This window comes from Clavibacter zhangzhiyongii (assembly GCF_014775655.1).
Classification (GTDB): Bacteria; Actinomycetota; Actinomycetes; order Actinomycetales; family Microbacteriaceae; genus Clavibacter; species Clavibacter zhangzhiyongii.
In genome coordinates, this window is record NZ_CP061274.1 from 1972328 (window position 1) to 2028655 (window position 56328).

Here is a 56328-nt window from a genome sequence, read left to right on the forward strand (position 1 = left end):
AGACGCCGCCCGCGGCCAGCGCGTAGAGGCCGTGCGTGGACTGCCAGCAGCCGCCCGCGTAGTCGCACTGGCCGGTGAGGAACTCGGTGACGCGGCGCATGCGGCTGTCGCTGATGACGGTCATGAGCACCGCGAGCACGGAGCCGATCGTGAGCATGAGCGTGAGCTTGCCGATGGGGATGCCCGCGAAGAAGAGGGCGCCGAGCACGATGCTCGCCATGATGATCACGGTGCCGAGGTCGCCGCCGAGCGCCACGAGGCCGACCGCGCCGCCCGCGACGGGCAGCACGGGGATGAGGATGTGCGGCCAGGTGCGCAGCAGGTGGCGCTTCCTCGCGAGGATGAACGCCAGCCAGATCACGAGGCCCACCTTGATGAGCTCGGCGGGCTGGAACGTGGTGCCGGCGATGCGGATCCAGCCGATGTTCTCGCCGACCTTCACGCCCATCGGGCCGAACACGAGCAGCTGCACGGCGCAGGCCGCGAGCAGCAGCACCCACGCCCAGCGCTTCCAGAACATGGGCGGCACGAGCGAGACGAGCAGCATGAGCGGCACGCCGATGAGCGCGAACATGCCCTGCTTGAGGAAGATGCCGAAGAAGCCGCCGCCGGCGACGAACGAGTCGATGCTGGAGGACGACAGCACCATCACGAGGCCGAAGACCACGAGGAAGATCGTCGTGCCGAGGAGGAGGAAGTAGGAGCCGCTCTCCGCGTGGAAGGCGCGACCGAGGTGGATCCGGGCGGCGAGGCCGCGACGCTGCGTCCCCTGCTCGTCGGTCGCCTCGGGCTCGGCGGGGATGCGCGGGCCGCGGGGGCCCGACGCGTCAGCCGCGCGAGGGGTCCGCGTCGTTCTCGGGGGCAGTGTCATCCGCCGCACCTCCCAGGTGGTGGTCGACCGCGGCGCGGAATCGGCGCCCGCGGTCGGCGTAGTCGGTGAATTGGTCCATGGATGCCGCTGCCGGTGCCAGCAGGACGGTGTCGCCCTCCCGGGCGGCGCCCGCCGCGAGCCGCACCGCGGACCGCATGACCTCCTCAGTGTCGCTGTCCGTCACCTCGAGGACGGAGACGTCGGGCGCGTGTCGCCCGAATGCCGCGAGCACCTCGGCGCGCTCGGCGCCGATGACGACGGCGGCGCGGAGGCGCGCCGCGTGGGCGCGGATCAGCTCGTCGAGCTCGACGCCCTTGAGCAGCCCGCCGACGATCCAGACGACCGACGGGAAGGCCGCGAGCGACGCGGACGCGGCGTGCGGGTTCGTGGCCTTGGAGTCGTCGACGAACGCGATCCCGTCGCGCTCGCCGATGCGCTCGATGCGGTGGCTGTCGAGCTCGAAGCGCTGGAGCGCCTGCCGCACGACGGCGGGCGAGACGCCGTAGGAGCGCGCGAGCGCCGCGGCCGCGAGGATGTTCTGCACGATGTGCGGTGCGGCGAGGCCGACGGCGCGGAGCTCGTCGAGCGTCGTCAGCTCGAGCGCCGAGGTGAACCGCTCCTCGAGGAACGCGCGGTCGCAGAGGATCCCGTCGACGATGCCGAGGTCGCTCGGGCCGGGCGCGTCCAGGCCGAAGCCGATGGCGCGCGCGCCGTCCTGCACGTCGGCGTCGCGGAGCGCGTCCTCGGTCGCGCGGTCGGCGCGGTTGTAGACGCACGCGACGCGCGTGTCCGCGTAGACCCGGCCCTTGGCGGCCGCGTAGGCCTTGCGGGACCCGTGCCATTCGAGGTGGTCGTCGGCGAGGTTCAGGAACGCGCTCGAGTACGGTCGCACCTCGCGCATGTAGTGCAGCTGGTGGCTGGACAGCTCGACCACGAGCACGTCGAAGCCGTCGGGGTGGCGCACGACGTCGAGCACGGGCAGGCCGATGTTGCCGCACGGGACCGCGCGCACACCCCCTTCCTGCAGGAGCGCGGCCGTGAGCTGCGTGGTGGTGGTCTTGCCGTTGGTGCCGGTGATGGTGATCCACTCGGCGGGCGTGCCGGTCTTGTCGCGCACGCGCCAGGCCAGCTCGATGTCGCCCCACAGCGGGATCCCCGCCGCGCTCGCCCAGGCGGGCAGCGGGTGCGTCGGCGCGTAGCCGGGCGACACGACGACGAGCTCGGGCGCGAAGGCCACGAGCTCCGCGGGCACGGGCTCCTCCTCGGTCGGGCGCACGAGGCGCCCGCCGATCACGTCGAGCAGCGCCAGGCGCTCCGGCGACGCGTCGGAGGCCACGACGAGCACGTCCGCGCCGAGCTCCACGAGCGTGTCCGCCACCGAGAAGCCCGTGCGGCCGAGGCCGAGGACGGCGACGCGGAGGCCGGTCCAGTCGTCGTGCCAGCTGTGCAGGGAGTCCGGGCGCGCGAGCGCCGCGTCGTCGTCGAGGGGAGCGTCCGTCATCTCTACTGCGTGATCCATTCCAGGTAGAAGGTGCCGACGCCGGCCGCGACCAGCAGGCCGGCGATGATCCAGAAGCGCACGACGACCGTGACCTCCGCCCAGCCCTTCAGCTCGAAGTGGTGGTGCAGGGGGCTCATGAGGAAGATGCGCTTGCCGTGGGTGAGCTTGAAGTAGATGCGCTGCAGGATCACCGAGCCCGCGACGATCACGAACAGGCCGCCGATGAAGACGAGCAGGAGCTCGGTGCGGCTGAGGATGGCGAGGGCCGCGAGGGCGCCGCCGAGGCCGAGGGAGCCGGTGTCGCCCATGAAGATCTGCGCTGGCGAGGTGTTCCACCAGAGGAAGCCGATGAGCGCGCCGACGATGGAGGCCGCGATGATCGCGAGGTCGAGCGGGCTCGCGACCTCGTAGCAGCGGTACTCGTTCTGGTAGCTGGAGACGCTGTCGCACGACTGGTTGAACTGCCAGAAGCCGATGATGACGTAGGAGCCGATCGAGAAGATCGAGGCGCCCGCGGCCAGGCCGTCGAGGCCGTCGGCCACGTTCACGCCGTTCGACGTGCTCGCGACGATGAGGCAGATCCAGACGATGAACAGGGCCGTGCCGATGACCGCGCCGAGCGCCATGAAGTCGAGCGGCAGGTCGCGGAACAGGCTGATGGCCGTGGACGCGGGCGTGAGGCCCGACACGGGGTCGCGGAGCGTGATGGCCAGGACCGCGAAGACGGCGGCGACGAGCACCTGGCCGGCGATCTTCTGCCACCCGCCGAGCCCGAGGGACTGCTGCTTGCGCGTCTTCAGGTAGTCGTCGAGGAACCCGACGAAGCCGAGGCCCACCATCATGAACACCACCAGCAGGCCCGAGGGCGTCACGGGGTCGAACCGGATCCCGTCCCACGTGAGCAGGTGCCCCACGAAGTAGCCGAGGACGCTCGCCAGGATGATGACGATGCCGCCCATGGTGGCCGTGCCGCGCTTGGTGTGGTGCGTCTGCGGGCCGTCGTCGCGGATGAACTGGCCCCACTGCAGGCGGTGGAACAGCTTGATGAACAGCGGCGTGAGGAAGAGCGTGAAGGCGAGCGAGAACGCGCCCGCGAAGAGGAGGGCTACCACGCGTACTTCTCCCCCAGCTCGTCGCCGAGGAAGCGGAGCCCCGCGGAGTTCGACGACTTCACGAGCACGAGGTCGCCGTCGCGGAGGATCCGGTCGAGCACCTCGCGGGCCTCGGCGGCGTCCTCGGCGAAGATCGACTCGCCGTCCCACGAGCCCTGCGCGATGGCCTCGAGGTGGAGGCGCCGCGCGGGCCGGCCGACCACGACGAGCTGGCCGATGTTGAGGCGCACCGCGAGGAGGCCCACGCGGTCGTGCTCCTCCTCGGAGAACTCGCCGAGCTCGCTCATCTCGCCGAGGACCGCGACGGTGCGCTGCTCCGGCTGGCGGATCTGCGCGAGGGTGCGCAGCGCCGCGGCCATGGAGTCGGGGCTCGCGTTGTACGCGTCGTTGATCACCGTGACGCCGTTGCCGCCGAGCACCTCCATCCGCCAGCGCTCGGCGCGCTGCACGGTCTGGAGCGCGGCGACGATCGCGTCGCCGTCGACGCCGAGCGCCCAGGCGCCCGCCGCCGCGGCCAGCGCGTTGGTGACGTGGTGCTCGCCGAGCACGCGGAAGGACACGGGCCGCGTCGACCCGTCCGGCAGGTGCAGCGTGAAGGTCGTGCCCGCGGCGGACGCGAGGATGTCCGTCGCGCGGACGGAGGCGCGCGCATCCCGGCCGAACCACAGCACGGGCGCCTGGGTCTTGTCGCTCATCGAGGCGACGCGCGGGTCGTCGGCGTTGAGCACGGCGGTGTCCTCGGGCAGGAGGTCCTTGACCATCTCGGTCTTGGTGACGAGCGTCCGCTCGATGCCGCCGAAGCCGCCCGCGTGCGCGAGGCCCACGGTGAGGACGATGCCCACGTCGGGCTTCGCCATGCGGATGAGCCGCGTGATCTCGCCGAGCCCGCTCGCGCCCATCTCCGCCACGAGGAAGCGCGTCGACCGCGTGACCTTGAGCATCGTCAGGGGCGCGCCGACCTCGTTGTTGAACGACGCGACGGGCGACACGGTCTCGCCCTGGGTGGAGAGGATCGCGTGCAGCAGGTTCTTGGTGGTGGTCTTGCCGTTGGATCCCGTGACCGCGACCATGCGCAGGCCGCCGAGCGCCCGCACCCGGGCGACGACCTCGTGCGCCAGCCGGCCGAGCGCGTCGACCACGTCGGGCACGAGCACCTGCGGCACGGGGAGGTCGAGCTCGCGCTCGACGAGGAGGAGAGCGGCGCCCGCCTCGACGGCCTGGGGCGCGAAGAGGTGGCCGTCGGTCTCCTCGCCGGGCTTGGCGACGAAGATCCCGCCGGGCCCGATGAACCGGCTGTCGGTGTCGACCGCGCCGTCCACGACGGTCTGCGCCGTGGCGTCACCGCGGAGCAGGAGGCGGCCGTCGACCGCCTCGGCGATCTCGGCGAGGGTGAGGGCGATCATGTCAGCTCCAGCCTGCGTCGCGGAGGGCCGCGCGCGCGTCGTCACGGGCGGAGAACGGGATCTTGACCCCGGCCACCTCGTGGTAGTCCTCGTGCCCGGGTCCGGCGACGAGGATGGTGTCCCCCTCGCCGACCAGCGACACCGCCGTGCGGATCGCGGTCGCGGGGTCGGGCACCTCGTGGATCTCGCGGTCGGGCACCGCGGCCCGCGCCCCCGCGATGAGCGACGCCCGGATCGACGCCGGGTCCTCGTAGCGGGGGTGGTAGTCGGTGATGACCACGACGTCCGCGCGGCGTGCCGCGATGGCGCCCATCTCGGCGCGCTTGGTGGTGTCGCGGTCGCCGTCGGCGCCGAACACCATGACCAGCTTCCCGGGCGTGAACGGGCGCAGCGCCTGCAGGGTCTGGTCGAAGGCGTCGGGCGTGTGGCCGTAGTCGACGAAGAAGAGGGGTCCGGTCCCGCCCGACACGCGCTCCGCGCGGCCCGGGATGTAGGCCTGGATGCCGCCGTCGCGGTCGAGCACGTGCGCCACGGCGTCGAGGTCGTAGCCGGACTCGACGAGCATCACGATGGCGAGCCCCGCGTTCGCGGCCATGAACCAGCCGGGCACGGGCACGCGCGAGACGAGCACGCGGTTGTCGGGCCCCTCCAGGCGGAACCCGGTGGAGTCGGGCGTCTGCTCGAGGACCGTCACGGTCCAGTCGGCCTCGACGCCCTGCTTCGAGGAGATGGTGGTGATGGGGATGCGGGATCCGTCGACGATGCGCTGGCCCCACTCCGTGTCGAGGGAGACGACGCCGCGACGCGCGCGGTCGGGGTCGAAGAACGCGGCCTTCGCCTCGAAGTACTCGTCGAAGTCGGCGTAGTCGTCGAGGTGGTCGTGGCTGAGGTTGATGAACGCGGCGACGTCGAACACGAGGCCGTCGACCCGGTGCCGGGACAGAGCCTGCGCGGACACCTCGATCGTGACGGCGCGCACCTCGGCCTCGCGCATGCGCGCCAGGAGCGCATGCAGCTCGCTCGCCTCGGGCGTGGTGAGGCGGCTGGTGATGCTCTCGTCGCCGATGCGGCGCTCGGCCGTGGAGGTGAGGCCGGTGACGACGCCGAGCTGGCGGAGCAGCCCGTCGAGCAGGTACACGACGCTCGTCTTGCCGTTGGTGCCCGTGACGCCGTAGAGGGTGGCCGGGTTCTCCTCCGAGCGGTGGACCCACGCGGCGATGTCGCCGAGGGCGGCCCGCGGGTCGGGGGTGAGGATCACCGGCAGGCCGGACGCCTGCGCGTCGGCGAGGCCGTCGGGATCGGTCAGCACCGCGACGGCGCCGCTCTCCGCCGCGGCCGGGGCGAAGCGGGCGCCGTGCGCGCGCGCCCCGCGGAGGCCCACGTAGAGGTCGCCGGGCTGCACGTCGCCCGAGGAGAGGGTCACGCCGGCGACCTCGACGTCGTCCACGTCGCCGACGACGTCGAGCGCGAAGTCGCGCACGAGGCCGGACAGCGACCGTGCGACGGGATGCTCGGGGCGGAGGGCGGGAGTGGCAGGGGAGGTCATCGCCCTCATCTCTCAGTAGGTCGTCGGGAGGTTCGGGGACGGCACGCTGGAGGGCGGGACCCGGTAGGTCTTCAGGACCTGGGACATGATCTTCTGGAAGACCGGCGCCGCGGCCGCCGAGGACTTCATGGTATCCGGATTGGCCAGGCTGATCGACACGACGTACTGGGGGTCCTCGGCCGGCGCGAGCCCGGCGATCGACACCAGGTAGTTCTTGCCGTACTTGCCGTCGGCCTCCGCGACCTGCGCCGTGCCGGACTTCGCCGCGACCCGGTAGCCCGGGATCGTGAGGTCCTTGGAGAGGTGCCCGTCGGTGACGACCGTCTCGAGCATGTTGACGGTCGAGTCGGCCGCCTGGGGCGAGACGACCTGCGTGCCCTCCGTCGACGGCTGGTCCGTCACGGTGCCGTCGGCCTGCTTGCAGCCGGAGACGAGCGAGAGCGGCAGCTTCACGCCGTGGTTGCCGATGGTCTGGTAGATGCTCGCGACCTGGAGGGCCGTGGTGGTGAGGCCCTGGCCGAACATGGTCGCGTAGTTGGTCTGCGGGTCCCACTCCTGCCACGGGCGCACGAGCCCGCTGCTCTCGCCGGGGAAGTCGATCGCCGTCTTCTCGCCGACGCCGAACGCCTTGAGGTAGTCGTAGCGGTCCGAGGCCGGCAGGCGCTCGCCGAGCGCGGAGATGCCGGTGTTCGAGGAGTCCATCAGCACGCCCGCGAGCGTGAAGCGCAGGTCCGGGTGCACGTAGCTGTCGCTGAGCCTCACGTCGGGCCGGGTGAACGTGTACGGGGCGACCACGCGGGTGGACGCGTCGGCCTTGCCGGAGTCGACGAGCGCCGCGGCCGTCACGGCCTTCAGCGTGGATCCCGGCTCGAAGGGCGAACCGAACGCCCGGCTCCCCCGATCCGCGGGCTTGGTGGCGGTCACGTCGTTGGGGTCGACGGACGGGTACTCCGCGACCGCGAGGACCTTGCCGGTCTTCACCTCGACGATGGTCGCGTGCCCGTAGTCGGCGCCGACCTTCACGGCCTGCTCGGCCACGGCCGTCTGCGCGAAGTACTCGAGGTCGGTGTCGATGTTGGTCATCACGTCGCTGCCGTCCTTCGCCGGCTTCTGCGTGACGGTGCTGCCCGCGATGGCGACGCCGTCGGCGCCGCGCTCGTAGGTCTGGGCGCCGTCCTCGGCCGCGAGGCACTTGTCGTACTCCTGCTCGAGGCCGGCCTTGATCGTGCCGTCGCCCGCGATGTAGCCGAGGACGCTGCCCGCGATCTGGCCGTTCGGGTAGGTGCGGCTCGACACGGCCTGGAAGTAGATCCACGGGATCTTGAGGTCGCGGATGGCGAGGTACGCGTCGACGTCGACGCCCTTGGTCACGTACGCGAACAGCGACTTCGGGTCCGCGGCGAGCGAGCCCGTGATGAGCGCGTGGATCTCCTCCGGCTTCTGCCCGGTGATCGCGCCGATCTGCGCCTCGGCCTCCGCGAGCGTCACGTCCTGCTTCGCGGGCTTGCCGTCGTCGCCGGTCACGGTGCGCGTGAAGTCCGCGGCCTTGGAGGGATCCATCGTCACGTCGTAGCGGAGGACGCTGCTCGCGAGCACGTTCCCCTTGCCGTCGTAGATGCTGCCGCGGACGCCCGGGAGGGTCTGCGAGATGGCCCGCTTGCCGAGCGCGGCCTCGTTGAGCTCGGTGGCCTGCACGACCTGGATGTCGATGAGCTTGACCACGAAGACCGCGATGACGGCGAGGATCGCGATGAGCGAGAAGGCGATGCGCCGTCGGTTCGAGATCGTGGTCACTCGGGGGTTCCTCCTGGTGCCTGCGGTGCGGTGCGATGCTCCGTCGGAGCGGGGTCGTGCGGCTGCGGCGTCCCGGATGCGGGACGCGCGATCAGCGCGTCTGCGGGGTCGGGATGGCCGTGGCCGACGCTAGCCCGGCGGCCGCGCCCGCTGCGGGAGGCGCGCTCGGGCTCCCGGCGGTCACCCCGCCGGCGGCCTCGGCCGAGCCGGGGATGGCGGATCCGGGATCCACCGCGGCGCCGCCCTCGGGCGTCGTCGCCGCGTGCACCGCGGCGGCCTTCGCGGCGGGGTCGCTCGTGATCGTGAGCGGCACGCCCGAGAGGAGCGAGTTGCCGATGAGCGTGTCCGCGGTCAGCGCGGTGGTCGCCTCGCCCTTCGCCTGCGGCGTGCCCTGGATGGATCCGTCGAGCGAGAGGAAGGAGGGCGACGCGCTCGCCACCATGCCGAGGGCCTGCGCGTTCCGGGCCAGGTTCTGCGGGGAGGACAGCCGGTCGACGTCCTCCGTCAGGGCCTGGTGCGTGCGCTCGAGCTCCCGCTGCTGCTGCTGCAGCGACTGGATGGCGTACGCGCCGTCCGAGAGGCCGATCGAGAGCAGGAGCTGCGCGAGGAGCACGACGAACAGGCCGCCGACGACGATCACGGCGTAGACGGTGCGCGGTCGCGCCCGGCGCTGGCCGCGGGTGGCGACGACCTCGATGTGACGGGGGGCGGGCTCGGCGGACGGCCGGATCCGGGGACGCGCGGTCGCGCGTGCTGCATCGGTCATGCGTGTCGCCTCCTGGCTCGTTCGGCGGCGCGCAACCGGACGGATGCGGCGCGGGGGTTCTGGGCGATCTCGTCCTGGTCCGCGAGCTCGGCTCCCCGGACGAGGAGCTTCAGCTCGGGGCGGTGCTCGGGCAGCTCCACGGGGAGGCCGACGGGCGCGGTGCTCGTGGACCGGGCGCGCAGCTCGCGCTTGACGATGCGGTCCTCGAGCGATTGGTACGACTCCACGACCACGCGGCCGCCGACGGCCAGCCGGTCGATCGCGGCCGGCATCGCCCGGGCCAGCACGCTCAGCTCCTGGTTGACCTCGATGCGCAGCGCCTGGAACACGCGCTTGGCCGGGTGCCCGGCACGCTGCACCGCCGCGGGCGTCGCCTGCTGGATGATCTCCACCAGCCGCGCCGAGGTCGTGATCGGCTCCACCTCGCGCGCCTGCACGATGCGGCTGGCGTAGCGCGGGGCGAGCTTCTCCTCGCCGTAGTCGTAGAAGATCCGGCGGAGCTCCATCTCGTCGTACTCCGCGACCACCTGGGCCGCGGTCAGCCCGGCGGTGCCGTCCATGCGCATGTCGAGCGGCGCGTCCTGCGAGTACGAGAAGCCGCGCTCCACGCGGTCGAGCTGCAGCGACGAGACGCCGAGGTCGAAGAAGACGCCCTGGACCTCGCCGATGCCGAGCCCGTCGAGCGCCCGCCCGATGCCGTCGTAGACGGTGTGCACGAGGTGGACCCGGTCGCCGAAGCGCGCGAGCCGCTCCCCCGCGATGGCGAGGGCGTCCGGATCGCGGTCGAGCCCGACCAGGCGGAGGCCGGGCAGCGCGTCGAGGAACGCCTCGGAGTGCCCGGCCATGCCGAGCGTCGCGTCGACCAGCACGGCGCCCTCGCCCTGGAGGGCGGGGGCGAGCAGCTCGAGGCACCGCTCGAGGAGGACGGGGGTGTGGATGTCGTCGAGGGCCATGGTGTCCCGATGCCCTGCCCGCGGCTCCTGATCCCCATCCGTCCCGACCTGCCACCGGGGAAGTGCGGCAGGGCGTCGGACGGCTGGGAGTCAGGGGCCGGGGTCAGAACAGGCCGGGGATCACCTCCTCCGCGGTGTCGGCGAACGCGCTCTCGTTGGCGGTGAGGTACTCGTCCCACGTGCCGGCGTCCCAGATCTCGACGCGGCTGCCCGCGCCGATGACCGCGAGCTCGCGGTCGAGGCCCGCGTACGTGCGGAGCGCCTGCGGGATGGTGATGCGGTGCTGCTTGTCCGGCGTCTCGGCGTTCGCCCCGGACAGGAAGACGCGCATGTAGTCGCGGGCCTGCTTGCTGGCGAGCGGCGCCTGCCGCATGCGGTCGTGCAGCTCCTCGAACTCGCGCGTCGTGAACACGTAGATGCAGCGGTCCTGGCCACGCGTCATGACGACGCCGCCCTCGAGCTCGTCGCGGTACTTCGCGGGGAGGATGAGCCGCCCCTTGTCGTCGAGACGAGGCGAGTGGGTGCCGAGGAACACACCGACACCCCCTGTCTCTCCGGCCGTGGTTCAGGACTTGCTCCACTTTACTCCACAGCCCTCCACCCACCGCCAGGGGACGCGGGTGAATTCGCGGTGCGGGCCGCCGCATCCCCGTGATCCCGGGGACTCTGGCGCGGGGAGGGATGTGGAGGGATTCCGCTCGACCGGCGCGCCGCAGGCACGCGGAAGCGCCCTCCCCGCGGTCCGTGGACCGCGGGGAGGGCGCGAGGGAGGCCGGTGGAGGGCCGGGGGGACGAGAAAGAGGGGCCGATCCCGGATCGGGATCGGCCCCTCGGGGTCGAGTGGAGGGAGGTGGAGGACCGCCCTCAGCGCGGGGTCAGTCCTGACCGCCCTGGCGCTTCTCCCAGCGCTCGTTGATGCGGTCCATGAAGGACGACGAGGACGGGCGCCCGCCGGGTGCACGCCCGGAGGGACGCGGCGCTCCGGCCGACGGGACCTCCGTCACGGTGCCGCGGGGGCTGAAGATGAGGAGCGCGCCCACGATCATGATCGCGAAGCCCAGGATGCCGATGATGGCCAGCTTGGTGATGACGCCAGCGGCGAGGGCGGCGATGCCCAGCACGATGACCAGCACCCCGACGACGACCATGGTGTAGTTCGGTCTGCTGCGGCGGCCGCTGACGGTCGCCACGAAGTCTGCGTCGTTGCGATAGAGGCTTCGCTCCATCTCCTCCAGCAGGCGCTGCTCTTGCTCGGAAAGCGGCATCATGTTCCCCTCAGGCTCGGGACGACGCGTCGGTGTTCACCTGTGGATTCTAGCTCCCTGCCCCTGGCTAGGCTAGGCGGGTGCCCGAAAGCGACCGCCTCGTCAGCCACGTCCAGACCCGCCTCGACGACTTCCTGGCGGCGCAGGCGGCGGGACTGCGGGAGATCAGCCCGGATCTTGTGCCCGTCCACGAGTTCTCCTCGGATCTGCTGAGAGGCGGCAAGAGGTTCCGGGCGCAGTTCTGCTACTGGGGATGGCGCTCGGTCATCGACCTCGAGCCCTCCCCCGCCGGTCGACCCGAGGGCGAGGAGCGACCCGGCTACCGCGCGGTCGTCGGCGTCGCCGCGGGGCTCGAGATCTTCCACGCCGCCGCGCTCGTTCACGACGACATCATCGACCGGTCGGACACCCGCCGCGGCCGCCCCGCCGCGCACCGGCGCCTCGAGGCACTGCACGCCTCGAAGGGCTGGGGCGGATCCTCCCCGGCCTTCGGCGAGGCGGGCGCGATCCTCCTCGGCGACCTCCTCCTCGGCTGGAGCGACGAGCTCCTCATCGACTCGCTCCTCGCGCTGGCGGACGGGTCGGCCGCCCGCGCCACGCGCGCGGAGCTGGCGACCATGCGCACGCAGGTGACGCTCGGCCAGTACCTCGACGTCCTCGAGGAGGTGGCCTGGCCGACCGTGCCCGAGGACGAGACGCTCGCGCGCGCCCACAACGTCATCGTCTACAAGTCGGCGAAGTACAGCATCGAGGCGCCGCTCGTCGTGGGCGCGAGCCTCGCGGGCGCGTCCCCGGAGCAGGTCCGGGCGCTGCGGGCCGTGGGCCTGCCGCTCGGGATCGCCTTCCAGCTGCGCGACGACGTGCTGGGCGTCTTCGGCGACAGCGCCGTCACCGGCAAGCCGAGCGGCGACGACCTCCGCGAGGGCAAGCGCACCGTGCTCATCGCGCTCGCACGGCGTCGGCTCCCGGACGGCGTGCGCCGAACCGTGGACGCGCTGCTGGGCGACCCCGACCTCGACGACGAGCAGATCCGGGTGCTGCAGTCCATCCTCCGGGAGAGCGGGGCGCTCGACGAGGTGGAGGGCATGATCGCGCGTCACGTCCGCGAGTCGCTCGCGGCGCTCCGCGACGCCCCCATCGGCGCGCGGGCTCGCAACCAGCTCGAGCTGCTCGTGGACGGCGTCACCCGACGCGTCACCTGAGCCCTCCGGCGCCCGCGGGCGTCAGCACGTTGCGGGGAGGCGGGTCAGGCGCTGGCCTGCGCCACGCGGCGCACCTCGGCCTTGCGGCCGGCGAGCAGCGCGTCGACCGGCGCCGCTCCGAGGCTCGGCTCCTCCGTGAGCAGCCAGTCCATCGCCTCCTCGTCGGTGAAGCCGTTGTCGCCGAGGACGATGATCGTGCCGCGCAGCTCGGACAGCGGCTCCCCGTCGCGCAGGAAGGCAGCCGGGACCTTCAGCACGCCGTCGAGCCGGACGGCCAGCAGGCGCCGGTCCTCGATGAGCCGGCGGACCCGGCTGACGGTGAGACCCAGGAGGTCGACGAGATCGGGGACGGTCAACCACTCACGGTCGGCATAGGGCTCGTTCACGTCTCACATGCTGACACGTCCGCGGCCGGGGTGGCACCGCGGCCGTGGATCGGCGACCGGCGGGCTGCGCGGGCCGGCCGGATCGGGCTGCCCATCCGCCGAATGCGCGTGTCGCTGACCACTCCAGTCACATCCGTCACGTATGTGCCCATTCCTCTCGCTGCGTGTTAACGTGGAACACCTGCATCAGGGAATCGAGCACGACGGCCGGAGTAGACCAGCATGCCCATGACCGAACAGACCCCTCCTCGCGACCCCCGACCGGACGCCGACACCGCGACCGGGCGCTCTGCGGCTCGTCGCTCCAAGGCGCTCCTCGCGACCATGCCCATCGTGCTCGTCGGCTCCCTCGCGGTGAGCCTCGGCATGGCCGCGCCCGCCGAGGCCGCGCCCGTGAAGCGCATCCCCAAGGCCAAGTCCGGGCCCGCGCAGACGAAGCTGCCGCGCATCGCGGCGCCGACCGCCACCCCCGCCCCCGCCCCCATGGCCGCCGCCACCCCCTCCTCGTACGTGGTGGAGCAGGGCGACACGGTCTCGAGCATCGCCGGCCGCTTCGGCCTCAGCACCGCCTCGGTCCTCGCGCAGAACGGGCTCGGCTGGAAGACCACGATCTTCCCCGGCCAGACGCTGACGCTCGGCGGATCCGGCTCGTCGGCGACTGCCGCCCCCGCGTCGGCGCCCAGCGGATCCGGCACCAGCTACACGGTCGCCGCAGGCGACACCGTCTCCGGCATCGCCGGCAAGCACGGCGTGTCGACGTCCGCGGTGCTGCAGGCCAACGGGCTCCAGTCGACGAGCACGATCTTCCCCGGCAACCGGCTGACCATCCCCGGCGGCTCGTCCTCCGCCGCACCGGCGGTCGCGCCTGCACCGAGCGCGTCGCCGGCGGCCAAGTCGGGGCTCAGCGGCACCTACACGATCGAGACCGGCGACACGCTGCACAGCATCGCCCAGGAGTCCGGGGTCACGGTGCAGGACCTGCTGAACGCGAACGGGCTCAACTGGTCGAGCATCATCTACGCCGGCAGCAAGCTCACCATCCCCCACGCGTCCGCCGCCGTGGTGCAGGTCGCCTCGCTCAACGGGACGACGATCATGACCGACGAGATGCGCCGGAACGCCCGCGTCATCGTGCAGGTGGGACGCGAGGCCGGAGTCAGCGACTACGGACTCGTCATCGCGCTCGCCACGGCGGCGCAGGAGTCCACGCTGCGCAACCTCGACTGGGGCGACCGCGACTCCATCGGCCTGTTCCAGCAGCGCCCGAGCCAGGGCTGGGGCGCGCCCGACGATCTGAACGATCCGGTCTACGCGTCACGCGCGTTCTTCGGCGGCGCCGTGAACCCCAACCCGGGTGCGACCCGCGGCCTCCTCGACATCGCGGGCTGGAAGTCCATGACCGTCACGCAGGCGGCGCAGGCCGTGCAGTATTCGGCCTACCCGGACGCCTACGCCAAGTGGGAGGCCTCCGCCTGGGCCTGGCTCGACGAGATCGGCTGACGCGGGTCCCCGTGCGCATCCGCGCCGCGGCGCACCGGTGTGCCGGGGAGGCCCGGGCATCGGCGATCCCTAGAATCATCCAGTGACCTCCAGCCCGACCGACCCGATGATCGACCGTCTCCTCGACGGCCGATACCAGGTCCGGTCCCGCATCGCGCGAGGCGGGATGGCGACGGTCTACGTCGCCACCGACCTGCGGCTCGAGCGGCGCGTGGCGGTCAAGGTCATGCACGGCCACCTCGCCGACGACAGCGCGTTCCGCGACCGCTTCATCCAGGAGGCCCGCTCCGCCGCGCGTCTGGCGCACCCGAACGTCGTCAACGTCTTCGACCAGGGCCAGGACTCCGACATGGCGTACCTCGTCATGGAGTACCTGCCCGGCATGACGCTGCGCGAGCTCCTGCAGGAGTACGAGCGGCTGACGCCCGAGCAGACGCTCGACATCCTCGAGGCGGTGCTGTCCGGGCTGGCGGCCGCGCACAAGGCCGGCATCGTGCACCGCGACCTCAAGCCGGAGAACGTGCTGCTCGCGGACGACGGCCGCATCAAGATCGGCGACTTCGGCCTGGCCCGTGCCGTCAGCGCCAACACCGCGACGGGGCAGGCGCTCCTCGGGACGATCGCGTACCTCTCCCCCGAGCTCGTGACGCGCGGCATCGCCGACACCCGGAGCGACATCTACGCGGTCGGCATCATGATGTACGAGATGCTCGCGGGCGAGCAGCCCTTCAAGGGCGAGCAGCCGATGCAGATCGCGTACCAGCACGCCAACGACCAGGTGCCGACGCCCAGCATCGCCAACGCGTCCGTGCCCGTCGAGCTCGACGAGCTGGTGCTGTGGGCCACCGCGCGGGATCCCGAGCAGCGCCCGCGGGACGCCCGGGCCCTCCTCGACGAGCTCTACGCCGTGCAGAACCGCCTCGACGCGCGCTCCGGCGACCCGGCGCCGCTGCAGAGGACCGTCGTCTTCCCGAGCGCGCCGGCGCTGCCGCCCGCCACGACCGGCGAGACGCAGGTCGTCGGAGGTCCGCCCGTGATGGTCCGCCAGGAGCCGGAGCGCTCCGAGCCGGACTCGGTGGTCGCGCTGGCCGCCGCTGGCTCACGGCGGCGCGCGCGCGGCTGGGTGCTCGCGCTCCTCATCGTCATGCTCGCCGCCCTCGCCGGCGGCACCGGCTGGTACTACGGCCAGGGACCCGGGGCGCGCGTGCCCGTGCCGCAGGTGTCCGCGATGGCCGTCGACGACGCCGCCGGCACGCTGCAGGGCCAGGGGTTCGTCGTCGCCCGCGCCGAGGAGCCGAGCGTCGACGTGGCGGTCGGGCGCGTGACCCGGAGCGTCCCCGCCTCGGGGACGCCCGTCGACCAGGGATCCACCGTGACGGTCTACGCCTCCACCGGGCCGCAGCTCCTCGACGTGCCCGACGTGGTCGGCGCCTCCCAGGACGACGCGCGGAAGCAGCTCGAGGGCGTCCCCTTCGTGGTGCAGGACGCGACCGTGCGGCAGTACGGGGACCAGCCCGAGGGCACCGTCGTACAGGTGCTCGACGCGGCCGGCGCGCCCGTGGGCGCCCAGTACCCCGAGCAGCAGCCGGTGACGCTCGTGGTCGCGGCCGGGCGCATCCCCGACGTCAACGGACGGTCGGTGGACCAGGCCGTCGCGACGCTCGCGCAGGCGGGCCTCGTCGGCGAGGCCGGGAAGCAGTCGTTCAGCGACGACGTGGACAAGGGCGAGGTCATCTCCGTCTACCCGCTCGACCAGCAGCCTGTGCGCTCCGGCCTCGGCGACGCGGAGGGCAGCAAGGTCGGCCTCGAGATCTCCAAGGGCCCCGACCTCGTCGCCGTTCCCCAGGTCGTGGACCTCACGCGCGACGAGGCGAAGGCCGCGCTCGACAAGGCGGGCTTCAAGTACGCGTACTCCGCGTTCTGGGACGCCCTCCCCAACAGCATCACGCGGGTCGCGTCGGCGAGCCCCGAGGCGCAGGCGCTCGCCCGTCGCGGGTCGACCGTCAACCTCGGGATCACGGCGTCCGGCTGATCCGGCCGCCCGCTCCAGGGCAGCGCCGACACGGAGATGCCCCGTCACCCGCGAGGGCGACGGGGCATCGGCGCTCCGGGTCAGCTACGCGCGGCCGCCAGCTCCTCGGCGACGAGGAACGCGAGCTCGAGGCTCTGCATGTGGTTGAGCCGCGGGTCGCACAGCGACTCGTAGCGGGTCGCGAGGGTGGCCTCGTCGATGTGCTCGGATCCGCCCAGGCACTCCGTGACGTCGTCGCCGGTCAGCTCGATGTGGATGCCGCCCGGGTGCGTGCCCGCCGCGCGGTGCGCCTGGAAGAAGCCCTGCACCTCGTCGACCACGTCGTCGAAGCGACGCGTCTTGTAGCCGGTGGGTGTCGTGAGGCCGTTGCCGTGCATGGGGTCGGTGACCCACAGCGGGTTCGCGTCGGACGCCTTGACGGCCTCGAGCAGGGGCGGCAGGGCGTCCCGGATCTTCCCGGCGCCCATGCGCGTGATGAACGTGAGCCGGCCCGGCTCGCGCTCGGGGTCGAGCTTCTCGATGAGCTCGTGCACCGTCTCCGGCGTGGTGCTCGGGCCGAGCTTCACGCCCAGCGGGTTGCGGACGCGCGACAGGAAGTCGACGTGCGCGCCGTCGAGGTCGCGCGTGCGCTCCCCGATCCAGATGAAGTGCGCCGACGTGTTGTACGGCGTGCCGGTGCGCGAGTCGATGCGCGTCATGGGGCGCTCGTAGTCCATGAGCAGGCCCTCGTGGCCGGTGTAGAACTCGACGCGCTTGAGGTCGTCGAAGTCGGCGCCCGCGGCCTCCATGAACTTGATGGCGCGGTCGATGTCGCGGGCGAGCTGCTCGTAGCGCTGGTTGGCCGGGTTCGCGGCGAAGCCCTTGTTCCAGCTGTGCACCTCGCGCAGGTCGGCGAACCCGCCCTGCGTGAAGGCGCGGATGAGGTTCAGCGTGGAGGCGGCCGTGTGGTACCCCTTCACGAGGCGCGCGGGATCCGCCGCCCGGGACTCGGGGGTGAAGTCGTAGCCGTTGACGATGTCGCCGCGGTACGCCGGCAGCGTGAGGTCGCCGCGCGTCTCGGAGTCGCTCGAGCGGGGCTTCGCGAACTGGCCGGCCATGCGGCCCATCTTCACGACGGGCATGGCGGCGCCGTAGGTGAGGACGACGGCCATCTGCAGCACGGTCTTCACGCGGTTGCGGATGGCGTCGGCCGTCGCGCCGGCGAACGTCTCGGCGCAGTCGCCGCCCTGGAGGAGGAACGCACGGCCGTCGGCCGCGGCGGCGAGGCGCGAGCGCAGCAGGTCGACCTCGCCCGCGAACACGAGCGGCGGCAGCAGGGCGATCTCGGCGGACGCGGCGTGCACGGCCGCCGCGTCGGGCCACCGCGGCTGCTGCTTGACCTCGAGCGTGCGCCAGTGGTCGAGTCCGGCGAGGACGTCGGGGTGGGCGGGGACGAGGTGCTCAGAGGCCACGGTGGGATCCCGGTTCGTGTCGTGCGCGTGGTGCGCGGTGGAGGCGGTGCGGGAGACGGTCAGCGGGCCGCGCTCGCGCGCTTCTCCTTGACCGAGGTCGCATAGACGTCGACGTACTCCTGGCCGCTCAGCCTCGAGAGCTCGTACATGATCTCGTCGGTGATGGAGCGGAGGATGAAGCGGTCTCCCTCGAGGCCGGCGAACCTACTGAAATCTAGCGGCTCGCCGATGACCACACCAATCCGGCGGACCTTCGGGATGCGGGTGCCGATGGGCATGACCTTCTCCGTGTCGATCATCGCGATCGGGACGACGGGGACCTCGCCCTCGAGGATCATGCGGGCCACGCCCGTGCGGCCGCGGTACATCTTGCCGTCGGGGCTGCGGGTGCCCTCGGGGTAGATGCCGAGCATCCGCCCCTCGGCGAGCACGCGGAGGCCCGTGTTGAGCGACGCCTCCGACGCCTTGCCGCCGGAGCGGTCGATGGGCAGCATGCCCGTGGCCGTGAAGAACATCTTCGTGGCCCAGCCCTTGAGCCCGGGGCCGGTGAAGTAGTCGCTCTTCGCGAGGAAGACGAGGTTGCGGTCGACCAGCAGCGGGAGGAACACCGAGTCGATGAACGAGAGGTGGTTGCTCGCGAGGATGACGCCGCCCTTGGCGGGGATGTTCTCCAGGCCCGTCACCCACGGGCGGAACGTGCTCCGCAGGAGGGGTCCGGCGACCAGGTTCTTCATGAACCAGTAGAACATCGGGTGGCCACCTTCCGGGCGGGGTCGACGTCCAGCATATCCAGCGGGGCCGCCCGCGCCCGGACGACGCGGGTCAGGCGCCGTGGCGGAGGGCCGCGGCGTGCAGGCGGGCGAGGTCGGCCGCCCCGACGACGCCGGCGTCGTTGACGAGCTCGGCGATCCGGAACTCGGGCTCGGGGTGGTAGCCGCGGGCCGGGAGGTGGGCGAGGTACGCCTCGCGGATGGGGTCCAGCAGCAGGTCGCCGGCCTGGGCGACGCCGCCGCCGATGACGAACATCTGCGGGTCGAGGATCGCGCCGATGCTCGCGGCCGCCTCGCCGAGCCAGCCGCCCAGGCGACGGAGGGCGAGGAGCGCGCCGGGGTCGCCGGCCTGGATGAGGTCGCTGACGTCGTGGCCGGTGAGCGTGCCCACCTCGCGGCGGCGGGCGGCGAGGCCCTCGCCGTGCGTGCCGCCCAGGTCCGCGAGCTCCTCGGCGGTGCGCAGGAGCGCGCGGCCGGATCCGTACTGCTCGATGCAGCCGCGGGCTCCGCAGCCGCACGGCAGGCCGTCGGGCACGACGCGCATGTGACCGAGCTCGGCGCCGGCGCCGAAGCCGCCGCGGAAGAGCCGGTCGTCGGCGACGATGGCCCCGCCGACGCCCGTGCCGATGGTGAGGGTGACCATGTCGCTGACCAGCCGGCCCGCGCCGTAGCGGAACTCGGCCCAGCCGGCGGCGTTGGCGTCGTTCTCGATGACGATGGGCAGGTCGATCCGGCCGCGCAGCTTCTCGCGCACCGGCTCGTTGCGCCAGTTGATGTTCGGGGCGTAGTAGACGGTGGACTGCGCCGCGTCGATGAAGCCGGCCGCCGCCACGCCGACCGCGACCACGTCGGGGTGCTGGGCGCGCAGCCGCTCGACCATCGCGACGACGTCCTCGACGATCGCGTCCGGGCTGCTCGCCTCGGTGGGCGTGCGCTCCTCCGCGGCGATGGCGCCGAGCTCGTCGACCACGGCTCCCGCGATCTTGGTCCCGCCGATGTCGATCCCTATTGCATGCACTCCGCGGGCCCTTCCTCATCGTCTCGCCCGTCGATCCTACTGACGCGCCCGCCGCCCCCGACCGGGGACGAGCGCCGGACGGGCGGCCCCCATAAGCTGGGGCCATCCATTTCCGGTACCGAGGGAGTTGCCGTGGAACAGCACATCATGCCCGCCGTCGTCGAGGCCAGGCCCGACGACAACGTCACCGACATCCTGGTGCACCGCGTGAGGACGAGCCCCGACGCTCCGCTGTTCGCGCTGCCGGACGGGTCGGGGGGCTGGACGGACGTCACGGCGTCCGCGTTCCACCGGCAGGTCGTCGCCCTCGCCAAGGGGCTCGTCGCCGCCGGCATCCAGCCGGGCGAGCGGATCGGCATGATGTGCCGCACGCGCTACGAGTGGACGCTCGTCGACTTCGCGGTGTTCTTCGCCGGGGGCGTGCTCGTCCCCGTCTACGAGACCTCCTCCCCCGGCCAGGTGCACTGGAACATGCAGGACTCCGGCAGCGTCGCCGTGATCCTCGAGTCCGCCGAGCACTTCTCCCGCTTCGACGAGGTGCACCCGGAGCTGCCGGACGTGCGCCACGTGTGGCAGATCGACCTGGGCGACCTCGACAAGCTCGCCGAGCAGGGCGTCGACGTGCCGGACGACGAGATCGAGCGGCGGCGGAACATCGCGGTGGGCTCCGACATGGCGACGCTCATCTACACGTCCGGCACGACCGGTCGGCCCAAGGGCTGCATCCTCACGCACGCGAACTTCGTGGAGCTCGCGCGGAACGCCGAGGTCGCGATGGAGGAGGTCGTGCGGGTCGGCGCGTCCACGCTGCTGTTCATCACGACCGCGCACGTGTTCGCGCGGTTCATCTCGATCCTCAACGTGCAGGCCGGCGTGAAGACCGGCCACCAGGCCGACACGACGCAGCTGCTGCCCGCGCTCGCCTCCTTCCAGCCGACGTTCCTGCTCGCGGTGCCGCGCGTGTTCGAGAAGGTGTACAACTCCTCCGAGCAGAAGGCGGAGGGCGCGGGCCGCGGCAAGGTGTTCCGGAAGGCCGCCGAGGTCGCGTACGCCCACTCGGTCGCCGTCGACGCGGGCAAGGTGCCGTTCGCGCTGAAGGCGCAGTACAAGCTGTTCGACGCGCTCGTGTACGCGAAGATCCGGCAGGCGATGGGCGGGCGCGTGCGCTTCGCGGTGAGCGGATCCGCGCCCCTCGGCCTCCGCCTCGGTCACTTCTACCGCTCGCTCGGCCTCACGATCCTCGAGGGCTACGGCCTCACCGAGACCACGGCGCCCGTGAGCGTGAACCTCGTCAAGGGCTTCCGCATCGGCACCGTCGGGCCGGCGCTTCCGGGCGTCGCGACCCGGATCACCGACGAGGGCGAGATCGAGGTGAAGGGCGTCAACGTCTTCGGCGGCTACTGGCAGGACGAGGAGGCGACCGCGGCCGTCTTCGACGACGGCTGGTTCCGCACGGGCGACCTCGGCAGCTACGACGCCGACGGCTACCTGACGATCACGGGCCGCAAGAAGGAGATCATCGTCACCGCGGGCGGCAAGAACGTCGCGCCCGCCGCGCTCGAGGACCCCATCCGCGCGAACCCGCTCGTCGGGCAGGTCGTGGTGGCGGGCGACCGGCGGCCGTTCATCTCGGCGCTCATCACGCTGGACCCGGAGATGCTCAAGGTGTGGCTCGGCAACAACGGGCAGGACCCCGCGATGACGCTCGAGCAGGCGTCGCAGAACCCGGCCGTGCTCGCCGAGGTGCAGCGCGCGGTCGACGCGGCCAACGCGACGGTCTCGCGCGCGGAGTCGATCCGGAAGTTCGTCGTGCTGCCCGTGGAGCTCACCGAGGCGGCCGGGCACCTCACGCCGAAGCTGAGCATCAAGCGCCAGGTGGTGCTGGAGGCGTTCGCCGACGTGATCACGCGCATCTACGAGGCGGCGCCGACCACCGAGGGGCACTCGCTGGTCCACTGACCCGCGGCGTCGGCCCGCGCGAGCGCGCGGGCCGACGCGCGCCCGGCGGCGCGGGTCAGAACCAGTCGGACTCGCGCACCTGCTTCATGGCCTCGCGGCGGCGCTGCTTGTCGAGCCGGTCGAGGTAGACGAGGCCGTCCAGGTGGTCGACCTCGTGCTGGAACGCCTGCGCGAGGACGCCCGTGCCCTCGAGCCGGACCGGGTTCCCGTCGAGGTCGATGCCGCTGATGACGGCCTCCGGGTGGCGCATGGTGGGGAACCAGAGTCCCGGGACCGAGAGGCAGCCCTCGTCGACGAGCACCGCCTCACCGCGGAGCTCCTCGATCACCGGGTTCAGGATGTAGCCGAACGACGGTCCCACGTTGTAGCTGAACGCCCGGAGGTTCACGCCGATCTGCGCGGCGGCCACCCCGGCGCGCCCGTCGGGCCGGACGCTGTCGAGGAGGTCCTCGACCAGGGCGCGCACGCCCTCGTCGACCTCGTGGATCTCCGACGAGACGGTCTTCAGCACCGGATCGCCGAACAGGCGGATCTGTCGTTCAGTCATTCTCTGCTTCCGTGGGTCCTCTGGCGGGCGGCGGGTCAGGGTCGACCGGCCCCCGCGGGCGCATCGCCCGGACCATTCTCCCGTGCCCACCCGGCCACGGCCGACTCGGCGGCCAGCAGCGCGTTCTCGACGACCTCCGTGACGGCCGGGTGCGGCCAGTACTGCGCCCGCGCGAGCCCGGTGACGCGGTGGCCGAGGCTCGCGGCGGTGAGCAGCGGCTGGATGAGCGCGGCCGAGTCGGACCCGATGATGTGAGCGCCGAGGATCGTGCCGCCGTCGCGGGGATCCACCACGAGCTTGCAGAAGGACGTCGTGTCCTCCAGGGCCCAGCCCCACGCCGTCGACGAGTAGGGCTGCTCGATCGTGACGACGGGACCGGCTTCGCGCGCCTCCGCCTCCGTGAGGCCGAACGACCCGATCTGCGGGCGCGAGAAGACCGCCTGCGGGACGGGCCCCGGCGCTCCGCCGACGAGGTCGTCGGGGTGCAGGAGGTTGTGCTGCACGATGCGGGCCTGGTGGTTCGCGACGTGCTTGAGCTGGTGGTCGGAGCTGATGTCGCCGAGCGCGAAGACGCCGGGCACGGGCTCGCCGCCCGCGAGCACGCGCTGCCGGTCGTCGACCACGATGCGGCCGTCCTCGTGCAGGTCGTAGCCGGCGTTCGCGACCGCCAGCGTGTCGGTGTTCGGGACGCGCCCGAGCGCGACGAGCACCGCCTGCGTCTCGAGGAGGTGGCCGGACGCGAGGCGCGAGCGCAGCACGTCGCCGTCGCGCTCGATCTCCTCCACCTCGCAGTCGGTGATGACGTCCCACTGCGTGCGCGCGAGCGTCGTGAAGCGCGTGGAGACGTCCCGGTCGAGGTTGCCGAGCAGGTGCCCGGAGCGGGCGACCTGGGTCACGTGCACGCCGAGGTGGCTGAAGACGTGCGCGAACTCGGCCGCCACGTACCCGCCGCCCACGATGAGGAGCGAGGCGGGGAGCTCGGCGATGCGCATGATCGAGTCGGAGTCGTGGATCGCGGGGTCCGGCGCGTAGACGGCCGGGAGCGGACGCGGGCGGGAGCCGGCCGCGAGGACGATCCGGTCGGCGGTGATCCGCTGCCCGCTCGCGGACACGAGCACGCCCGGCGACTCGAATCCCACGCTCTCGCGCAGCAGCGCGACGTTCTCCATGCCCGACTCGCGCCACTCGCGGCCGCCCTCGCTGATGGCGTCGATGCGGCCGAAGACGCGGGCGCTGATGGCGGGCCAGTCGACGGCGTCGACCGACGCGCGGATGCCGAGGGCCGCGCCGTCGCGGGTCTCCGCGGCGACGTCGGCCACGTGCACGAGCATCTTCGTGGGGATGCAGCCCGCGTTGAGGCACGTGCCGCCGAAGTGCTCGCCGTCGTCGACGAGGAGCACGCGCTGGTCGGCGAACCGCTCGTCGGCGATGGAGTTGCCGGATCCGGCCCCCACGATCACGAGGTCGTAGTGCTCGTCCTGCTGCGGGTCCTGCGGGGCGTCGGTCATCTGGGTGCTCTCTCCTGCTGCTCGACGACGACGAGCAGGTCGCCCGCGTCGACCTGGTGCGTGGTCGGGACCGCGAGGCGCCCGATGCGCCCCGCGACGGGCGACGTGATGGCCGCCTCCATCTTCATCGCCTCGATCGACGCGACGGCCTGGCCGGCGGCGATGACCTGGCCCTCCTCGACCTTGAGCGTCACGACGCCGGAGAACGGGGCCGCGACGTGGCCGGGCCGCGACGCGTCGGCCTTCTCGGCGACGGCCGCGGTGACGGCGGTGCCGCGGTCGCGCACGAAGACGGGACGCAGCTGGCCGTTCATGACCGCCATGACCGTGCGCATGCCCGACTCGTCGGCGTCGCCCACCGCCTCGAGCCCGATGAACACCTCGACGCCGCGGCTGATCCGCACGACGTGCTCCTGCCCCTGGCGGAGCCCGTGGAGGTAGTCCTCGGTGTCGAGCACGGACAGGTCGCCGAACAGCTCGCGGATGGTCTCGAACTGCTCCGTGGGCTGCGGGAACAGCAGCCGGTTGAGGGTGCGGCGCCGCTCGACGCCCGGAACCTCGAGCGCCCGACGGTCCTCGTCGGACAGGGGCGTGACGCCGATGCGCACGTCGCGACCCTGCAGCACGCGCGTGCGGAACGGCTCGGGCCAGCCGCCGGGCAGGTCGCCGAGCTCGCCGGCCATGAAGCCGACGACGGAGTCGGGGATGTCGTGGTCCTGCGGGTTCTCGGCGAAGTCCCGCGGGTCGACGCGCGCGGCCGCGAGCTGGAGGGCGAGGTCGCCGACCACCTTCGACGACGGCGTGACCTTGGGGATGCGGCCGAGGATCCGGTCGGCGGCGGCGTACATGTCCTCGATGAGCTCGAAGTGGTCGGCGAGGCCGAGCGCGATGGCCTGCTGGCGGAGGTTCGACAGCTGGCCGCCCGGGATCTCGTGCCGGTACACGCGCCCGGTGGGACCGGTCAGCCCGGACTCGAAGGGGCGGTAGAGCCGGCGCACCGCCTCCCAGTAGGGCTCGAGGTCGCTGACCGCGTCGAGGGAGAGGCCCGTGTCCCGCTCGGTGTGCGCGAGGGCCGCGACCAGCGCGGACGCGGACGGCTGGCTCGTGGTGCCCGACATGGGCGCGCTCGCGACGTCGACCGCGTCGGCGCCGGCGCGGCTGGCGGCGAGCAGCGTGGCGAGCTGACCGCCCGCGGTGTCGTGCGTGTGGACGTGCACCGGGAGGTCGAACTCACGACGCAGCGCCGTGACGAGGCGCTCGGCCGCGGCGGGGCGCAGGAGCCCGGCCATGTCCTTGATCGCGAGGATGTGCGCCCCGGCGGCGACGCTCCGCTCCGCGAGCCCGAGGTAGTAGTCCAGCGTGTAGAGGTCCTCGGCCGGGTCGAGCAGGTTGCCCGTGTAGCAGAGCGCGACCTCGGCGACCGTGCTGCCCGTGGCGAGCACGGCGTCGATGGCCGGCCGCATCCGCTCCACGTCGTTGAGCGCGTCGAAGATGCGGAAGACGTCGACGCCCGTGGCGGCCGCCTCGTGGACGAACGCGTCGGTGACCTCGGCGGGGTACGGCGTGTAGCCGACCGTGTTGGCCCCGCGCAGCAGCATCTGGATGGCGATGTTCGGCAGCGCCTCGCGCAGCGACGCGAGCCGCTCCCACGGGTCCTCGCCGAGGAAGCGGAGCGCGACGTCGTAGGTCGCGCCGCCCCACGCCTCGACCGACAGCAGCTCCGGCGTCGTGCGCGCGACGTGCGGCGCGACCGCCACGAGGTCGCGGGTGCGCACGCGCGTCGCGAGCAGCGACTGGTGCGCGTCGCGGAACGTGGTCTCGGTGACGGCGAGTGCGGTCTGCGCGCGCAGGGCCTCGGCGAAGCCGCGCGGGCCGAGCTCGAGCAGGCGCTGGCGGGATCCCGCGGGCACCGGCGCCTGGAGGTCCACGGCGGGCAGCTTGTCGGCCGGGCGGACGTCGGCGGTGCGGGGCCCGTTCGGCTGGTTGACCGTGACGTCGGCCAGCCAGTTGAGGATCTTCGTCCCGCGGTCCTTGGAGACGTTGCTGCGGACGAGGCCCGGACGCTCGTCGATGAAGGCCGTGCTGATGTCGCCGGCCTGGAACGCCGGGTCGTCGAGCACGGCCTGGAGGAACGGGATGTTCGTGGAGACGCCGCGGATCCGGAACTCCGCGAGGGCGCGCTTCGCCCGTGTGACGGCCGCCGGGAAGTCGCGGCCGCGGCACGTGAGCTTCGCGAGCATCGAGTCGAAGTGCGGGCTGATCTGGGCGCCGGTCGCGACGGTGCCGCCGTCGATGCGGATCCCGCCGCCGCCGGGCGAGCGGTACGTCGTGATCTTCCCGGTGTCCGGCCGGAAGCCCTGCGCCGGGTCCTCCGTCGTGATGCGGCACTGCAGCGCCGCACCCCGCAGCACGATGTCGTCCTGGTGCAGGCCCAGCTCGCCGAGGGTCTCCCCCGCCGCGATGCGCATCTGCGACTGCACGAGGTCGACGTCCGTGACCTCCTCGGTGACCGTGTGCTCCACCTGGATGCGCGGGTTCATCTCGATGAAGACGTGCTGTCCCGCGCGCGGCCCCTCGGTGTCGAGCAGGAACTCGACGGTGCCGGCGTTCACGTACCCGATGCTCCGGGCGAACGCGACGGCGTGCGCGTGCATGGAGTCGCGGATCGCCGGATCGAGGCCCGGCGCCGGCGCGATCTCCACGACCTTCTGGTGGCGCCGCTGCACCGAGCAGTCGCGCTCGAAGAGGTGCACGGTCTCGCCTGTCGCGTCCGCGAGGATCTGCACCTCGATGTGCCGGGGCCGGAGCACCGCCTGCTCGAGGAACATGGTCGCGTCGCCGAACGCGCTGTCGGCCTCGCGCATCGCGGCGCGCAGCGCGTCCTCGAGGTCCTCGGGGCGCTCGACCCGGCGCATGCCGCGCCCGCCGCCGCCCGCGACGGCCTTGGCGAAGACGGGGAAGCCGATGCCCTCGGCCTGCGCCAGGAGCAGGTCGACGTCCGTCGACGGGGGCGTGGAGGCGAGCACGGGGACGCCCGCCGCGGTCGCGTGCTCCTTGGCCGTGACCTTGTTGCCGGCCATCTCGAGCACGTCGGCGCCGGGTCCGATGAAGGCGATGCCGGCGGCCGTCGCGGCGCGCGCGAGGCCGGGGTTCTCCGAGAGGAAGCCGTACCCCGGGTAGATGGCGTCCGCGCCCGACTCCTTCGCCACGCGGATGATCTCGTCGACGTCGAGGTAGGCGCGCACCGGGTGGCCCTGCTCGCCGATGAGGTAGGCCTCGTCGGCCTTCAGCCGGTGCATGGATCCGCGGTCCTCGTAAGGGTAGACCGCGACGGTGCGGGCGCCCAGCTCCACGGCGGCACGGAAGGCGCGGATCGCGATCTCCCCGCGATTGGCGACCAGGATCTTCGTGAACATGGCGGGGCCTCTCGTCGATGGGGCGTCGGGACCCGGCGCGTTTAGGTCTTCCCCGAGTATCGACGCTAGCCTGTCCCCCGTGCATGTACTGAGCGTCAGCTCCCTCAAGGGGGGCGTGGGCAAGACCACAGTGACCCTGGGACTGGCGTCCGCCGCCTTCTCCCGCGGCTTGAGGACCCTCGTGGTCGATCTCGATCCGCAGGCCGACGTGTCCACGGGCATGGACATCCAGGTCGCCGGCCACCTCAACGTCGCCGACGTGCTCGCCTCCCCGAAGGAGAAGATCGTCCGCGCGGCGATCGCGCCGAGCGGCTGGACCAAGGGGCGCACCGGCACCATCGACGTCATGATCGGCAGCCCGTCCGCCATCAACTTCGACGGCCCGCACCCCAGCATCCGCGACATCTGGAAGCTCGAGGAGGCCCTCGCGAACGTCGAGGCCGACTACGACCTCGTCCTCATCGACTGCGCGCCCTCCCTCAACGCGCTCACGCGCACCGCGTGGGCGGCGAGCGACCGGGTCACCGTCGTCACCGAGCCCGGCCTCTTCTCCGTCGCCGCCGCCGACCGCGCGCTGCGCGCCATCGAGGAGATCCGCCGCGGCCTCTCCCCCCGCCTGCAGCCCCTCGGCATCATCGTCAACCGCGCCCGCGTGCAGTCGCTCGAGCACCAGTTCCGCATCAAGGAGCTCCGCGACATGTTCGGCCCGCTCGTGCTGAGCCCGCAGCTGCCCGAGCGCACGTCGCTCCAGCAGGCGCAGGGCGCCGCCAAGCCGTTGCACGTGTGGCCCGGCGAGAGCGCGCAGGAGATGGCGCGCAACTTCGACCAGCTGCTCGAGCGCATCATGCGCACGGCGAAGATCGGCGACTACGCGGAGAACGCCGCGCGCTGATCGGGCTGCTCCGCCGACCTGACGCCACTCCTCCTCGAGGGGCGGCGTCCGTCGTCGCGGGCATACGCGTGCAGGGCGAGCCGGTACCGGGATGCCGGACGCCAGGCGGACGGAAGGGCGCTCGGGCCTAGGAGGCCTTGACGGCGCGACGGGCGGCGAGCTCGTCCGTGGGGTCGACCGTCTGGGTGTCGATCTCGACCAGGGAGTGCTCGACCTCGCGGAGGACCTTGCCGACGGCGATGCCGAAGACGCCCTGACCGCGGCTCACGAGGTCGATGACCTCGTCGTTGCTGGTGCAGAGGTAGACGCTGGCGCCATCGCTCATGAGGGTGGTCTGCGCGAGGTCGACGACCCCGGACTCGCGGAGCTGGTTCACGGCGGTGCGGATCTGCTGGAGGGAGATGCCGGTGTCGAGAAGGCGCTTGACGAGCTTCAGCACGAGGATGTCGCGGAAGCCGTAGAGGCGCTGGGTGCCGGAGCCGGAGGCCCCGCGGACGGTGGGCTCGACGAGGCCGGTGCGGGCCCAGTAGTCGAGCTGGCGGTAGGTGATCCCGGCGGCGCGGGCGGCGACGGCACCGCGGTAGCCGGCGCTGGCGTCCATCTCGGGGAGCCCGTCGGTGAACAGCAGACCGAGGTCGTAGCGCCCGGAGTCCGGGGTGGAGTCGCTCATCGTTCTGCCTTCCACCCCACAGCGCTCGCCCCGGTGGGGGTCGTGCGCTGCTCGGGTCGGTTCGTCGGGATCGTGTTCTCACGGTAGCGGGGCCCGCGGGCCCGATCAACGACATCCGGCGGAAGCCCCCGGCGTGTCGTCCCGGCCCTCCGCGGCGCCCCCGTCGGGGGTGCGCATCGACCGCTCCCGCTCGGACCGGCTGGCATGCGGACGGCCCCGGGCGGACACGTCAGTCTACGGGCCGGGCGTCGCCGCGCGAGCCCGGTCAGGACGACAGGCGGCCGAGCGCCGAGCGGATGAGGCTCCCCCGCACGACCTCGAGCTGCGTCGCGATCTCCCGCGCGAGCTCGGCGGCGTGGGCACGGCTCGACGCGTCGCGGCGCCGGGAGACGGGCACGAGGGCCGACTCGATGAGGCTCAGCTCGCGCTCCGCGGCCTGACGGAAGCCGCGGAGGTGCCGCGGCTCGATGCCCGTGCGCTGCAGCTCGACGAGCGCGCGCATCACCTGCACGGCGTCCTCGCCGTAGACCTCGGCGGGCATGAGCACGCCCGCGGTGATGGCGTCGCCCAGCAGCGGCGCGGTGGCGCCCGACTCGCGCACGAGCTCGGCGCGGCTGTACCGGCGCTCCTGGTCGAGCATGGAGGTGGGGGGCGTGGTCGCGCCGCCGGGGAGCGCGGGCGAGAGGCCGGCGTCGAGGTCGCGCAGGTAGGAGCGGATGACCTTGAGCGGGAGGTAGTGGTCCCGCTGCATGCCGAGGACGGTGCGGAGGCGCTCGACGTCGGACGGGCTGAACTTGCGGTAGCCGGACTCGGTGCGCGAGGGCTGCACGAGACCCTGCTCCTCGAGGAAGCGGAGCTTGCTGTTGGTGAGGTCGGGGAACTCCGGGGTGAGGCGCGCCAGCACCTGCCCGATGCTGAGGAGACCGGGGGTGCGGGCTGGCGTCGACCGGGCGGCGGACGCCGGCACTACTCGATCGTCCGGCCGACGAGGTCGGTGCGCGAGGCGTAGAAGGTGAGGCGGAACTTGCCCACCTGGACCTCGGCGCCGTCCTGGAGGAGGGCCGTGTCGATGCGGACGCCGTCGAAGTACGTGCCGTTGAGCGAGCCGAGGTCCTTCACCTGGAACGACGTGCCCTGGCGGACGAACTCCGCGTGACGGCGCGACACGGTGACGTCGTCGAGGAAGATGTCGGCGTCGGGGTGGCGCCCCGCGACCGTGACGTCGGCGTCGAGGAGGAAGCGGGCGCCCTGGTTCGGACCGCGGCGGACGACGAGCAGGGCGGATCCGGACGGGAGCGCCGTGACGGCCTCCTTCTCGTCGGCCGAGACCGCGCCGTCGAGGCCCGCGAGGGCCGCTCCCAGCTCATCGCGGAAGGTCGCCGTGGTGTCCGTGCTCGTGTACTGCTCGGGCAGGCGCGTGGCGCCGTGACCCTCTTCGCGTCCATCCATGGTCGTACCTCCTGTGACCTGACAGCGTAACGGATCGGACACGGCCGGGACCACGCCGGGATCGGCCCGGGCGTGGCCTCGACGCCGCTCAGCGGGAGGTGCCGCGCGGCTCGTCGCCGAGCCCGGGCGCGCGCGTCACGTCGGCCTCGAGCGCCTCGGCGGGCGCCGTCACGTCCGCCTCGTGCTCGGTGCCCATGCTCGTCTCGTCGAACGGGTCGCCGCCGCCGAGGACGAGCGCCACGCGGTCGGCGTCGATGCCGCGGGTCCACGTGCCGATGAGGAGGGTCGCGACGGCGTTGCCGGTGAAGTTCGTGAGGGCGCGCGCCTCAGACATGAAGCGGTCGATGCCGACGATGAGGCCGACGCCGTCCACGAGGTCCGGGCGGTGCGACTGCAGCCCGCCCGCGAGGGTGGCGAGGCCGGCGCCCGTGACGCCCGCCGCGCCCTTCGACGCGATGATCATGAAGACCAGTAGCGAGACCTGCTCGCCGAGCGCCAGGGGGCTGCCGAGCGCGCTCGCGATGAAGAGGGACGCCATCGTGAGGTAGATGGCCGTGCCGTCGAGGTTGAACGAGTAGCCGGTGGGCACCGTGATGCCGACGACGGGCTTGGAGACGCCGACGTGCTCCATCTTCGCGATGAGGCGGGGCAGCGCGACCTCGGAGGAGGACGTCGACACGATGAGCAGGTACTCGCGGCCCAGGTACCTCATCAGCCGGAAGATGCTGACGCGGGCGACGAACCACAGCAGCGTGCCCAGCACCACCACGATGAACAGCGCGCACGTGATGTAGAAGCCGATCATCAGGGTCGCCAGGCTGATGACGGCCTGGATCCCGGTCGCGCCGACGACCGCGGCGATGGCGCCGAACGCGCCGAGCGGGGCGACCCACATCACCATGCTGAGGATGCGGAACACGAGGACCTGGATGTTGCGGATCCCCTCGAGCACCGGCTCGCCGCGCTTCCCGAGCTGCTGCAGCGCGAAGCCGACGAGCAGCGCCACGAACAGGGTCTGCAGGATGCTGCCCGAGGTGAGCGACGAGAGGAGCGACGTCGGGATGATCGAGAGGAGGAAGTCCTTCTCGTCGGTCGCCTCCGTGGAGCCCTCCGGCGCCCGCAGGCCGCTGAGGTCGAGGCCCTCGCCCGGGTGGATGAGGTTGCCGACGACCAGGCCGATCGCCAGCGCGAACGTGGACATGACGATGAAGTAGAGGAGCGCGAGCCCGCCGACGCGGCCGACGGTGGCGGCCTTGGCCACGGATCCGACGCCGAGCACGATCGTGCAGAAGATGATGGGCGCGATCATCATCTTGATGAGGGCGACGAACGCGTCGCCGATCGGCTTGAGGGCCACGCCCGCCTCGGGGGCGACGAGCCCGACGGTGACGCCGAGGAGCACCGCCACGATGACGGCGATGTAGAGGTAGTGCTGGCGGTCCAGGCGGCGGAGCGCGGCGATGGGGTTGGTCATGGGACGTCCTTGTCTCGTGAGCGGCGTCGGCACGCGGGGTGCACGACGGTCCCCGTCAGCATGTCCGACGCGCGGGCGGGGCCCGGCGTTGTGTTCATAATGTTCCTGCCGGGGCGACTGCCGCGGGGGCGAGGAGGCGGCATGTCCCGACGCGCGCTCGCCGACCGCAGCCGACCCCCGCGCCCGGGCCGGCCGCGCCTCGGCCGGCCGCGCCTGGGTCGGCCGCGCGGCATCGCGGCGCGTCTGCTCGCCGTCCAGCTCGCGGTGCTGCTCGTCGTCGCGGTCGTCGCGACCGCGGCGCTCTTCGCCGACTCGCGACAGCGGGCCGAGCAGGCCGCCGCCGACCGGAGCCTCGCCGTGGCGACCACGGTGGCCGACGCGCCGCGGGTCGCGGAGGGGCTCGCGTCGGCGGATCCCACGGGCGCTCTGCTCGACTACTCGCTCGACGTGACGCGCGACACCGGGGTCGACTTCGTCACGATCATGGACCGCGACACCGTGCGGGTCACGCACCCCGACCCCGACGAGATCGGCGGCCGCTACCTCGGCACCACGGGACCCGCGCTCGCCGGGCGCCCCATGACGGAGACCTCCACGGGGACGCTCGGGCCGAGCGTCCGGGCCGTCGTCCCCGTGCGCGACGCGGCGGGCGGGATCGTCGGGCTCGTCGCCGCTGGCGTCACCGTGGAGCGCGTGACCGAGGTGCTGGGCGCGCGCCTGCCGGGGCTCGTCGGCACGGTCGGCGCGCTCGCGCTGCTGCTCGCGGCCGGTGCCGTGCTCCTCAGCCGCTCGCTCGAGCGGACCACCTGGGGGCTCGGGCCCGAGGAGATGGCGCGGATGCTCGCGTACCACGAGTCGGTGCTGCACTCCGTCGGCGAGGGCATCGTGCTCGTCGACCGCGACCGGCGGCTCGCGCTCCACAACGACCCGGCGGCCGAGCTGCTCGGGCTGGACCTGGATCCGGCGGACGGGCCCGTCGACGTCGCCGCGCTCGGCCTGCCCGCGGCCCTCGAGCGGCTGCTCGCGTCCGGCGCGTCGGCCGACGAGGTCGTGCACCTGCCGTCGGGCCGCGTGCTCGTCGTCACCCAGCGGCCCGCGCTGCCCACGGGACGCACGGGGAGCGCCGCGCGGCTGGGCACGGTCACGACGCTGCGGGACCGGACGGAGATCCAGCGGCTGTCGGGCGAGCTGGCGACGCTCCGGACGCTGTCGGATGCGATGCGCGCGCAGACGCACGAGTTCGCGAACCGGCTGCACACGATCGTCTCGCTCATCGAGCTGGAGCGGCCGCGCGAGGCGCTGGCCCTCGCGGCGGCGGAGCTGGAGACCGACCGGCGGGCGTCCAAGGGCGGGCTCGCCGAGGACGCGGATCCCGTCGTGCGGGCGCTCGTGCGCGGCAAGGCGGCGCAGGCGGCGGAGCGCGGGGTGGAGCTGACGGTGCGCGTCGCCGCCGGCACGGGCGACCCCGGCGTGCCCGCGCCCGAGCTCGTGACCATCGTCGGCAACCTCGTCGACAACGCCGTCGACGCGGCCGCGGACCCCTCGGGGGCGACCGCCCGCGGCGACGACCGGGGCCGCGTCGAGCTCGCGCTGTCGCGGACGGCGGCGGGCGCGCTCGTGATCGAGGTCCAGGACGACGGGCCGGGCGTGGATCCCGTCGTGCGGCCCCGGGTGCTGGAGTACGGCGTGACGACGAAGGCGGCCGAGGACGGGCCGCGCGGCGTGGGGCTCGCCCTCGTGGCGCGCTCGGCGGCGCGGCTCGGCGGAACGGTCGAGGTGGGCGACGCGGACGCCCGGCTCGGCGGCGCGCGCCTGCGGGTCGTCCTGCCTGCGGACACGGGCTCGCCGGCCGACGTCGGCGCGGCCGGGGCGCGCGCGTGATCCGCGTCCTGGTCGTCGACGACGATGTGCTCACCGCGGAGGCCCACGCCGCCTACGTCGGTCGGCTCGACGGCTTCGCGGTGGCGGGCGTCGCGCACACGGGCGGCGAGGCGCTGCGGATCCTCGCGGAGTCCGGCGCGGGAGCGGAGGCCGGCGCGGACGCCGGGGCCTCCGCCGGGATCGACCTCGTGCTCCTCGACATGACCCTGCCCGACATGCACGGCCTGGAGGTCTGCCGCCGCCTGCGCGCGGCCGGCCGCGTGACCGACGTCGTCGCCGTGACCGCCGTGCGCGACCAGGCCGTGGTGCGCAGCTCGGTGACCGCGGGGATCGTGCAGTACCTCATCAAGCCGTTCACCTTCGCGGCCTTCGCGGAGAAGATGGCCGCCTACGTCGGCTACCGGGAGGGGCTGGGCGCCGACGGCGGGAGCACGACGCAGCTGCAGGTGGACCGCGCTCTCGCGGCGCTGCGCTCCCCCGCGTCCGACGCCCGGCTGCCGAAGGGCATGTCGGCGGAGACGCTCGACCTCGTGCGCGGCATCGCCCGCGGCGACGGGGCGTCGGCGGCAGCGGCGCGCGGCGCCGACGGGGTCTCGGCCGCGGAGGTGTCGGGCGTGCTCGACGTGTCGCGCGTGACGGCCCGCCGGTACCTCGAGTACCTGGCGGACGTGGGCCAGGTGGAGCGCGTGCCGCGCTACGGCACGCCCGGCCGGCCGGAGCTCGGGTACCGCTGGACCAGGTGACGCACCGTACGGCACGTCGGCGGCGCGCGCGAGCCCGACGGCGGATCCGCCCGCGCCCGTGACGATGTCGCCGCCCCGTGCGAGTCTCGGAGCATGAGACGCACGATCCTCCCGCCGTACCTGCTGACCCGCCTCGCCGAGGCCGATCCCGACCGGGTGTCCGCCGCGCGGCAGGCCGCCCGCCGCGCGCTCCGCGACCAGGGGCCGCTCATCCACGACCGCCGCGGGCCGGGCGCCCGGCCGGACGCGTCGGCGCTCGCGGAGCGCGACCCGTCGGGGATCCACCGCACGATCTCCGACGCGGGGAACCGCGAGGAGCTGCCCGGCCGCACGGTGCGCGTCGAGGGCGCGCCCGACACGGGCGACGCGGAGGTCGACGAGGCGTACGCCGGGCTCGGCGCCACCTACTCCCTCTTCTCCGAGGTCTACGGCCGCGAGTCGCTCGACGACCGCGGCCTCCCGCTGCTCGCGACGGTGCACTACGGCGAGGAGTACGACAACGCGTTCTGGGACGGCACCCGCATGGTCTTCGGCGACGGGGACGGCGAGGTGTTCGCGCCGTTCACGCGGTCGCTCACGGTCATCGGGCACGAGCTGACCCACGGGGTCACCGAGCTCACGCTCGGCCTCGTCTACCAGGGGCAGTCGGGCGCGCTCAACGAGTCGATCTCCGACGTGTTCGGCGTGCTGGTGGAGCAGCACGCGCTGGGGCAGACGGCGGACGAGGCCACCTGGCTCGTCGGCGCCGAGCTGTTCCTCGACCGGTCCACGGGCCTCGCGCTCCGCTCCATGCGCGCGCCGGGCACGGCGTACGACGACGACGTGCTCGGGAAGGACCCGCAGCCCGGCCACATGGACGACTACGTGGAGACCGAGGAGGACAACGGCGGCGTCCACATCAACTCCGGCATCCCGAACCGCGCGTTCTTCCTCGCGGCCACGGCCATCGGCGGGGAGGCCTGGGAGGGCGCGGGCCGCGTCTGGTACGACGTGATCGACGCCGGCGCCGTCCGCGCCGACGCCGACTTCGCCGCCTTCGCGCGCGCCACGGTCGAGGCGGCGGCCGCGCGGTACGGTGAGGGCGCGTCCGAGGTCGCCGCGGTCCAGGCGGCGTGGGAGGGCGTCGGGATCGAGGTCTAGGTGGAGATCGCCGTGTCGCGCACGGGCGGGATGGCGGGCATGACCCGCACCTGGTCGGTGCGCGTGGACGACGGGGCGGACGAGCAGGCCGCGTGGTGCGCGCTGGTCGACGACTGCCCCTGGGACGAGCCGGCCGCGCCCACGCCGGGCGCCGACCGCTTCGTCTACGTCGTGCGCGCGGGCGACCGCGAGGCGCGCCTCGGCGAGGCCGCCGTCGACGGACCGTGGCGTCGGCTCGTCGACCGGGTGCGCGACGCGTCCCGTGGGAGCCTGGGGGGATGACGCCGCCCCCCTTCGACGACGACCGCTACGGACAGAACGTGCTCGCCGCCGGATGGCGCGGACCCGCGAAGGCGGGGCCCCGGCCGCAGGACGCGACGCGCGACCTCGTGGTCGAGGAGCTGTCCACCGGGTTCTGCGGCGCGATCGTGCGCGTCGAGTCCGGCATGGTCGTGCTCGAGGACTTCCGGCGGAAGCAGCGCACCTTCCCGCTCGGCGGGTCCTTCCTGCTCGAGGGCGAGCCCGTGGCGCTGCGCGTGCCCCGCGCGGCGCCCGCCGGTCCCGCGCGCACGGCGTCCGGGTCGCTGGCGGTCGCCGACGCCCGGGCCCGCGTGGCCCTGCCCAGCCGGATCTTCGTGGAGGGCCGGCACGACGCCGAGCTGGTTGAGAAGGTGTGGGGCGAGGACCTCCGCATCGAGGGCGTCGTCGTCGAGTACCTCGAGGGCGTCGACCACCTCGACGAGGAGCTCGACCGCTTCCGCCCCGGGAAGGGCCGCCGCGTCGGCGTGCTCGTCGACCACCTCGTGCCGGGATCCAAGGAGAGCCGGATCGCCGAGGCCGTCGCCCGCGGGCCGCACCGCGCGCACGCGCTCGTGGTCGGCCACCCCTACGTGGACGTGTGGCAGTCGGTGAAGCCCGCGCGGCTCGGGCTCCGCGAGTGGCCCGTCATCCCGCGGCACGTCGAGTGGAAGCACGGCATCTGCGCCGCGCTCGGCTGGCCGCACGCCGAGCAGGCCGACATCGCGCGGGCCTGGCAGCGGATCCTCGGCCAGGTGCGCTCCTACCAGGACCTGGAGCCGGCGCTCCTCGGCCGGGTGGAGCAGCTCATCGACTTCGTGACGGATCCCGCGGGCAGGTAGCGCGGCCGGTAGCGCCCGGCCGGTGGCCGCCGGCCGCCGCGATCACGCGGGCGCCGCCGCCGTCTCGCCGAGGCGCACGCGCACGGGCAGCACGACGCTCGCCGGCGTGCGACCCGCGAGCAGCTCGCCGACCATGCGCCCGGCCTGCACCCCGCGGTCGTGCAGGGGCTGCTCGACCGTGGTGAGCCGCCGGCCGAGCCACGGCAGGTCGGCGCCGTCGAAGCCGGTGACCGTGAGCTCGTCGGGCACGCGGATCCCGCGCGCGGCCGCCGCCCGCAGCACGCTCGCGGCGAGCACGTCGTTCTGGGCGAGGATCGCCGTGGGCCGCGACGGCAGGTCGAGCAGCACGGCCGCGGCGGCCTCCCCCGCCGGGAGGTCGCGGCCGCCCGCCTCGACGCGGACGGCGTCCGGGAACACGGCGCGCGCCGCGCGGAGCCGCTCCCGGATGGTGCGGTTGACGATCCCCTCGAGGCCGTCGCCCACGGGCAGGACGGGGCCGGGCGGTCCGTCCTCCTCGATGCGCGTGGTGCGCATCAGCACGCCGACGCGGCGGTGGCCCAGCGCGCGCACGTGCCGGGCCAGCTCGCCCATGCCGCGCGCGTCGTCGATGTCGACCACGGCGACGCCCTCGTCGTGCGGACCCTCGACGCCGACCATGGGGATCCGGCGCGCGCGGAGGCCCGGCAGGAGCGCGTCCACCTCCTCGCCGCGGGTGAGGAACACGACGGCGTCGACGGGCATGCCCTCCAGGAGCGTCGCGGATCCGGCGCGCGGCTCGCGACGACCCGGCAGGAGCAGCTGCCCCACCTCGAGCTCGTCGAGCGCCTCCGAGAGGCCCGCCATGGTCGCGAGCGCGACCGGGTTCTGGAACGCCCGGCGGATGCTGCCCGCCACGACCACGCCGACGATGCCGGACCGGCCGCTCTTCAGCGACCGGGCGGTGGGATCCGGCCCCGCGTACCCGATGTCGGCGGCGGCGGCGAGGATCCGGGCGCGCGTGGCCGGCGTGATCGACCCCGTGCTGCGGTAGGCGAGCGACGCCGTGGAGGTGGAGACGCCGGCGAGCGCGGCCACGTCGGCGAGCGTCACGGAGGTGCGCGGCGAGTTCCTCCTCATGCGATCCACCCTATTCAGGAGCCGCCGCCGGACGGGCCCGTTCGCCCTCGCGGGCGCGGATCGCAACGTTCCGTTCACGTGCGGGCCACCGGTGACCCGCACCATCGAAACGATGCGATCCGCATCGCTCCCCCAGCAGAAGGACACCCGACCCGTGATCCCCCGCCGTCACCTCCTCGCCCTCGCCGCCGCCGCCTCAGCCGCGGTCGCGCTCGCCGGCTGCGCTCCCACCACGAGCACGCAGGCCCAGGCGCAGAACCACGCCGTGACCGACGCCTCGGGCACCGCCCGGGTCTTCATCTCCGGCGACACCAACGTCCAGGCCCTCTGGGACGACGGGATCATCCCCGCGTTCGAGAAGGCGAACCCCGGCGCCAGCGTCACCACGACGCTCGACCTGCACGGCGAGCACGACGCGCAGACCATGGCGACGCTCACGAGCTCGGTGCAGGGCGGATCCGACCCCGGCTACGACCTCGTCGACGCCGGCTTCACCGCGGCGGCGGGTACGGGCGGGCTGCTCGCGCCCGTCTCGGCCGACACGATCCCCAACCTCGCGACCGTGCCCGACGCGACCGTGCAGGCGGGCGGCGGCTTCGGGATCCCCTACCGCGCCTCGTCCGTGCTCCTCGCCTACGACTCCACGGAGGTCACCGACCCGCCGAGGACGCTCGACGACCTGCTCGCGTGGATCACCGCGCACCCCGGCCAGTTCGCCTACAACTCCCCCTCCACCGGCGGATCCGGCGGCGCCTTCGTGACCACCGTGCTCGACTCGCACCTCGACGACGCCACGCGGGAGAAGATGACGACCGGCTACGACCAGTCGCTCGAGGGCGCGTGGGACGCGGGCTTCGACCAGCTCAGGAGCCTGAACGCCTCCATGTACCAGGGCGGCGTGTACCCGAACGGCAACAACCAGGTGCTCGACCTGCTCGGCACGGGCGCCATCCAGATGGCCCCCGTCTGGAGCGACCAGGTCATCACCGCGCAGAAGTCGGGCACGCTGCCGTCGACGGTCCGGTACACCCAGATCTCCGCCCCGGCCTTCACCGGCCACGCCTCCTTCCTCGGCATCCCGAAGACGGCCGAGCACGCGGACGTCGCGCGGAAGCTGGCCGACTACGTCCTCTCCGCCGAGGGCCAGGCGGTCATCGCGAGCACCATCGCGGGCTACCCCGTCATCTCGCTCGACCAGGTGCCCGAGGACCTCAGGGCGCAGTTCTCCTCCGCCGACCCCGCGACCCTCCGCCCCGGCTACCAGAGCCAGATGGCGTCCGACATGTCGAACCTGTGGGACCGGAAGGTGCCCGGCCAGTGACGGCCGTCCGGACGGCGGCCCCCGCCGCCCGGGCCGTCCGCGCCAGGCGGGTCTCCCCGGAGACCCGCCGTGCCGGCGTCGGCCTGGCCCTCGCCCTCCCGCCGGCGCTGCTGCTCGCCGTGTTCGTCGGGATCCCCGTCGTGCTCGCGATCGGCTTCAGCCTCGGCCACACGGGCGGGCTCAACAGCACCGTCGCGTCGATCGGCCTCGGCACGCGCACCGCCACGAGCTGGTGGGGCACCTTCGACGCCTACGTCGACGTGTTCACCGACCCGCGCTTCGTCCGCGACCTCGGGGTGACGGTGCTCGTGACGGTCGTCTCCACCGCGATCGTCATCGCCCTGTCGCTCGCGATCGCGCTCAACCTGCGCCTGCGCGGCGGGCGGCTCGCCTCGGTGTTCGCGGGCCTCGCGATCGTGCCGCTGTTCATCCCCGTGGTCATCGCCTCCTGGGCGATCCTCACGTTCTACTCGGGCGACGGCTTCGTCCGCACGGCGTTCGCGCTCCTCGGACTCGAGGGGCCGACGTGGGGCTACACGACCGTCGCGGTGGTCATCGGATCGGTCTGGACGAGCCTGCCGTTCGCGACGCTCATGGCGACCTCGGGCGTGCAGGGCATCCCCGACGCCATGATCGAGGCGGCCCGCGACGCCGGCGCCTCCACGTGGGCGATCGTCACGCGCGTGCTCGTGCCGCTGGCCGCCATCCCCCTCGTGATCGCGACGACGTTCACGGCCATCGGCGTGCTCGGCTCGTTCACCGTGCCGTACTTCACCGGCCCGAACGCGCCCAGCATGCTCGGCGTCGACATCTCGAAGTACTTCACGGGCTTCAACCACCCGCAGCAGTCGATCGTGATGGCGGTCGTCGTCTTCGTGCTCGCCTCCGGGATCGCGTTCCTCTACGTGCGCGCCAACTTCCGTTCGGCGAAGAAGGAGGGCCGGGTCTGATGCGCGCGCTCCTCTCCGCCCGCGGGTGGATCCAGGCCGCCCTGTTCGCGGTCGTCGCGGTCTTCATCCTCGGCCCGCTCCTCTGGCTCGCGGCGCACGCCTTCGCCACGGACTGGGACTACCCGAGCCTCCTGCCCGCCGGCCTCACGCTCCGCTGGTGGTCCGTCGTGTTCGAGGACCCGCAGCTCGCCGCGGCCGTGCGCAACTCGCTGTACTTCGCGCCCATCACGGTGCTGGTCTCGGCGCTGGTGTGCCTGCCCGCGGCCTACGCCTTCTCGCGGTTCTCGTTCCCCGGGCGGCGGATCCTCCTCGTGGGCCTGTTCGCCACGAACGCGTTCCCCAAGATGGGGCTCTTCGTGTCGATGGCGTCGCTGTTCTACGGGCTGCACCTCATGAACACCGTCGCGGGCATCGTCATCGTGCAGCTGATCGGCACGGTCGTGTTCATGACCTGGATCCCGGCCGCCGCGTTCAGCGCCGTGCCGCGCTCCCTCGAGGAGGCCGCGCGCGACGCGGGCGCGGGCCGCGTGCGCACGTTCCTGCACGTGACCCTGCCGCTCGCGCTGCCCGGGATCCTCGTGGCGGTCCTCATGTCGTTCCTCGCCGCCTTCGACGAGGCGCAGGGCACGTACCTCGTCGGCGCTCCCGTCTACATGACCATGCCGACCGAGATGTACTCGCTCGTCCTCAACCACCCGAAGCAGGTCGCCGCCGTGTTCGCGATCCTCCTCTCCGTCCCCTCCGTCGCCCTCCTCCTGCTCGCCCGCCGCCACATCATGGGCGGGCGTCTGGCCGAGGGCTTCCAGATCCGTTAGGCCGGCCATGACCGCATCCGCACTCCCCTCCACCGCATCCGCCCCCGCGCGCGGGCACGACGACGCCACCGCGATCGCCCCGGCGTCCGGGCTCCTCGTCGCCGGGCTCTCCAAGGACCTCGGCGGGCGCACGATCGTCGACGACCTCCACCTCGACGTCGCGCGCGGCGAGCTCGTCGCGCTGCTCGGCCCCAGCGGCTGCGGCAAGACGACGACGCTGCGCATGATCGCGGGCTTCCTCGAGCCCGACCGCGGATCCGTCCACGTGGGCGGCCGCGACGTCACCGCCGCGGGCCCCGACCGTCGGCCGAGCGCGATGGTGTTCCAGAACTACGCGCTCTGGCCGCACCTCACGGTCTTCAAGAACGTCGCGTTCCCGCTCACGCTGCGGAAGCTGCCCAAGGACGAGGTCGGCCGGCGCGTGATGGCGGCCCTCGAGACCGTGAACCTCGCCCACCACGCGCACTCGCGTCCCGCTCACATCTCGGGCGGCGAGCAGCAGCGCGCCGCCCTCGCCCGCGCCATCGTGCAGGAGCCCGACCTGCTGCTCCTCGACGAGCCGCTGTCGAACCTCGACGCGAAGCTGCGGGTGAAGGTGCGCGAGGAGATCCGCGACATCCAGCAGCGGCTCGGGATCACGACCCTCATGGTCACGCACGACCAGGACGAGGCGCTCGCCATCTCCGACCGCGTGGCCGTGATGCACGAGGGCCGGATCGAGCAGGTGTCCGCGCCCACGGAGCTGTACGCGAGGCCCCGGACGCTCGTGGTCGCGTCGTTCATCGGCAGCATGAACCTGCTGCCGGCGCCGCGCCTGCAGGGGACGACGCCGGAGACGCTCGTCCCGGGGGCGCCCACGGCGTTCGCGCCGACGTCCGCCGACCGGGACGTCTGGGCGGTGCGGCCCGAGGACGTGTCCTTCGCGCCGCGGGGCCCGCAGCCCGAGGCCGAGGCGACCTCGGTCGTCGTCCGCCGCGTGCTGCCGCACGGCCACTTCCAGGAGCTCGTGCTCGACGCGGGCGGCGTGGAGGTGCGCGCGCTCGTCACCGGATCCGCGCCCGCGGTCGGCGCCGGCGGCACCGTCGTGCTGCGCGACGTGCGGCACTACCGCGACGGGGCGCTCGTGGACGACGGGCCCCGGTCCTCCGCCGCCGCCTCCGCCTCTCCGGCCTCCGAGCGCGCCGCGAGCGCGGGCGCGGTCCGATGACCGCCGCGACCGCCCACCGCGGCGACTCCTCCCGGCACCGCGAGAACACGCTGGCCGCCCTCCGCTCGGCGGCCGAGGCCGGCGCGGCGGTCGTCGAGGTCGACGTGCGGATCACGCGCGACGGCGAGGCGGTGCTGCTGCACGACGCGACGCTCGAGCGCCTCTGGGGCGCCGACGCGCGCGTCGCCGACCTCGACCTCGCGGAGGTGCGCGGCCTCGGCGGCGGCGCGACGCGGATCCCGCTGCTCGCCGAGGCGCTGGAGCTGCTGGCCGGCACCGACGCGGAGCTCGTGATCGACATGGCCTCGGGCGATCCCGCGGCCGCCGCCCACGCGGTCGTCGCGGCCGCCCCGCGTGCGCCGCGCGTCGCGTGGTGCGGCCACGTCGACGGCATGCGGACGATCCGCGCGCTCGACCCCCACGCCGTGATCTGGCTGCCCTGGGCGGACGCCGTGCCGCCGACCGCCGCCGACCTCGCGGAGCTCCGCCCCGCCGTGGTCAACCTGCCGCACCTCCTCGTGGGACCCGCGCTCGTCGCGGCCGTGCACGCGCTGGGCGCCCGCGTCGCCGCGTGGACCGTCGACGAGCCCGCGCAGATGGCGTGGCTCGCCGCGATCGGCGTGGACGCGATCACGACGAACGAGCTGCCGCTCGTCCTCGACGTGCTCGCGCGCCGGGCCGCGGACGCCTCCGCGGCCGACGCGGCGGCCGTGGACCCCGCCGCGGAGCGCCTCCGCGCGCGGTCCGTGGCCCGTGACCTCGCCGGCTGGGCCGTGCACCGCGTCCGTTCGCACGCGGTGGGCGACGTGGCGACGAAGGCGAACCCGGCCGACCACGTGACCGAGATCGACCGCGCCGTCGAGCGCGACGTGCGCGCCGTGATCGGCGCCCAGTTCCCGCACCACGTGCTGGTCGGCGAGGAGTACGGCGGCGAGGCCGTGCCGGGCCGGCCGTGCTGGTACCTCGACCCGGTCGACGGCACCGCGAACCTCGCGAACGGCGTGCCGTGGACGAGCTTCTCGCTCGCGCTCGTGGTCGACGGCGCGCCCGTGGTGGGCGTCGTCGCGGATCCGTGGCGCGGCACGCTCGTCGAGGCGGCCCACGGCGAGGGCGCCTGGTCGGACGGGCGCCGGCTCGACCTGGCGGCTACCCCGCACGGCGTCGTCGCGCCCGCGGCCGATCCCCTGCGCGGCCGGATGGTGAGCACCGAGCTCGCGGGCCACGCGCCTTGGCCGGGGATGCTGCCGCTGCTGGGCGCGCTCGCGGAGCGCTACTGCACGCTGCGGATCATGGGATCCGGCACCCTGACGGTCGCCGGCATCGCGCTCGGGCACGGCGCGGGCGCGGTCATCGGGCAGTTCGGTCCCGTCGACCACCTCGCGGCGACGCTCATCGTGCGCGAGGCGGGCGGCGTGGTCCTCGACGCCGACGGGGACGACGCGCTCTTCCCGGCGTCCGGCGGCGTGCTCGCCGCGCGGGACCGGCGGACGGCCGAGGCGCTGCACGCGCTGTGGCGCGACGCGATCGTCGCCGAGCTCGCGGCTGCGGTGCCGGCGGATACCGTGGCCGGCCTGGAGGCTCCGGCGCTCCCCGCGGCTCCCGCGGCCTAGCCCGCGGCGCGGTCCGCGCGCGCGTCGAGCAGCGCGCGGATCCGCCCGGGTCCGAGCACGCGCGCGCCGAGCGCCTCGACGCGCGCCTGGAGCCCGCGGTCGGCGGTGACCACGACGACCTCGCGGCCCGCTCCCCGCGCGCCGCCCACGACGCGCACGATCTCGCCGTCGCCGTCCGCGGAGGCGGCGACCACGGCCACGCCGGGAGCCCGCAGGGTGGGCTCCGCGGGATCCGGCACGGGCGAGGAGGGGAGCGCCGCGTCGCGCGCGTGCCCCTCCACGACCGCCACCACGTCGGGCCAGCGCACGTCGCCCGGCAGCCCGAGGTCGGCGGCGGGGAGGCCGTCGCGCGCGAGGCCGTCGAGCTCCGCGAGGAGGCGGGACGTGGATCCGGCCCGGTCGCGCCACCAGCCGTCGGGCCGGGAGCCGAGCAGGTTCGCGGTGTCGACCACGAGCGCGACCTCGCGGTCGAGCTCCCGCCGCAGCATGTCCCAGGAGCGGCCGAAGCCCGGGTGCAGCGGCAGCGCGGACACCTCGTCCACGGGCACCCAGCGCAGCTCGATGCTCTCCGCGTCGGCCACGCGCGGCGCGAACGGGCGGAGGACCCGCGCGGTGACGGTCGTGTAGCTCCAGAACCCGAGGTCGAGCACGGTGGCGAGCACGGGCCGGATCCCCGCGGGCGGCACCCCCGCCTCCTCCGCCGACTCGCGCGCGGCGCCGTCGACCGCCGACTCGCCCGCGTGCCGCGCCCCGCCCGGCAGGCCCCACGTGCCGCCGTGGTGGCTCCACGCGACGCGGTGCTGCAGCAGCACGCCGCGGGCCGGATCGTGCACGAGGAGGCCGGCGGCGCCGTAGGCGCCCCAGAAGCGCTGGCCGTCGGGACCCTCGACCCACGCGTCACCGCTGTCGCGATGCGCTCCGCGCGCGGGCTCGGGCGGGAGGTCGACGGTCATGCGATCCACCATCTCACGGGCGCCCCCGGTAGCGTCGGGGCATGTCGTGCATCAGGTTCACCACCGCCGCGCAGCTCGAGGCCCTGCACCGGACCGCGCCCGCCGTCCTCACCGCGGAGCAGGCCGCGGCGCTGCATCCCGCGCCCGAGGTGACGCCCAGCAAGATCCGCCGCCTGCGCCTGCTCTCCGAGCACCGCGACCCCAAGGTGCGCGAGAGCGTGGCCAGCAGCCGGCACGCGCCGCTCGACGTGCAGCAGGCCCTCGCCCGCGACGCCGACGAGGGCGTGCGCGCGTGCCTGGCCCGCAATCCCGCAGCCCCCGCGTCCGTGCTGACGATGCTCGTGGGCGACACCTCGGAGCGCGTGCGCTCCTGGCTCGCCGTCAACGACGCGACGCCGCACGCGGCCGTCGTCATGCTGGAGTGCGACGAGTCGCCCGCCGTGCGCGACCTGCTCCGCTGGCGCGAGGCGCACATCGAGACGCCGGCCGAGCCGGAGCCCGCCGAGGTCCTCCGAGCCTGAGCCCGCCGGACCCACGGCCGCCGGACCCGCGGCCGACGCGGACCGCCGCGGGATCAGGCCCGCCCCTCCGCCACGTCGCGCGCCTTCGCCGTGCTGCGCCGGTCGCCCGGGTAGTGCACGGGCCGCATGCCGAGCACGATCTTGCCGCGCGCGTGCCGGCGCTCCAGATCGTCGAACGCCTCCTGCACCTCCGCGAGCGGGTAGAACCCGGAGACCAGGACGTCGACCTCGCGCTTGGCCGCGAGCTCCGCGACGGTCGCCAGCGTGCGCGAGCGGTGCACGTCGTCCTCCTCCACGGGAGGCAGCACGGCCTCGAGCTCGAGGTCGCGCCGGTCGTCGCTCGAGCTGAAGCGCTTGCCGGCCACGCCCAGCTCCTCCGCCACGGCCTCACCGCCGCCGAAGTTGTCGATGAAGCCCTGCACGCCGTTCGGCGCCGCCTTCCGGATGCGGTCGACGAGTCCGTCGCCGTAGACCACGGGCGTCACGCCGATCTGGCGCAGGTAGTCGAAGTTCCGCTCGCCGCAGGTGCCGATGACCCGGGCGCCGCGCCGCATCGCGAGCTGCGCCTGGATGCTGCCCACACCGCCGGCCGCCGCAGTGACGACGACCGTGTCGCCCTCGCCGACGGTGACCGCGTGCAGCACGTCGTGCGCGACGAGGCCCGCGAGGAAGAGCCCGCCGGCGACCTCCCACGGCAGCTGCGCGGGCTTCAGGACGACGTTGCCCGCGGGCACGACCACGTGCGTCGCGTGCGCGGCCATGACCGTGTGGCCGAGGACGTCCTGGCCCTTCCGGAACCGGGTGACGCCCTCGCCGACGGCGGCGATGCAGCCGGCGAAGTCGCTGCCCTGCCCGTTCGGGAAGGAGTGCGGCACCTCCTCGGGGAACCGGCCCTGGCGGATGTACGCCTCGATGTGGTTGATGCCCGCGGCGAAGACCTCGACGAGGACCTCCCCGGGCCCGGGCGACGGGCGCGGCACGTCGACGACCTGGAGGACGTCGACGCCGCCGAAGGATCCGAACTGCACCTGCTGGCTGGTGGATCGCGATAGAGGGCTCATGCGCGTCATCCTCCCGCTCCCGCCCACGGCGCGCGAGGGCACGGAGGGGATCGTGAGACTCGCGTTCGTACACTGGACCGGGCGGGGCGCCGGGAGTCGTCCGCGGACGGAGTGCTGTGCAGAGGATCCTCGGTGGCGCGCGCCTGGTCGCCGCCCTCGTCGCGGCCCTCGCCCTCGTCGCCGACTTCGACTACGTGCAGGGCTTCACGACCTTCGCCGCCGAGAACTGGTTCAGCTACTTCACGACGCAGAGCGCCATGGCCGCGGTGGTCGTGCTCACCGCGTCGGGGGCGCACGCGCTCCGCGGGGGCGTCGAGCCGCGGCTCATGGCGGCCGTGCGGGCCGTCGTCCTCAGCTACGTCGTGGTCTCCGGCGTCGTCTTCGGCCTCATCGTGCTGGAGTCGAGCTCGCAGGCCTACTACGTCGAGGTGCCGTGGTCGAGCCGGCTGCTGCACTTCGTGATCCCCGCGTACGCGCTGCTCGACTGGACCCTCGCGCCCGGCCGCCCCCGCGTGACCTGGAAGGCGGTCGGCTGGGCGATGCTGTTCCCCGTCCTGTGGTGCGCCTTCACGGAGGTGCGCGGGCCGCGCGTCGGCTGGTACCCGTACTTCTTCATGGATCCCGCGCAGGTCGGCGTGCCGTTCGAGATCGCCGCGTGGCTGGCGCTCGTGGCCGGCGTCCTGGCGGGCGTCGCCGCGCTCGTCGTCGCGCTCAGCCGCGTCCGGCCCGCGGACGCCGCACCGCGCGAGCGCGTGCGCCGGGGCGGCCGGGCGGCGGACGAGGCGGTCGTCGACGACGGGATCCGCCCCGTCGTGCCGCAGCCGTCCCCGTCGACGCCGCGCGGGACGACCGCCGCCCGGCGCCGGGATCCCGCGCCCGTGCCGGGCGGACGCGGGAGCGCGAGGCCGGGCGGATGACCGCCCGTGCGTCCTCGCCGGGCTCGAGCCCGGATCCGGCCTAGGGCGTGGGGGTCGCGCCCGGCTCGACCGGGGACGTCGAGGAGGAGGTCGGGGTCGGGGTCGGGGTCGGGGTCGGGATCGGCCTCGCGAGGAGCTCCGGATCCGCGAAGGGCACGAGCGTGCGCAGCGCCGCCGCCCGCAGCTCCTGGTCGTCCATGGCCGCGACCCGCTCCGCCGCGACCGCGCCGACCTCGGCCATGAGCACGGGCTCGCCCGAGATGGGCATGAGGTTGTACCAGCGCGTGAAGCTGCCGCCCGCGTCGTAGGAGGTCCAGACCGTGGCCGTCGTCGACCAGAACGGCTCGGCGAAGCGCAGCCAGATCCGGTCGGCGCGGCCGGGCCCGAGGGCGCGGATGGCGGCGTCGTGCGAGGACGGGAGCGCCGGGTCGAACGCGATCGCGCCCTCCTGCAGCACGCCGAGCGGCACGGTGACGACCACGCGGTCCGCCGAGAGCGACTCGCCGGATCCGAGCCGCAGCCCCACCCGTCCGTTGCCGTAGGCGATGCGCGTGACGGTCGACTCGCGCAGCACGTCGATGTCCTGGTCCCGCAGCAGGTGCTGCACGAGCCCCGCGAACCCGCCGGTGACCGCCGCGTTGCCGACGGGCGCGGGCTCGTCGAGGCCGTGCGCGGCGGACAGCTCGTCGGGCGCGGCGCCGTGGGCGATGGCGACGTCGGTGGCGAGCAGGGCGGCGAGGGCTGCCGCGGGGGACGCGGCTCCGCCGTCCGCGGCGAGGGCGTCGCCGCCCGTGGCGCGCAGGCCCGCCGCGAGGCTGACCGCGCCCGGCTGCGCGAGGGCGTGGGCGCGCGCGGCCGCGAGGGCGTCGGATCCCGCGCCCGAGGGATCCAGCACCCGGCCGTCGGGGCCCCGGTGCTCGGCGACGAGGGCGAGCCCGTAGCGGGAGATGCCGGCCGCGCGGACGGCGTCGCGGAGGACGTCGTCCTGGTCGGCGGCGAGCCAGAGCGCGCCCAGCTCGGCGGGATGCGGCCAGTCGTCGCCGCCGGCCGCGCGGATGCGGCCGCCGAGGTCGGCCCGCGCCTCGACGAGGACGACGTCGTGGCCCGCGTCGCGGAGGGCCCGCGCCGCGGCGGTGCCCGCGATGCCGGCGCCGACGACCGCGACGCGCTCGGTGCCGGCGCCCGCGCGGTCGACCTCGCCCGCCGCGCGCAGCCCGGACGCGTACGCGCCCGCGACCGTGCCGGGGCGGTCGGCGCTCGTGGCCTCGCCCGCGAAGAAGACGCGGTCGGACAGGGGGCGGGCGAGCGCCTCCCGGTCGGCGCGCGTGGCGCCGGGCCGCAGGAAGCTGCCGGACCCGCGGGCGAACGGATCCCCCGCCCAGTCGGAGCGCGCGAACGCGACCGGCTGCGGGAGGCCCGCGACGCCCGCGGTGGGCGTGGGGGTCGGCGTCGCGGAGGGCGTGGCCGTGGGGGTCGCCGGGGTGGGCGTCGTCCGGGTGCACGCCGCGAGGCCGAGGAGCGAGAGGCCCGACACCGACGCGGTGAGGAGGGTGCGGCGGGAGATCGACATGCTCGGGCCAGCGTACCGGGGAGCCGTCGCCTAGGGTCGGAGCATGCCCTCCGACGACGCCTCGCCCGCGGCCGCGGGCGCGCAGGCGGCCGTCCGCGTCGACAGCTGGCTCTGGGCGGTGCGCGTCTACAAGACCCGGTCGCAGGCGACGGCCGCGTGCCGGGCCGGGCACGTCCGGGTCGGCGACGAGCGCGTGAAGGCGTCGCAGTCGGTGCGGCCGGGCGACGAGGTGCGGGTGCGGATCGCGGGCGCCGACCGGATCCTCGTGGTGCGCCGCACGCTCGTGAAGCGCGTCGGTCCCGCGGTCGCCGCGGAGGCGCTGACCGACCTCACTCCCCCGCCGCCGGCGCGCGACGCGACGCCCGCGACGGTCGTCCGGGATCGCGGCGCGGGCCGTCCCACGAAGCGCGACCGGCGCGACATCGAGCGGCTGCGCGACCCCGAGGGGATCCGCGGGCGCTGACGCGGCGCCTGCCGCGCACGTCCGCGCGGAGGCTACAGCCCGACGGCGGCGGCGCGACGGGCGTGCGCGAGCTCCGCGAGGATCCGCTCCCGGAGCGCGTTCGACCGCTCCGCGAACCCGCGCTGCTCGGCCGCGTACCTGGCCTTGCCCGCCGGCTCCTCGATCCGCACGGCCTCGAGGCCGAGCCCCGAGACGTCGTAGGGGCTCGCGCGCATGTCGAGCGAGCGGATGTCGCGGGCCAGCTCGAACGCGTCGAGGAGCAGCTCGCCGGGCACGAGCGGGCCGAGCTTGGTGGCCCACTTGTAGACGTCCATGCCCGCGTGCAGGCAGCCGGGCTGCTCGAGGTCGGGCTGCGTCTCGCGCGTGGGCGCGAGCGCGTTCCGCGGCACGGCCTCGGGCGTGAAGAACCGGAACGCGTCGATGTGGGTGCAGGCGAGCCTGTGCGTCTCGACGACCTCGTCCGTCGCGGCGGATCCGAGGCGCAGCGGCAGCCGCTCGTGCCGCTGCTCCCCCGGCCCCACCTTGTAGACCATCGCCCACTCGTGCAGGCCGAAGCAGGAGAAGCGGCCGGGGCGCGCGGCGGTGCGGCCGAGGATCCGCTCGATGAAGGAGGCGGTGGATCCGCGCGCCTCGAGGTACCCGGACGCGTCCACGCGGACGCCGCCGTCGGCCGCATCGCCGGCCGGCGCGTACCAGCGCCAGGCCGCGCGCTCCTCGCCGGCCGCGCCCGCGAGCACGACGCCCGCGCCCGGGTGCCAGCGGCGCAGGAGCGACGGCTTGTGCGGGTAGTAGGTGAAGAGGAAGTCGTCGACCTCGTGGGTGCGGCCCGCGAGGCGGCGCTCGCGGAAGCCCGCGGAGAAGGCGTCGGCGCGCTCGGCGTGGCGGGCGGCGCGGTCGCGCCAGGCGGACGGATCGAGCACCGCGGGAGCCGGCGCGGCGGCGGCGCGCGTCGACGGATCCGCCGCCGTGGCGGGCAGGAGGTCGGCGGCGGGGATCACCCGACGAGGCTACCCGCGCGGCGCCGCCGGATCCGCATAGATGAGCGGCGGATCCGGGCTCGGCGGCGCCGCCCGCACGGCTAGCATTGGCGCATGGATGACGACTCCCTTCTCACGCCTCCCGGCGTCGCCGGCTACACGATCACCGAGATCGTGGAGAGCGAGTCGGGCGGCGAGCCCCTCTTCCTCTCCGCGATCCACCTCGACGGCGAGCACGTCGCCAACTGGATCTCCACCGACCTCGACGAGGACGACGGCATCGTCGCCGACCTCGACCACGCGTTCGGCGGCCCGGCCACCGACCGCATGTTCCGCCAGGCCGCGGCGATCTTCCCGGACGCCGTGCTGTCCGAGATCCTCCCCGAGCTCGTGAGCTTCCTCTGGGTCGTGGCCGACGTCGCCGGCGTGGCCGACGACCAGGACCTCGACTTCGAGGCCGCCATCCGCGTCGTCGCGGCCGAGGGCGACCTCGACGCGCAGGACCGCGACCTGCTCGGCCGGCTCGAGAGCCTCAAGCGCATCGACTGACCCCGTCCGCACGGACACCCGGAGCCCCGCCCGCCCTGACGCGCGCGGGGCTCCGGCGCACGGTCGAGGGATGAGCGACTCCGACATCGATCCCCTGTCCACCGTCCAGGGCGCCCCCGGCGTCACGCAGGACATGCCCGGCGAGGCCGACTCCGACGCGGCCGTCGGCGGCACGGTCCCCGACGGCGAGAGCATCCAGCACGTCGACGACGACGAGGCGCCCGGCGACGGAGGCCTCTCCAGCGGCGGCGACTCCCTCGGCTCCGACGAGGACGCGGCCGACACGGGCGCCGGCACGGGCGACGCGCCCACGGACCTGCCCGCCTGATCCCCCGCACCGCCCGAGGGCCCGCCGCGACGCGCTCGCGGCGGGCCCTCGGCGCATCCGCCGGCGTCAGCGCCGCCCGGGCGCCGCGTCAGCCCGCCGCGGGATCCAGCAGCGTCAGCCGTTCGCGGAGGAGCGCGCGGACCGCGTACGGATCCGCGACGCTCAGCCGCCCCTCCTCGGAGACGCCGTCGCGCAGCACGAGCGGGAGGACGGATCGGCGGACGACGAGCGCGCCGCGGTTGCGCCCGCGCTCCACGCGCTCGACCGGCTGCGCGAGCGCGTCGTCCGGCACGACGACCACGGCGGCCGCGAAGCGCACGCCGGCCGAGGCCGCGAGCGACCGGGCGGCGCCGACCAGCCACGTGACGGGCGCGTCGCCGGGCGCGAAGGCGCCGTCCGGATCCGGCGTCACGGGCTGCAGCTCGCCGCGGACCAGCTGCACGGCGACGCCCCAGTCCTCGGAGCTGAGCGCGAAGAGGCCCGCGGGCGCGAGCACGACGTGGTCGACCTTGCCCGCGCCGGCGAGCGGCCGCACGTCGTGGAAGATCGTGGCGCCCATGCCGAGCGACGCCGCGGCGCGCGCGGTCGCCTCCTCGGCCAGCGCCTTGGCGAGCAGCCAGCGGATCTCGCGCGGGGCGCGGCGCACGAGCTCGGGCGACCAGGGGTCCACGCCCACGTCGCCGCCGGGCGCGACGCCCTGCCAGTCGGCGACGCGGTCGAGGTAGTGGGCGCGGGCGAGCGCGCCGGCCGTGCCGTGCACGGTCGCGCCGAGACGGGTGCCGGATCCGTGGGCGGGCGCGTAGCCGGCGTCGTCGGGGTCGAGCGGGTCGTCGTCGGCGGCCGCCCGGCCCTGCCCGCGGTCGTAGCGGGCGCGGTCGGCGGGATCCCCCACGAGCTCCCACGCGCGCTGCACGGCATGGAAGAGGTGCGCCTCGCCGCCCGTGTCCGGGTGGGTGGCGCGCACGAGCCGACGGTACGCGGCGCGGAGGGCCGCGGTGTCGGCGGCGGGATCCACGCCCAGCACCTCGTACGGGGTGCGGTCGGCGGGGCTCCCCGCGCGGCTCACTCCGCCGGGGTGGCCGGCGCGCCGGACGCGGCGGCCGCGTCGGCGACCTCCGCCTCCCACGGCGCCGGGATGCCGTAGTAGCGCTCGAGGAAGTCCTGCACGCGCTCCTGGCGCTCCTCGGCCGGGACCTCGGGGAACGAGCCGTCGTTGAGGCAGAAGAAGTCCTGCGAGCGGCGCTTGAGGAGGCCGGGCAGCAGGTCGAGGCCCGCGCGCGACGTGGTGTCGACGTAGGTGACCTTGGCGCTCTCCTGCTGCACCGCGCGCGCCGTCATCTGCGCGTAGTAGTGGTACAGCGAGTTCGTCACGGAGATGTCGGTGCTGGAGCGGAAGCGGCTGAGCTGGGTGCGGTGGAAGTCCTCCGCGAACTCCTGCTCGAGCTCGAGCAGCACGCTCTTGCGCAGGGGCGTCGCCGCGTGCTCGAGGTGGCGGGTGATGAGGCGGCCGAAGCGGTCCATGAGCAGGCGCCGGTTGACGCGCGCCGAGTTCTCGAAGCCGCTGCGGTCGGAGTCGTTGTCGCCCAGGCCGATGCGGGTCGACGCCTCGATGAACTTCGTGATGCCGCCGGGCGAGAAGAACATGCCGGGCTGCACCGGGCGGCCGAAGAACATGTCGTCGTTCGAGTAGAGGAAGTGCTCGCTGAGCCCGGGGATGTGCTGCAGCTGCGACTCGACGGCCTGCGAGTTGTGCGTGGGGAGCCCCGCGGGATCCGTGAAGAACTCCTCGCTGCGCACGAACGTGACGGCGGGGTGGTCGGCCAGCCAGGCCGGCTTCGGGGAGTCGGTGACGATGAAGATCCGTCGCACCCAGGGCGCGAAGAGGTAGACGGAGCGGAGCGCGTACTTGAGCTCGTCGATCTGGCGGAAGCGGGCCTCGGAGTCGTCGCCCTCGCCGACCACGACCTCCTTCATCCGCTCGGCACGGCGCTTCTGGAACTCGGGGTCGTTGCCGTCGACCCAGGAGAAGACCATGTCGATGTCGAACGTGATGTCGGACGCCTGCGCGTCGAACATTCCGCGGAGCGTCCGCCACTGGTGGCCGTACATCTCGACCGTGGCGGGCACGACCTCGTTCGCCGGGAGGATCTCGCGGGTCAGCGAGTTCTCGACCGGCCAGACGACGGTGTCGCCCTCGAAGCGGAAGAACTGCAGCTCGACCGCGGTGGAGGCGCCGTAGGCGAGGAGGCCGACCGGCTCGATGCGCGGGCGGTAGAGGCGGAAGATCCCGGCGTCGGGGTTGTCGGTGAGGCGGCCGTCGGCGACGAGAAGCGGCGGGCGGCGGCGGCCGTCGACGGTCTTCGCGTACAGCGGCTCGTCGGCGCACGCGGCGACGAGGGCGCGGACGACGGTGTCGCGGTGGCTGACGTCGATGGCGATGACCGGGCGCTCGTCGTTGCCGCGGATGAGCCAGAAGTCGATGCCGGTGGCGAGCAGCGCGTCGCGGATGAAGAGGAGGTCCGTCACGAGCGCCTGGTGCGGCGTGAGCGTGCGGTTGACGAGCGTCGCGAGGCCCTTGCGGACGACCACGTCGGGGCGGTGGTGCGTGGTGGGCCACGTGGCGGGGGCGGGGGCGACCGCGTCGTCCTGGCGGGAGTACTCCTCCTCGCTGGTGGCGGGATCGACCGTCGGCTCGAGCGCTACGTTGAACTGCCGTGCGCTGCCCGCCATGGATCATCCCCTTGTCGCTGCTCGTGTGCTGCCGCCCGACCCGGTGGGTGGCGACGGATCATTCTATCGAGCGCGGGGGCGCGCCCCCGGTCGGGGGCGGCCACCGCCGGGGCCCGTCGGTCAGCGCACGGGCAGCGCGGGGCGGGGCGCGCCGTCCGCGTCGCGGCCGAGGCGCGCGTGCAGGAGGAGGACGAGGGCCGCGCCCGACAGCACCCCGTCGAGGATCCCCGCCGGCAGCAGGAACACCATCAGCACGAGCGTCACGCCGCACATGACCGCGGCCAGCGCCAGGCCCCACAGGCGGTCGCGCCAGAGGCCGATGCCGGCGGTGACGCGGAGCGCGGCGAAGATCCCGCTCATCGCCATCATCGGGTAGAGGTTCTCCCGCAGGTACGGGAGCGCGAACACCTCGGCGTGGTCGGTGATCGTCGCCTGCGGGATCCCGAGCGCCAGCAGCACCACGAGCCCGACGGCGACCAGTCCTTCCATCAGCACGCCCTGCACGAGCAGGAGCACGGCCGCAGCGCGGAGCTCGCGGCGGGCACGCGGGGGCGCGGTCACGCCCGTCACCCCTCGACGTCGGCGGCCGGGAGGGCGTCGACCTCCCAGACCACGGGGGCCTCGAGGAAGGGGTGCGCGGCGGGATCCGGCGTCTGGAGGATCGTGCGCGGCACGTCGTGCCAGCGGAGCTCCGCGAGCTCCTGGCCCACGGGCACCGCGTAGACGACGCACTCCATGGTCTCGTCCGGGTCGCGGCCCTCCTCGAGCCCCAGGTCGGGCACCTCGTACGGGCACTCCGCGTCGGTGCTGATGCCGCCGAGCTGGCGCTGGATGATGTCGACCTCGGTGCCGTCGGCCAGGAACGGCCGGAGGACCGGGCCGTTCTGCGGCCCGCGCTCGCCCTCGAGCCAGCGGGTCTGGACGAAGGCGAAGAAGGGGGTGCGGTCGGCGAAGCGCTCGCCGTCCTCGTAGCCGGACCAGTAGGTGGGCTGGCCCTCGGCGACGCCCAGCACCGCGGTCGCGACCACGTCGCCGGGGGCCGACGCCTCGTCGGCGCTGGGGAGCGCGACCACCTCGCCGGCCGCGACGCGCTGGCCGGGCGTCGCCTCCGGGGCGTCGTCGGCGATGGCGACGGCGTCGACCGGCGGCGCGGGCGGGCCGTCCGGCCCGAACGAGCAGCCCGCGAGGAGGAGGGACGCGGCGAGCGCGGATCCGGTGCCGGCGAGCGCGGTGGCGGCGCGGGATAGACGTCGGGGGCGGATGGTGCGGGCGGCGGTGCGGATGTCCATGGTCTCCCCGGGTCTCCCCGCGAGCGTGCCAGCCGCGCCCGGGCGGCGGCAAGTCGGGGGCGCGCCGGCGGGGGCGGGCCGCGGCGGATGCGAGGATCGCTGTCACACGTCCACGCACGACCGCGCTCCCCGAGGATCCGCGGCCGTCGACCGGGACGCCCGGGAGGAGACCAATGGACCAGCCGACCGTCGGCTCCGTCCTGCCCGCCCGCACGCGCGACGACCTGGCGGCGCTCGGGCCGGCCGTGGCGGCGCTCGCGGGCGGATCCGGCATCTTCGCCGAGCCGCACCCGCACCTCACGGGCCTGGTGGACCTGCAGGCGCTCGGCTGGGAGCCGCTGGTCGTGACGGAGGCCGGCCTGGAGATCGCGGCGACGTGCACGATCGCCCAGGTCGCGGGGATCGCGCCGCGGGACGGCTGGCGCGCGCACCCCCTGTTCCTCCAGGCCTGCACGGCGCTGTTCGGGTCGACGAAGATCTGGCGGGTCGCGACCGTGGGCGGCAACGTCTGCTCGGCGCTGCCCGCGGGCCCGATGACGGCGCTCGCGTCCGCCCTCGACGCGGAGGCGCTGATCTGGCGGGCCGCGACGGCCGACGCTCCCGCCCGCGACGAGCGGATGCCCGTGGCCGAGCTCGTGACGGGCGACCGCACGACCGCGTTGGATCCCGGCGACGTGCTGCGGTCGATACACGTGCCCGCGGCGTCCCTCCGGGCGCGGACCGCGTTTCGGAAGATCGCGCTGTCCCCCATCGGCCGCTCGGGCTCGGTCGTCATCGGGCGGCTCGACGAGGACGGCGCGTTCGCGCTCACCGTGACCGGCGCGACCCTCCGGCCGGAGCTGCTGCGCTACCCCGCGCTCCCGGACGCCGGCGCGCTCGCGGACGACGTGCGGGCGATCGGATCCTGGTTCACCGACGCGCACGGCGCCGACGACTGGCGCCGGGCCGTGAGCGCGCTGCTGGCGGAGGAGATCCGCGCGGAGCTGGCCGGCGACGCGGCCGGCGCGGGCGACGGACCGGCCTCCGGCGAGCGCGGCACCCCGCCCGGCGCCGCGGCCACCACGACGGCGGGAGCGCGCGCATGAGCATGACGGTGGACGGCCGCGAGATCCCCGGCGACCCGGCGCCCGGGCAGAGCCTGCGCACGTGGCTCCGCGCGCACGAGGTGTTCAGCGTGAAGAAGGGCTGCGACTCCGGCGACTGCGGCGCGTGCGCGGTGCTCCTCGACGGGGAGGCCGTGCACTCGTGCATCCTGCCGGCGTTCCGGGCCGAGGGGCGCGCGGTCACGACGGCGGCGGGGCTCGGGACCCCGGGCGACCTGCACCCGGTGCAGGAGCGGTTCGTGGAGGCGGCCGGCTTCCAGTGCGGGTTCTGCACGCCCGGCATGGTCGTGACCGCCGCGTCGCTCGCCGACGACGAGCTCCACGACCTGCCGCGCCTCATGAAGAGCAGCCTGTGCCGGTGCACGGGGTACCGGGCGATCGACGAGGCGATCCGCGGGGAGCACGGCGGGGTCGGCCACGTGCACGCGGCCGGCTGCGGCGGCGTGCGGCCCGAGGGGCT

General features: G+C 74.0%; 52 protein-coding genes (2 of these 52 only partly in view). 22 read left to right on the forward strand and 30 right to left on the reverse strand.

The window, feature by feature from the left end:
* The 10 genes from ftsW to H9X71_RS09415 form a co-directional block, all read right to left on the reverse strand.
* Nucleotides 1–871, reverse strand: the 5' portion of a protein-coding gene (gene ftsW / locus H9X71_RS09370) for a putative lipid II flippase FtsW (protein WP_191146852.1). 419 nt of this gene lie to the left of the window's left edge; 871 of the gene's 1290 nt are visible here — the first part of the coding sequence; its start codon is at nucleotides 869–871; the stop codon falls past the left edge of the window.
* Nucleotides 828–2372 (reverse strand): UDP-N-acetylmuramoyl-L-alanine--D-glutamate ligase, encoded by a 1545-nt coding sequence (gene murD / locus H9X71_RS09375; protein WP_191146853.1) that lies wholly within the window; start codon nucleotides 2370–2372, stop codon nucleotides 828–830. The genes ftsW and murD overlap by 44 nt, the downstream gene beginning before the upstream one ends.
* Before the next feature lie 2 nt (nucleotides 2373–2374).
* Nucleotides 2375–3484 (reverse strand): phospho-N-acetylmuramoyl-pentapeptide-transferase, encoded by a 1110-nt coding sequence (gene mraY / locus H9X71_RS09380; RefSeq protein ID WP_191146854.1) that lies wholly within the window; start codon nucleotides 3482–3484, stop codon nucleotides 2375–2377.
* On the reverse strand, nucleotides 3478–4887 hold the full coding sequence (locus H9X71_RS09385) for a UDP-N-acetylmuramoyl-tripeptide--D-alanyl-D-alanine ligase (protein ID WP_191146855.1): 1410 nt from the start codon (nucleotides 4885–4887) through the stop codon (nucleotides 3478–3480). The genes mraY and H9X71_RS09385 overlap by 7 nt, the downstream gene beginning before the upstream one ends.
* Before the next feature lies 1 nt (nucleotide 4888).
* Complete coding sequence (locus H9X71_RS09390; RefSeq protein WP_191146856.1) at nucleotides 4889–6433, reverse strand: Mur ligase family protein; 1545 nt, start codon at nucleotides 6431–6433, stop codon at nucleotides 4889–4891.
* Nucleotides 6434–6445: 12 nt separating this feature from the next.
* On the reverse strand, nucleotides 6446–8227 hold the full coding sequence (locus H9X71_RS09395; protein WP_191146857.1) for a peptidoglycan D,D-transpeptidase FtsI family protein: 1782 nt from the start codon (nucleotides 8225–8227) through the stop codon (nucleotides 6446–6448).
* Nucleotides 8228–8318: 91 nt separating this feature from the next.
* On the reverse strand, nucleotides 8319–8993 hold the full coding sequence (gene ftsL, locus H9X71_RS09400) for a cell division protein FtsL (protein ID WP_191146858.1): 675 nt from the start codon (nucleotides 8991–8993) through the stop codon (nucleotides 8319–8321).
* Nucleotides 8990–9946 carry a 16S rRNA (cytosine(1402)-N(4))-methyltransferase RsmH gene (rsmH, locus tag H9X71_RS09405; protein ID WP_191146859.1) on the reverse strand — a complete coding sequence of 319 codons (957 nt, stop codon included), beginning with the start codon at nucleotides 9944–9946 and terminating at the stop codon, nucleotides 8990–8992. Before rsmH ends, ftsL begins: the two co-directional genes overlap by 4 nt.
* Before the next feature lie 103 nt (nucleotides 9947–10049).
* Nucleotides 10050–10481, reverse strand: coding sequence for a division/cell wall cluster transcriptional repressor MraZ (mraZ, locus tag H9X71_RS09410; protein WP_094116079.1), 432 nt, complete (start codon nucleotides 10479–10481; stop codon nucleotides 10050–10052).
* A 340-nt stretch (nucleotides 10482–10821) separates the two neighbouring features.
* Complete coding sequence (locus tag H9X71_RS09415; RefSeq protein ID WP_191146860.1) at nucleotides 10822–11214, reverse strand: DUF3040 domain-containing protein; 393 nt, start codon at nucleotides 11212–11214, stop codon at nucleotides 10822–10824.
* A 77-nt stretch (nucleotides 11215–11291) separates the two neighbouring features.
* Here H9X71_RS09415 and H9X71_RS09420 point away from each other — a divergent pair, with 77 nt between their 5' ends.
* Nucleotides 11292–12413, forward strand: a complete 1122-nt coding sequence (locus tag H9X71_RS09420) for a polyprenyl synthetase family protein (RefSeq protein WP_191146861.1) — start codon at nucleotides 11292–11294, stop codon at nucleotides 12411–12413.
* Between the two features lie 44 nt (nucleotides 12414–12457).
* Here H9X71_RS09420 and H9X71_RS09425 read toward each other — a convergent pair whose 3' ends face one another.
* Nucleotides 12458–12799, reverse strand: coding sequence for an Rv2175c family DNA-binding protein (locus H9X71_RS09425; protein WP_191146862.1), 342 nt, complete (start codon nucleotides 12797–12799; stop codon nucleotides 12458–12460).
* Nucleotides 12800–13021: 222 nt separating this feature from the next.
* Here H9X71_RS09425 and H9X71_RS09430 point away from each other — a divergent pair, with 222 nt between their 5' ends.
* Both H9X71_RS09430 and pknB read left to right on the forward strand, forming a co-directional pair.
* On the forward strand, nucleotides 13022–14299 hold the full coding sequence (locus H9X71_RS09430; protein ID WP_191146863.1) for a muramidase family protein: 1278 nt from the start codon (nucleotides 13022–13024) through the stop codon (nucleotides 14297–14299).
* An 82-nt stretch (nucleotides 14300–14381) separates the two neighbouring features.
* Nucleotides 14382–16331: a Stk1 family PASTA domain-containing Ser/Thr kinase gene (gene pknB / locus H9X71_RS09435; RefSeq protein ID WP_191146864.1), complete on the forward strand. Its 1950-nt coding sequence runs from the start codon at nucleotides 14382–14384 to the stop codon at nucleotides 16329–16331.
* Nucleotides 16332–16411: 80 nt separating this feature from the next.
* On the opposite strand, the gene H9X71_RS09440 is transcribed toward pknB, so the two are convergent.
* The 3 genes from H9X71_RS09440 to H9X71_RS09450 all read right to left on the reverse strand — a co-directional run bounded on the left by H9X71_RS09440 (nucleotide 16412) and on the right by H9X71_RS09450 (nucleotide 19570).
* Complete coding sequence (locus tag H9X71_RS09440; protein WP_191146865.1) at nucleotides 16412–17782, reverse strand: class II 3-deoxy-7-phosphoheptulonate synthase; 1371 nt, start codon at nucleotides 17780–17782, stop codon at nucleotides 16412–16414.
* A 59-nt stretch (nucleotides 17783–17841) separates the two neighbouring features.
* Nucleotides 17842–18531, reverse strand: a complete 690-nt coding sequence (locus tag H9X71_RS09445) for a lysophospholipid acyltransferase family protein (protein WP_094116085.1) — start codon at nucleotides 18529–18531, stop codon at nucleotides 17842–17844.
* A gap of 73 nt (nucleotides 18532–18604) precedes the next feature.
* A complete protein-coding gene (locus H9X71_RS09450) occupies nucleotides 18605–19570 on the reverse strand; it encodes an ROK family glucokinase (RefSeq protein WP_191146866.1) in 966 nt (321 codons plus the stop codon).
* Nucleotides 19571–19702: 132 nt separating this feature from the next.
* Here H9X71_RS09450 and H9X71_RS09455 point away from each other — a divergent pair, with 132 nt between their 5' ends.
* Nucleotides 19703–21529 carry an AMP-dependent synthetase/ligase gene (locus H9X71_RS09455; protein WP_191146867.1) on the forward strand — a complete coding sequence of 609 codons (1827 nt, stop codon included), beginning with the start codon at nucleotides 19703–19705 and terminating at the stop codon, nucleotides 21527–21529.
* A gap of 55 nt (nucleotides 21530–21584) precedes the next feature.
* On the opposite strand, the gene H9X71_RS09460 is transcribed toward H9X71_RS09455, so the two are convergent.
* From H9X71_RS09460 to H9X71_RS09470, 3 genes are read right to left on the reverse strand one after another with little or no spacing between them, the layout of a single operon-like run.
* Nucleotides 21585–22076 (reverse strand): peptide deformylase, encoded by a 492-nt coding sequence (locus H9X71_RS09460; protein ID WP_191146868.1) that lies wholly within the window; start codon nucleotides 22074–22076, stop codon nucleotides 21585–21587.
* A 35-nt stretch (nucleotides 22077–22111) separates the two neighbouring features.
* On the reverse strand, nucleotides 22112–23584 hold the full coding sequence (locus H9X71_RS09465; RefSeq protein ID WP_191146869.1) for a mycothione reductase: 1473 nt from the start codon (nucleotides 23582–23584) through the stop codon (nucleotides 22112–22114).
* Entirely contained in the window at nucleotides 23581–27000 is a 3420-nt protein-coding gene (locus tag H9X71_RS09470) for a pyruvate carboxylase (protein WP_191146870.1), read from the reverse strand. The genes H9X71_RS09465 and H9X71_RS09470 overlap by 4 nt, the downstream gene beginning before the upstream one ends.
* A 79-nt stretch (nucleotides 27001–27079) precedes the next feature.
* On the opposite strand from H9X71_RS09470, the gene H9X71_RS09475 reads away from it, so the two are divergent.
* Nucleotides 27080–27892 (forward strand): ParA family protein, encoded by an 813-nt coding sequence (locus H9X71_RS09475; RefSeq protein ID WP_045528295.1) that lies wholly within the window; start codon nucleotides 27080–27082, stop codon nucleotides 27890–27892.
* Between the two features lie 127 nt (nucleotides 27893–28019).
* Here the strand turns inward: H9X71_RS09475 and H9X71_RS09480 are convergent, their stop codons facing one another.
* From H9X71_RS09480 to H9X71_RS09495, 4 genes are all read right to left on the reverse strand, one after another.
* Complete coding sequence (locus tag H9X71_RS09480; RefSeq protein ID WP_012038569.1) at nucleotides 28020–28562, reverse strand: MerR family transcriptional regulator; 543 nt, start codon at nucleotides 28560–28562, stop codon at nucleotides 28020–28022.
* A gap of 265 nt (nucleotides 28563–28827) precedes the next feature.
* Nucleotides 28828–29529 carry a transcriptional regulator FtsR gene (gene ftsR / locus H9X71_RS09485; RefSeq protein WP_191146871.1) on the reverse strand — a complete coding sequence of 234 codons (702 nt, stop codon included), beginning with the start codon at nucleotides 29527–29529 and terminating at the stop codon, nucleotides 28828–28830.
* Nucleotides 29529–30011, reverse strand: coding sequence for an FHA domain-containing protein (locus H9X71_RS09490; RefSeq protein ID WP_191146872.1), 483 nt, complete (start codon nucleotides 30009–30011; stop codon nucleotides 29529–29531). Before H9X71_RS09490 ends, ftsR begins: the two co-directional genes overlap by 1 nt.
* 88 nt (nucleotides 30012–30099) lie before the next feature.
* Complete coding sequence (locus tag H9X71_RS09495) at nucleotides 30100–31485, reverse strand: cation:dicarboxylate symporter family transporter (protein ID WP_191146873.1); 1386 nt, start codon at nucleotides 31483–31485, stop codon at nucleotides 30100–30102.
* Between the two features lie 141 nt (nucleotides 31486–31626).
* Between H9X71_RS09495 and H9X71_RS09500 the strand changes: the two genes are divergently transcribed.
* The 5 genes from H9X71_RS09500 to H9X71_RS09520 all read left to right on the forward strand — a co-directional run bounded on the left by H9X71_RS09500 (nucleotide 31627) and on the right by H9X71_RS09520 (nucleotide 36388).
* Nucleotides 31627–33366 (forward strand): sensor histidine kinase, encoded by a 1740-nt coding sequence (locus H9X71_RS09500; RefSeq protein WP_244961540.1) that lies wholly within the window; start codon nucleotides 31627–31629, stop codon nucleotides 33364–33366.
* Complete coding sequence (locus H9X71_RS09505; RefSeq protein WP_191146874.1) at nucleotides 33363–34109, forward strand: response regulator; 747 nt, start codon at nucleotides 33363–33365, stop codon at nucleotides 34107–34109. Before H9X71_RS09500 ends, H9X71_RS09505 begins: the two co-directional genes overlap by 4 nt.
* Before the next feature lie 93 nt (nucleotides 34110–34202).
* Nucleotides 34203–35249 (forward strand): M4 family metallopeptidase, encoded by a 1047-nt coding sequence (locus tag H9X71_RS09510; protein ID WP_191146875.1) that lies wholly within the window; start codon nucleotides 34203–34205, stop codon nucleotides 35247–35249.
* A 12-nt stretch (nucleotides 35250–35261) separates the two neighbouring features.
* Nucleotides 35262–35531, forward strand: a complete 270-nt coding sequence (locus tag H9X71_RS09515) for a protealysin inhibitor emfourin (RefSeq protein ID WP_425321414.1) — start codon at nucleotides 35262–35264, stop codon at nucleotides 35529–35531.
* The gene (locus tag H9X71_RS09520; RefSeq protein WP_191146877.1) at nucleotides 35528–36388 is read left to right on the forward strand and encodes a DUF3097 domain-containing protein; all 861 of its coding nucleotides are present in this window, start codon (nucleotides 35528–35530) and stop codon (nucleotides 36386–36388) included. The genes H9X71_RS09515 and H9X71_RS09520 overlap by 4 nt, the downstream gene beginning before the upstream one ends.
* A 42-nt stretch (nucleotides 36389–36430) precedes the next feature.
* On the opposite strand, the gene H9X71_RS09525 is transcribed toward H9X71_RS09520, so the two are convergent.
* Nucleotides 36431–37504, reverse strand: a complete 1074-nt coding sequence (locus H9X71_RS09525) for a substrate-binding domain-containing protein (RefSeq protein ID WP_191146878.1) — start codon at nucleotides 37502–37504, stop codon at nucleotides 36431–36433.
* A gap of 112 nt (nucleotides 37505–37616) precedes the next feature.
* On the opposite strand from H9X71_RS09525, the gene H9X71_RS09530 reads away from it, so the two are divergent.
* Genes H9X71_RS09530 through H9X71_RS09550 form a run of 5 tightly spaced genes read left to right on the forward strand, consistent with a single transcriptional unit; the run spans nucleotide 37617 to nucleotide 43407 of the window.
* Complete coding sequence (locus H9X71_RS09530; protein WP_244961542.1) at nucleotides 37617–38825, forward strand: extracellular solute-binding protein; 1209 nt, start codon at nucleotides 37617–37619, stop codon at nucleotides 38823–38825.
* Entirely contained in the window at nucleotides 38822–39775 is a 954-nt protein-coding gene (locus tag H9X71_RS09535) for an ABC transporter permease (RefSeq protein ID WP_191146879.1), read from the forward strand. Before H9X71_RS09530 ends, H9X71_RS09535 begins: the two co-directional genes overlap by 4 nt.
* Nucleotides 39775–40590 (forward strand): ABC transporter permease, encoded by an 816-nt coding sequence (locus H9X71_RS09540; RefSeq protein WP_191146880.1) that lies wholly within the window; start codon nucleotides 39775–39777, stop codon nucleotides 40588–40590. Before H9X71_RS09535 ends, H9X71_RS09540 begins: the two co-directional genes overlap by 1 nt.
* Nucleotides 40591–40597: 7 nt before the next feature.
* The gene (locus H9X71_RS09545) at nucleotides 40598–41797 is read left to right on the forward strand and encodes an ABC transporter ATP-binding protein (protein WP_191146881.1); all 1200 of its coding nucleotides are present in this window, start codon (nucleotides 40598–40600) and stop codon (nucleotides 41795–41797) included.
* Complete coding sequence (locus H9X71_RS09550) at nucleotides 41794–43407, forward strand: inositol monophosphatase family protein (RefSeq protein WP_191146882.1); 1614 nt, start codon at nucleotides 41794–41796, stop codon at nucleotides 43405–43407. The genes H9X71_RS09545 and H9X71_RS09550 overlap by 4 nt, the downstream gene beginning before the upstream one ends.
* Here H9X71_RS09550 and H9X71_RS09555 read toward each other — a convergent pair.
* Complete coding sequence (locus tag H9X71_RS09555; RefSeq protein ID WP_191146883.1) at nucleotides 43404–44360, reverse strand: NUDIX domain-containing protein; 957 nt, start codon at nucleotides 44358–44360, stop codon at nucleotides 43404–43406. The two genes, H9X71_RS09550 and H9X71_RS09555, sit on opposite strands and share 4 nt — an antisense overlap.
* A gap of 41 nt (nucleotides 44361–44401) precedes the next feature.
* Here H9X71_RS09555 and H9X71_RS09560 point away from each other — a divergent pair, with 41 nt between their 5' ends.
* Nucleotides 44402–44881, forward strand: coding sequence for a hypothetical protein (locus H9X71_RS09560; protein WP_191146884.1), 480 nt, complete (start codon nucleotides 44402–44404; stop codon nucleotides 44879–44881).
* A gap of 53 nt (nucleotides 44882–44934) precedes the next feature.
* On the opposite strand, the gene H9X71_RS09565 is transcribed toward H9X71_RS09560, so the two are convergent.
* On the reverse strand, nucleotides 44935–45942 hold the full coding sequence (locus H9X71_RS09565; protein WP_244961544.1) for an NADP-dependent oxidoreductase: 1008 nt from the start codon (nucleotides 45940–45942) through the stop codon (nucleotides 44935–44937).
* Between the two features lie 116 nt (nucleotides 45943–46058).
* Here H9X71_RS09565 and H9X71_RS09570 point away from each other — a divergent pair, with 116 nt between their 5' ends.
* Nucleotides 46059–46859 (forward strand): Pr6Pr family membrane protein, encoded by an 801-nt coding sequence (locus H9X71_RS09570; RefSeq protein WP_244961546.1) that lies wholly within the window; start codon nucleotides 46059–46061, stop codon nucleotides 46857–46859.
* 40 nt (nucleotides 46860–46899) lie between these two features.
* Here H9X71_RS09570 and H9X71_RS09575 read toward each other — a convergent pair whose 3' ends face one another.
* Nucleotides 46900–48429: a flavin monoamine oxidase family protein gene (locus H9X71_RS09575; protein WP_244961548.1), complete on the reverse strand. Its 1530-nt coding sequence runs from the start codon at nucleotides 48427–48429 to the stop codon at nucleotides 46900–46902.
* Between the two features lie 43 nt (nucleotides 48430–48472).
* Here H9X71_RS09575 and H9X71_RS09580 point away from each other — a divergent pair, with 43 nt between their 5' ends.
* Nucleotides 48473–48892: an RNA-binding S4 domain-containing protein gene (locus H9X71_RS09580; protein ID WP_191146886.1), complete on the forward strand. Its 420-nt coding sequence runs from the start codon at nucleotides 48473–48475 to the stop codon at nucleotides 48890–48892.
* Nucleotides 48893–48924: 32 nt separating this feature from the next.
* Here H9X71_RS09580 and H9X71_RS09585 read toward each other — a convergent pair whose 3' ends face one another.
* On the reverse strand, nucleotides 48925–49890 hold the full coding sequence (locus tag H9X71_RS09585) for a 3-methyladenine DNA glycosylase (protein WP_191146887.1): 966 nt from the start codon (nucleotides 49888–49890) through the stop codon (nucleotides 48925–48927).
* 93 nt (nucleotides 49891–49983) lie between these two features.
* Between H9X71_RS09585 and H9X71_RS09590 the strand changes: the two genes are divergently transcribed.
* Nucleotides 49984–50418, forward strand: coding sequence for a hypothetical protein (locus H9X71_RS09590; protein WP_191146888.1), 435 nt, complete (start codon nucleotides 49984–49986; stop codon nucleotides 50416–50418).
* 70 nt (nucleotides 50419–50488) lie between these two features.
* Nucleotides 50489–50746, forward strand: a complete 258-nt coding sequence (locus H9X71_RS09595; RefSeq protein WP_191146889.1) for a hypothetical protein — start codon at nucleotides 50489–50491, stop codon at nucleotides 50744–50746.
* 88 nt (nucleotides 50747–50834) lie between these two features.
* Here H9X71_RS09595 and H9X71_RS09600 read toward each other — a convergent pair whose 3' ends face one another.
* From H9X71_RS09600 to H9X71_RS09615, 4 genes are all read right to left on the reverse strand, one after another.
* Complete coding sequence (locus tag H9X71_RS09600; protein ID WP_191146890.1) at nucleotides 50835–51812, reverse strand: J domain-containing protein; 978 nt, start codon at nucleotides 51810–51812, stop codon at nucleotides 50835–50837.
* Complete coding sequence (locus tag H9X71_RS09605; RefSeq protein WP_191146891.1) at nucleotides 51809–53476, reverse strand: stealth family protein; 1668 nt, start codon at nucleotides 53474–53476, stop codon at nucleotides 51809–51811. Before H9X71_RS09605 ends, H9X71_RS09600 begins: the two co-directional genes overlap by 4 nt.
* Nucleotides 53477–53596: 120 nt before the next feature.
* A complete protein-coding gene (locus tag H9X71_RS09610) occupies nucleotides 53597–54037 on the reverse strand; it encodes a hypothetical protein (RefSeq protein ID WP_191146892.1) in 441 nt (146 codons plus the stop codon).
* A 5-nt stretch (nucleotides 54038–54042) separates the two neighbouring features.
* Complete coding sequence (locus H9X71_RS09615) at nucleotides 54043–54765, reverse strand: hypothetical protein (RefSeq protein WP_191146893.1); 723 nt, start codon at nucleotides 54763–54765, stop codon at nucleotides 54043–54045.
* A gap of 173 nt (nucleotides 54766–54938) precedes the next feature.
* On the opposite strand from H9X71_RS09615, the gene H9X71_RS09620 reads away from it, so the two are divergent.
* On the forward strand, nucleotides 54939–55850 hold the full coding sequence (locus tag H9X71_RS09620) for an FAD binding domain-containing protein (protein ID WP_191146894.1): 912 nt from the start codon (nucleotides 54939–54941) through the stop codon (nucleotides 55848–55850).
* Nucleotides 55847–56328: the 5' portion of a molybdopterin-dependent oxidoreductase gene (locus H9X71_RS09625; RefSeq protein WP_191146895.1), read on the forward strand. The gene runs 2404 nt beyond the window's last position; 482 of the gene's 2886 nt are visible here — the first part of the coding sequence; its start codon is at nucleotides 55847–55849; its stop codon lies off the right edge, out of view. Before H9X71_RS09620 ends, H9X71_RS09625 begins: the two co-directional genes overlap by 4 nt.

Excerpts from the sequence above, each read along its gene's own strand:
- H9X71_RS09470 (WP_191146870.1), bottom strand. The coding sequence starts at position 27,000 with ATGTTCACGAAGATCCTGGTCGCCAATCGCGGGGAGATCGCGATCCGC.
- H9X71_RS09555 (WP_191146883.1), bottom strand. The coding sequence starts at position 44,360 with ATGACCGTCGACCTCCCGCCCGAGCCCGCGCGCGGAGCGCATCGCGAC.
- H9X71_RS09415 (WP_191146860.1), bottom strand. The coding sequence starts at position 11,214 with ATGATGCCGCTTTCCGAGCAAGAGCAGCGCCTGCTGGAGGAGATGGAG.
- H9X71_RS09580 (WP_191146886.1), top strand. The coding sequence starts at position 48,473 with ATGCCCTCCGACGACGCCTCGCCCGCGGCCGCGGGCGCGCAGGCGGCC.
- H9X71_RS09575 (WP_244961548.1), bottom strand. The coding sequence starts at position 48,429 with ATGTCGATCTCCCGCCGCACCCTCCTCACCGCGTCGGTGTCGGGCCTC.
- H9X71_RS09510 (WP_191146875.1), top strand. The coding sequence starts at position 34,203 with ATGAGACGCACGATCCTCCCGCCGTACCTGCTGACCCGCCTCGCCGAG.
- ftsL (WP_191146858.1), bottom strand. The coding sequence starts at position 8,993 with ATGACCGATGCAGCACGCGCGACCGCGCGTCCCCGGATCCGGCCGTCC.
- H9X71_RS09480 (WP_012038569.1), bottom strand. The coding sequence starts at position 28,562 with ATGAGCGACTCCACCCCGGACTCCGGGCGCTACGACCTCGGTCTGCTG.
- H9X71_RS09545 (WP_191146881.1), top strand. The coding sequence starts at position 40,598 with ATGACCGCATCCGCACTCCCCTCCACCGCATCCGCCCCCGCGCGCGGG.
- H9X71_RS09390 (WP_191146856.1), bottom strand. The coding sequence starts at position 6,433 with ATGACCTCCCCTGCCACTCCCGCCCTCCGCCCCGAGCATCCCGTCGCA.
- rsmH (WP_191146859.1), bottom strand. The coding sequence starts at position 9,946 with ATGGCCCTCGACGACATCCACACCCCCGTCCTCCTCGAGCGGTGCCTC.
- H9X71_RS09460 (WP_191146868.1), bottom strand. The coding sequence starts at position 22,076 with ATGACTGAACGACAGATCCGCCTGTTCGGCGATCCGGTGCTGAAGACC.
- H9X71_RS09620 (WP_191146894.1), top strand. The coding sequence starts at position 54,939 with ATGGACCAGCCGACCGTCGGCTCCGTCCTGCCCGCCCGCACGCGCGAC.
- H9X71_RS09565 (WP_244961544.1), bottom strand. The coding sequence starts at position 45,942 with ATGAGCCCTCTATCGCGATCCACCAGCCAGCAGGTGCAGTTCGGATCC.
- H9X71_RS09520 (WP_191146877.1), top strand. The coding sequence starts at position 35,528 with ATGACGCCGCCCCCCTTCGACGACGACCGCTACGGACAGAACGTGCTC.
- H9X71_RS09530 (WP_244961542.1), top strand. The coding sequence starts at position 37,617 with ATGCGATCCGCATCGCTCCCCCAGCAGAAGGACACCCGACCCGTGATC.
- H9X71_RS09430 (WP_191146863.1), top strand. The coding sequence starts at position 13,022 with ATGCCCATGACCGAACAGACCCCTCCTCGCGACCCCCGACCGGACGCC.
- H9X71_RS09495 (WP_191146873.1), bottom strand. The coding sequence starts at position 31,485 with ATGACCAACCCCATCGCCGCGCTCCGCCGCCTGGACCGCCAGCACTAC.
- H9X71_RS09615 (WP_191146893.1), bottom strand. The coding sequence starts at position 54,765 with ATGGACATCCGCACCGCCGCCCGCACCATCCGCCCCCGACGTCTATCC.
- H9X71_RS09445 (WP_094116085.1), bottom strand. The coding sequence starts at position 18,531 with ATGTTCTACTGGTTCATGAAGAACCTGGTCGCCGGACCCCTCCTGCGG.
- H9X71_RS09550 (WP_191146882.1), top strand. The coding sequence starts at position 41,794 with ATGACCGCCGCGACCGCCCACCGCGGCGACTCCTCCCGGCACCGCGAG.
- H9X71_RS09560 (WP_191146884.1), top strand. The coding sequence starts at position 44,402 with ATGTCGTGCATCAGGTTCACCACCGCCGCGCAGCTCGAGGCCCTGCAC.
- H9X71_RS09500 (WP_244961540.1), top strand. The coding sequence starts at position 31,627 with ATGTCCCGACGCGCGCTCGCCGACCGCAGCCGACCCCCGCGCCCGGGC.
- H9X71_RS09525 (WP_191146878.1), bottom strand. The coding sequence starts at position 37,504 with ATGAGGAGGAACTCGCCGCGCACCTCCGTGACGCTCGCCGACGTGGCC.
- murD (WP_191146853.1), bottom strand. The coding sequence starts at position 2,372 with ATGACGGACGCTCCCCTCGACGACGACGCGGCGCTCGCGCGCCCGGAC.
- H9X71_RS09605 (WP_191146891.1), bottom strand. The coding sequence starts at position 53,476 with ATGGCGGGCAGCGCACGGCAGTTCAACGTAGCGCTCGAGCCGACGGTC.
- H9X71_RS09540 (WP_191146880.1), top strand. The coding sequence starts at position 39,775 with ATGCGCGCGCTCCTCTCCGCCCGCGGGTGGATCCAGGCCGCCCTGTTC.
- H9X71_RS09490 (WP_191146872.1), bottom strand. The coding sequence starts at position 30,011 with ATGGATGGACGCGAAGAGGGTCACGGCGCCACGCGCCTGCCCGAGCAG.
- H9X71_RS09595 (WP_191146889.1), top strand. The coding sequence starts at position 50,489 with ATGAGCGACTCCGACATCGATCCCCTGTCCACCGTCCAGGGCGCCCCC.
- H9X71_RS09590 (WP_191146888.1), top strand. The coding sequence starts at position 49,984 with ATGGATGACGACTCCCTTCTCACGCCTCCCGGCGTCGCCGGCTACACG.
- H9X71_RS09385 (WP_191146855.1), bottom strand. The coding sequence starts at position 4,887 with ATGATCGCCCTCACCCTCGCCGAGATCGCCGAGGCGGTCGACGGCCGC.
- H9X71_RS09465 (WP_191146869.1), bottom strand. The coding sequence starts at position 23,584 with ATGACCGACGCCCCGCAGGACCCGCAGCAGGACGAGCACTACGACCTC.